Source organism: Sinomonas flava (genome assembly GCF_039531875.1).
Lineage (GTDB): Bacteria > Actinomycetota > Actinomycetes > Actinomycetales > Micrococcaceae > Sinomonas > Sinomonas flava.
Genome location: NZ_BAAAQW010000009.1, coordinates 81,347 through 135,160 on the forward strand (window position 1 = coordinate 81,347; position 53,814 = coordinate 135,160).

At 70.9% G+C, this 53,814-nt stretch carries 44 protein-coding genes; 24 read left to right on the forward strand and 20 right to left on the reverse strand.

Going from position 1 to position 53,814, the window contains the following annotated elements; all coding sequences use genetic code 11:
* The first annotated feature begins 1 nt into the window (after nt 1).
* The 4 genes from ABD298_RS14830 to ABD298_RS14845 are packed head-to-tail and all read left to right on the forward strand — an operon-like array spanning nt 2 to nt 5,211.
* Nucleotides 2–2,377, forward strand: coding sequence for a molybdopterin oxidoreductase family protein (locus ABD298_RS14830; RefSeq protein ID WP_344300525.1), 2,376 nt, complete (start codon nt 2–4; stop codon nt 2,375–2,377).
* Nucleotides 2,374–2,859, forward strand: a complete 486-nt coding sequence (locus ABD298_RS14835; protein WP_344300526.1) for a hypothetical protein — start codon at nt 2,374–2,376, stop codon at nt 2,857–2,859. Before ABD298_RS14830 ends, ABD298_RS14835 begins: the two co-directional genes overlap by 4 nt.
* Nucleotides 2,860–2,908: 49 nt before the next feature.
* The gene (locus ABD298_RS14840) at nt 2,909–4,051 is read left to right on the forward strand and encodes a type III polyketide synthase (protein ID WP_344300528.1); all 1,143 of its coding nucleotides are present in this window, start codon (nt 2,909–2,911) and stop codon (nt 4,049–4,051) included.
* Nucleotides 4,052–4,065: 14 nt separating this feature from the next.
* The gene (locus ABD298_RS14845) at nt 4,066–5,211 is read left to right on the forward strand and encodes an FAD-dependent oxidoreductase (protein WP_344300530.1); all 1,146 of its coding nucleotides are present in this window, start codon (nt 4,066–4,068) and stop codon (nt 5,209–5,211) included.
* A gap of 63 nt (nt 5,212–5,274) precedes the next feature.
* On the opposite strand, the gene gluQRS is transcribed toward ABD298_RS14845, so the two are convergent.
* The 3 genes from gluQRS to ABD298_RS14860 all read right to left on the reverse strand — a co-directional run bounded on the left by gluQRS (nt 5,275) and on the right by ABD298_RS14860 (nt 8,871).
* The gene (gene gluQRS / locus ABD298_RS14850) at nt 5,275–6,177 is read right to left on the reverse strand and encodes a tRNA glutamyl-Q(34) synthetase GluQRS (protein WP_344300531.1); all 903 of its coding nucleotides are present in this window, start codon (nt 6,175–6,177) and stop codon (nt 5,275–5,277) included.
* A 32-nt stretch (nt 6,178–6,209) separates the two neighbouring features.
* Nucleotides 6,210–7,277, reverse strand: coding sequence for an LLM class flavin-dependent oxidoreductase (locus tag ABD298_RS14855; protein ID WP_344300532.1), 1,068 nt, complete (start codon nt 7,275–7,277; stop codon nt 6,210–6,212).
* A 118-nt stretch (nt 7,278–7,395) separates the two neighbouring features.
* Complete coding sequence (locus ABD298_RS14860) at nt 7,396–8,871, reverse strand: S1 family peptidase (RefSeq protein WP_344300533.1); 1,476 nt, start codon at nt 8,869–8,871, stop codon at nt 7,396–7,398.
* Nucleotides 8,872–9,218: 347 nt separating this feature from the next.
* Between ABD298_RS14860 and ABD298_RS14865 the strand changes: the two genes are divergently transcribed.
* Entirely contained in the window at nt 9,219–9,767 is a 549-nt protein-coding gene (locus ABD298_RS14865; protein WP_344300534.1) for a MarR family winged helix-turn-helix transcriptional regulator, read from the forward strand.
* Nucleotides 9,764–10,531: an SGNH/GDSL hydrolase family protein gene (locus ABD298_RS14870; protein ID WP_344300536.1), complete on the forward strand. Its 768-nt coding sequence runs from the start codon at nt 9,764–9,766 to the stop codon at nt 10,529–10,531. The genes ABD298_RS14865 and ABD298_RS14870 overlap by 4 nt, the downstream gene beginning before the upstream one ends.
* A 48-nt stretch (nt 10,532–10,579) precedes the next feature.
* Here the strand turns inward: ABD298_RS14870 and ABD298_RS14875 are convergent, their stop codons facing one another.
* The 3 genes from ABD298_RS14875 to ABD298_RS14885 all read right to left on the reverse strand — a co-directional run bounded on the left by ABD298_RS14875 (nt 10,580) and on the right by ABD298_RS14885 (nt 13,145).
* Nucleotides 10,580–11,392 carry a slipin family protein gene (locus ABD298_RS14875; protein ID WP_344300537.1) on the reverse strand — a complete coding sequence of 271 codons (813 nt, stop codon included), beginning with the start codon at nt 11,390–11,392 and terminating at the stop codon, nt 10,580–10,582.
* Nucleotides 11,393–11,523: 131 nt separating this feature from the next.
* Nucleotides 11,524–11,778 (reverse strand): LapA family protein, encoded by a 255-nt coding sequence (locus tag ABD298_RS14880; RefSeq protein WP_344300538.1) that lies wholly within the window; start codon nt 11,776–11,778, stop codon nt 11,524–11,526.
* A gap of 338 nt (nt 11,779–12,116) precedes the next feature.
* The gene (locus tag ABD298_RS14885) at nt 12,117–13,145 is read right to left on the reverse strand and encodes a fatty acid desaturase family protein (RefSeq protein WP_344300539.1); all 1,029 of its coding nucleotides are present in this window, start codon (nt 13,143–13,145) and stop codon (nt 12,117–12,119) included.
* 610 nt (nt 13,146–13,755) lie between these two features.
* Here ABD298_RS14885 and ABD298_RS14890 point away from each other — a divergent pair.
* Nucleotides 13,756–14,007 carry a hypothetical protein gene (locus ABD298_RS14890; RefSeq protein ID WP_344300540.1) on the forward strand — a complete coding sequence of 84 codons (252 nt, stop codon included), beginning with the start codon at nt 13,756–13,758 and terminating at the stop codon, nt 14,005–14,007.
* A 23-nt stretch (nt 14,008–14,030) separates the two neighbouring features.
* Nucleotides 14,031–14,927: a diacylglycerol/lipid kinase family protein gene (locus ABD298_RS14895; protein ID WP_344300541.1), complete on the forward strand. Its 897-nt coding sequence runs from the start codon at nt 14,031–14,033 to the stop codon at nt 14,925–14,927.
* A gap of 29 nt (nt 14,928–14,956) precedes the next feature.
* Here the strand turns inward: ABD298_RS14895 and ABD298_RS14900 are convergent, their stop codons facing one another.
* The 4 genes from ABD298_RS14900 to ABD298_RS14915 all read right to left on the reverse strand — a co-directional run bounded on the left by ABD298_RS14900 (nt 14,957) and on the right by ABD298_RS14915 (nt 18,818).
* Nucleotides 14,957–15,772: an FAD:protein FMN transferase gene (locus ABD298_RS14900; RefSeq protein WP_425564452.1), complete on the reverse strand. Its 816-nt coding sequence runs from the start codon at nt 15,770–15,772 to the stop codon at nt 14,957–14,959.
* 64 nt (nt 15,773–15,836) lie between these two features.
* On the reverse strand, nt 15,837–16,415 hold the full coding sequence (locus tag ABD298_RS14905) for an FMN-binding protein (protein WP_344300543.1): 579 nt from the start codon (nt 16,413–16,415) through the stop codon (nt 15,837–15,839).
* Nucleotides 16,412–17,881: a ferredoxin reductase family protein gene (locus tag ABD298_RS14910; RefSeq protein ID WP_344300544.1), complete on the reverse strand. Its 1,470-nt coding sequence runs from the start codon at nt 17,879–17,881 to the stop codon at nt 16,412–16,414. Before ABD298_RS14910 ends, ABD298_RS14905 begins: the two co-directional genes overlap by 4 nt.
* Nucleotides 17,882–17,990: 109 nt before the next feature.
* The gene (locus ABD298_RS14915) at nt 17,991–18,818 is read right to left on the reverse strand and encodes an enoyl-CoA hydratase/isomerase family protein (protein ID WP_344300545.1); all 828 of its coding nucleotides are present in this window, start codon (nt 18,816–18,818) and stop codon (nt 17,991–17,993) included.
* A gap of 148 nt (nt 18,819–18,966) precedes the next feature.
* Between ABD298_RS14915 and ABD298_RS14920 the strand changes: the two genes are divergently transcribed.
* Nucleotides 18,967–20,727 (forward strand): HNH endonuclease signature motif containing protein, encoded by a 1,761-nt coding sequence (locus ABD298_RS14920; protein ID WP_344300546.1) that lies wholly within the window; start codon nt 18,967–18,969, stop codon nt 20,725–20,727.
* A 56-nt stretch (nt 20,728–20,783) separates the two neighbouring features.
* Here ABD298_RS14920 and ABD298_RS14925 read toward each other — a convergent pair whose 3' ends face one another.
* The gene (locus ABD298_RS14925) at nt 20,784–22,067 is read right to left on the reverse strand and encodes an MFS transporter (RefSeq protein ID WP_344300547.1); all 1,284 of its coding nucleotides are present in this window, start codon (nt 22,065–22,067) and stop codon (nt 20,784–20,786) included.
* A gap of 10 nt (nt 22,068–22,077) precedes the next feature.
* Entirely contained in the window at nt 22,078–23,241 is a 1,164-nt protein-coding gene (argE, locus tag ABD298_RS14930; protein ID WP_344300548.1) for an acetylornithine deacetylase, read from the reverse strand.
* A 115-nt stretch (nt 23,242–23,356) separates the two neighbouring features.
* Here argE and ABD298_RS14935 point away from each other — a divergent pair, with 115 nt between their 5' ends.
* The 4 genes from ABD298_RS14935 to ABD298_RS14950 all read left to right on the forward strand — a co-directional run bounded on the left by ABD298_RS14935 (nt 23,357) and on the right by ABD298_RS14950 (nt 27,658).
* Nucleotides 23,357–24,430 carry a glutathione S-transferase family protein gene (locus ABD298_RS14935; protein WP_344300549.1) on the forward strand — a complete coding sequence of 358 codons (1,074 nt, stop codon included), beginning with the start codon at nt 23,357–23,359 and terminating at the stop codon, nt 24,428–24,430.
* Complete coding sequence (locus ABD298_RS14940; RefSeq protein WP_344300551.1) at nt 24,427–25,218, forward strand: gamma-glutamyl-gamma-aminobutyrate hydrolase family protein; 792 nt, start codon at nt 24,427–24,429, stop codon at nt 25,216–25,218. Before ABD298_RS14935 ends, ABD298_RS14940 begins: the two co-directional genes overlap by 4 nt.
* Nucleotides 25,219–25,279: 61 nt before the next feature.
* Nucleotides 25,280–26,347, forward strand: coding sequence for an enoyl-CoA hydratase/isomerase family protein (locus ABD298_RS14945; RefSeq protein WP_344300552.1), 1,068 nt, complete (start codon nt 25,280–25,282; stop codon nt 26,345–26,347).
* A gap of 99 nt (nt 26,348–26,446) precedes the next feature.
* Entirely contained in the window at nt 26,447–27,658 is a 1,212-nt protein-coding gene (locus tag ABD298_RS14950; protein ID WP_344300553.1) for a metallophosphoesterase family protein, read from the forward strand.
* Nucleotides 27,659–27,786: 128 nt separating this feature from the next.
* Here the strand turns inward: ABD298_RS14950 and ABD298_RS14955 are convergent, their stop codons facing one another.
* From ABD298_RS14955 to ABD298_RS14965, 3 genes are all read right to left on the reverse strand, one after another.
* On the reverse strand, nt 27,787–29,115 hold the full coding sequence (locus ABD298_RS14955) for a purine-cytosine permease family protein (RefSeq protein WP_344300554.1): 1,329 nt from the start codon (nt 29,113–29,115) through the stop codon (nt 27,787–27,789).
* A gap of 247 nt (nt 29,116–29,362) precedes the next feature.
* The gene (locus ABD298_RS14960) at nt 29,363–31,354 is read right to left on the reverse strand and encodes a hydantoinase B/oxoprolinase family protein (protein WP_344300555.1); all 1,992 of its coding nucleotides are present in this window, start codon (nt 31,352–31,354) and stop codon (nt 29,363–29,365) included.
* A 1-nt stretch (nt 31,355) separates the two neighbouring features.
* Nucleotides 31,356–33,404 (reverse strand): hydantoinase/oxoprolinase family protein, encoded by a 2,049-nt coding sequence (locus ABD298_RS14965; protein ID WP_344300556.1) that lies wholly within the window; start codon nt 33,402–33,404, stop codon nt 31,356–31,358.
* Between the two features lie 143 nt (nt 33,405–33,547).
* Here ABD298_RS14965 and ABD298_RS14970 point away from each other — a divergent pair, with 143 nt between their 5' ends.
* Nucleotides 33,548–35,230 (forward strand): helix-turn-helix domain-containing protein, encoded by a 1,683-nt coding sequence (locus ABD298_RS14970; protein ID WP_344300557.1) that lies wholly within the window; start codon nt 33,548–33,550, stop codon nt 35,228–35,230.
* A 60-nt stretch (nt 35,231–35,290) separates the two neighbouring features.
* On the opposite strand, the gene ABD298_RS14975 is transcribed toward ABD298_RS14970, so the two are convergent.
* The 4 genes from ABD298_RS14975 to ABD298_RS14990 form a co-directional block, all read right to left on the reverse strand.
* Nucleotides 35,291–36,793, reverse strand: coding sequence for an aldehyde dehydrogenase family protein (locus tag ABD298_RS14975; protein ID WP_344300558.1), 1,503 nt, complete (start codon nt 36,791–36,793; stop codon nt 35,291–35,293).
* Nucleotides 36,790–38,013: an acyl-CoA dehydrogenase family protein gene (locus tag ABD298_RS14980; protein ID WP_344300585.1), complete on the reverse strand. Its 1,224-nt coding sequence runs from the start codon at nt 38,011–38,013 to the stop codon at nt 36,790–36,792. The genes ABD298_RS14975 and ABD298_RS14980 overlap by 4 nt, the downstream gene beginning before the upstream one ends.
* A 180-nt stretch (nt 38,014–38,193) precedes the next feature.
* Entirely contained in the window at nt 38,194–39,507 is a 1,314-nt protein-coding gene (locus ABD298_RS14985) for a CaiB/BaiF CoA transferase family protein (protein WP_344300559.1), read from the reverse strand.
* The gene (locus ABD298_RS14990; protein ID WP_344300560.1) at nt 39,504–40,880 is read right to left on the reverse strand and encodes an aminotransferase class III-fold pyridoxal phosphate-dependent enzyme; all 1,377 of its coding nucleotides are present in this window, start codon (nt 40,878–40,880) and stop codon (nt 39,504–39,506) included. Before ABD298_RS14990 ends, ABD298_RS14985 begins: the two co-directional genes overlap by 4 nt.
* 278 nt (nt 40,881–41,158) lie before the next feature.
* Between ABD298_RS14990 and ABD298_RS14995 the strand changes: the two genes are divergently transcribed.
* The 5 genes from ABD298_RS14995 (at nt 41,159) to ABD298_RS15015 (ending at nt 47,791) form a co-directional block, all read left to right on the forward strand.
* On the forward strand, nt 41,159–42,577 hold the full coding sequence (locus tag ABD298_RS14995; RefSeq protein ID WP_344300561.1) for a helix-turn-helix domain-containing protein: 1,419 nt from the start codon (nt 41,159–41,161) through the stop codon (nt 42,575–42,577).
* Between the two features lie 170 nt (nt 42,578–42,747).
* Nucleotides 42,748–44,271: an MFS transporter gene (locus ABD298_RS15000; protein ID WP_344300562.1), complete on the forward strand. Its 1,524-nt coding sequence runs from the start codon at nt 42,748–42,750 to the stop codon at nt 44,269–44,271.
* Nucleotides 44,272–44,322: 51 nt separating this feature from the next.
* Nucleotides 44,323–45,588 carry an amidohydrolase gene (locus tag ABD298_RS15005; protein WP_344300563.1) on the forward strand — a complete coding sequence of 422 codons (1,266 nt, stop codon included), beginning with the start codon at nt 44,323–44,325 and terminating at the stop codon, nt 45,586–45,588.
* A 138-nt stretch (nt 45,589–45,726) separates the two neighbouring features.
* Nucleotides 45,727–47,223, forward strand: coding sequence for an amino acid permease (locus tag ABD298_RS15010; RefSeq protein WP_344300564.1), 1,497 nt, complete (start codon nt 45,727–45,729; stop codon nt 47,221–47,223).
* A gap of 124 nt (nt 47,224–47,347) precedes the next feature.
* Entirely contained in the window at nt 47,348–47,791 is a 444-nt protein-coding gene (locus ABD298_RS15015; protein WP_344300565.1) for a hypothetical protein, read from the forward strand.
* Between the two features lie 28 nt (nt 47,792–47,819).
* Here ABD298_RS15015 and ABD298_RS15020 read toward each other — a convergent pair whose 3' ends face one another.
* Nucleotides 47,820–48,599, reverse strand: coding sequence for an IclR family transcriptional regulator (locus ABD298_RS15020; protein WP_208710553.1), 780 nt, complete (start codon nt 48,597–48,599; stop codon nt 47,820–47,822).
* Between the two features lie 132 nt (nt 48,600–48,731).
* Here ABD298_RS15020 and ABD298_RS15025 point away from each other — a divergent pair, with 132 nt between their 5' ends.
* The 5 genes from ABD298_RS15025 to ABD298_RS15045 are packed head-to-tail and all read left to right on the forward strand — an operon-like array spanning nt 48,732 to nt 53,788.
* A complete protein-coding gene (locus tag ABD298_RS15025; protein WP_344300566.1) occupies nt 48,732–49,568 on the forward strand; it encodes an ABC transporter ATP-binding protein in 837 nt (278 codons plus the stop codon).
* Complete coding sequence (locus tag ABD298_RS15030; RefSeq protein ID WP_344300567.1) at nt 49,565–50,428, forward strand: ABC transporter permease; 864 nt, start codon at nt 49,565–49,567, stop codon at nt 50,426–50,428. The genes ABD298_RS15025 and ABD298_RS15030 overlap by 4 nt, the downstream gene beginning before the upstream one ends.
* A gap of 36 nt (nt 50,429–50,464) precedes the next feature.
* Nucleotides 50,465–51,583 (forward strand): ABC transporter substrate-binding protein, encoded by a 1,119-nt coding sequence (locus ABD298_RS15035; protein WP_344300568.1) that lies wholly within the window; start codon nt 50,465–50,467, stop codon nt 51,581–51,583.
* The gene (locus tag ABD298_RS15040) at nt 51,564–52,850 is read left to right on the forward strand and encodes a CaiB/BaiF CoA transferase family protein (protein ID WP_344300569.1); all 1,287 of its coding nucleotides are present in this window, start codon (nt 51,564–51,566) and stop codon (nt 52,848–52,850) included. The genes ABD298_RS15035 and ABD298_RS15040 overlap by 20 nt, the downstream gene beginning before the upstream one ends.
* The gene (locus tag ABD298_RS15045; RefSeq protein ID WP_344300570.1) at nt 52,847–53,788 is read left to right on the forward strand and encodes a beta/alpha barrel domain-containing protein; all 942 of its coding nucleotides are present in this window, start codon (nt 52,847–52,849) and stop codon (nt 53,786–53,788) included. The genes ABD298_RS15040 and ABD298_RS15045 overlap by 4 nt, the downstream gene beginning before the upstream one ends.
* Nucleotides 53,789–53,814: the final 26 nt, after the last annotated feature.

The following is a 53,814-nucleotide window of genomic DNA, read 5'->3' on the forward strand; positions in this document are numbered from 1 at the left end:
AATGACCGCGAAGGACCGCATAGCGGAACCGTGGGGGACCCGCACCCCCTATGGGCCGGGGGAGCAGTGGCCGCAACGGACGGACATCCATCTCCAAGAGGGCCTGAGCGCGGAGGATGTGGACCGCTGGGTGCAGAGCGCCTCGATCCTCCATTCGAACGGCGACGCGATGGACATCGCGGTCAAGGACGACCGCATCGTGGGCGTGCGGGGCCGGGAGGCCGACCGCGTGAACCACGGCCGCCTCGGCGTGAAGGACCTGTACGGGTGGCAGGCCAATGCCTCGCCGGACCGGCTGACCCGTCCCCTCGTCCGCGAGGGCGGCCGGCTGGTCGAGACGGACTGGGACACCGCGATGGGGCGGATCGTGGAGCGCACGCAGCAGCTCCTCGCCGATCAGGGGCCCAGCGCGGTCGGCTTCTACACGACCGGCCAGCTCTTCGCGGAGGAGTACTACACGCTCGGGATCGTCGCTCACGGCGGCATCGGCACGAACCACGTGGACGGCAACACGCGCCTGTGCACCGCGACGGCGGCGGAGGCGCTCAAGGAGTCGTTCGCGAGTGACGGCCAGCCCGGCTCCTACACCGACATCGACCACGCCGATGCCATCTGCCTGTACGGGCACAACGTCGCCGAGACCCAGAGCGTGCTGTGGATGCGCATGCTCGACCGGCTCGAAGGGCCGAACCCGCCCAAGCTGGTCTGCGTCGACCCGCGGCCCACCGAGGTCGCGCGCCACGCGACAGTGCACCTGGCCCCGCTTCCGGGCACGAACGTCGCGCTCATGAACGGCCTCCTGCACGAGATCATTGCCCATGACTGGGTGGACCACGCCTACCTCGAGGCCCATGCGGTCGGCTTCGACGAGCTTGCCACGCGGGTCAAGGACTACCCGCCCGAGGTCGCGGCCCACATCTGCGACGTCCCCGCCGAGCAGATCCGCGAGGCGGCCGCCATCATCGGCCAGGCCGACCGGCTCCTGTCCACGGTGCTCCAGGGCTTCTACCAGTCGAACCAGGCCACGGCCGCCTCGGTCCAGGTCAACAACATCCACATCGTGCGCGGCATGCTCGGGAAGCCGGGCTGCGGTGTCCTCCAGATGAATGGCCAGCCCACCGCGCAGAACACCCGGGAGTGCGGGGGCGACGGCGACCTCCCCGCCTTCCGCAACTGGTCCAATGACGAGCACATCAAGGACCTCGCGCGGGTGTGGAACGTGGACCCGATGGAGATCCCGCACTACTCGCCGCCGACCCACGTCATGCAGATGATGCGCTACGCCGAGGACGGCTCGATCAAGCTGCTCTGGATCAGCGGCACCAATCCGGCCGTCTCGCTGCCGGAACTCCCCCGCGTCCGCTCCATCCTGACCCAGGAGCGGCTCTTCGTTGTGGTCCAGGACATCTTCCTCTCCGAGACCGCGCAGCTCGCCGACGTCGTGCTCCCAGCCGCGACCTGGGGCGAGAAGACGGGCACCTTCACCAATGTGGACCGCACGGTGCACCTGTCCGAGAAGGCCGTCGACCCGCCGGGCGAGGCGAAGGCGGACCTGGAGATCTTCATCGACTACGCGCACCGGCTGGGCCTGAAGGACAAGGACGGCGCGCCGCTCGTGAAGTGGCACGACGCCGAGTCCGCGTTCGAGGCCTGGAAGGAGTGCACCCGTGGCCGGCCCTGCGACTACACGGGCATGACCTACGAGAAGCTGCGCGGCGGCTCCGGCATCCAGTGGCCCTGCAACGACGAGCATCCCGACGGCACCGAGCGCCTCTACGAAGACGGCAAGTTCTTCAGCGCGCCGGAGTACTGCGAGAGCTACGGCCGCGACCTCATCACCGGCGCGCCCGTGGAGCCCACCGAGTACAAGGCCCTGAACCCGACGGGCAAGGCGGTCATCAAGGCCGCGGGCTACATGCCGCCCCACGAGATCCCGAGCGAGGACTTTCCCTTCATCCTCATCACGGGACGCACGCTCTACCATTTCCACACCCGCACGAAGACCGGCCGCGCGCCCGAGCTGCAGGCGGCGGCACCGGACGTATGGGTAGAGGTCAGCGAGCACGACGCCGCGGCGCAGGGTCTGGCGGAAGGCGACCTCCTCGAGGTCAGCAGCCCGCGGGGATCGCTGCGCGCCAAGGCCAGGATCACGGCGATCCGGTCCGGGGTGGTGTTCGTGCCCTTCCACTACGGCTACTGGGACACCGAGGGCGGCCACGCCCCGGACGACGTGGGCCGCGCCGCGAACGAGCTGACGATCACCGACTGGGACGCGTGCTCCAAGCAGCCCATCTTCAAGACCGCTGCGGCTCGGATCGAGAAGGTCGCCGACGCGGACGGCCCCTCACCGGCACCGAGGATCGGAGCGACGCGATGAAGATCGGACTCGCCCTGGAGGAGCTGCACCGCTCGGAAGCGGAGCTGGCACGGGAGCTGCTGAAGGTCTCGGAGCGCCACAAAGTGGACCACGAGATCTACCACCTCGGCCTGGACCTCGCCCGGTGGTCGCAGCAGCACGTCCGCGACATCGCCGAGATCGCCAAGGACTATGGGCACGACAGGCTCGATCCGGAGGCGGGGACCAAGCATGGCCCCGTCGACGCCGTCAGGGAGAAGGGCAGCGAGCTGATCGGGCGCATGGGCTCGCCGGCGCTCCTGCTCCTGCGGGACCTGCGGGAGGTCTACATCAAGGCCGCCGGTGTCTCGGTGGACTGGGAACTGCTCGCGCAGGCCGCCCAGGGCATCAAGCACCGGGACCTGCTCGGGCTTGCCGAGCGCTGCCATCCTGAGACGCTGCGCCAGATGCGGTGGGCCAACGGCAAGCTGAAGGAGAGCGCCACCCAGATCCTCGTCACGTGAGACGCACCCACCCCTTGCCCCGGCGCCCCTGCCCTAGAGAGGATGACGCATGGCCGTCCTGATGAGGTCCCTCGAGACCTCCGTACCGTCCACCGTCCTCAAGCAGCCCGAGGCGCGCGACGTCTTCGCCGCGCAGGAGGGCCTGACCCGGCTCGGACAGCGGCTCGTGACCGCGTGCTTCGATGCCTCCGCGATCGACACGCGCCACTCCGCGGTCAGCGAATTCTCGTGGGACCAGCCGGACCACGAGCCGGACTTCTTCGACCCGGGCACCGGCGCGATCCTGAATCCGAGCACCAAGACCCGCAACGACCTCTTCGTCCGCGAGGCCACCCCGCTGTTCACGGAGACGGCGCGCCGGGCCCTCGAGGCCGCGGACGGCATCGGGCCCGAGGACGTCACGCATGTCGTCACCGTCTCCTGCACGGGCTTCTTCAACCCCGGTCCCGACTACCGGATCGTCCGCGACCTCGGCCTGAGCCCGTCCGTGCGCCGCTTCCACCTCGGCTTCATGGGCTGCTACGCCGCGTTCCCGGCCCTGCGCATGGCCAAGGCGTTCTGCGAGGCCGAGCCCAACGCCGTCGTCCTCGTGGCCATCGTGGAGCTGTGCTCGCTGCACGTGCGCAGCTCCAATGACCCGGACACGATCCTCGGCGCCTCGCTCTTCGCGGACGGTGCCGCAGCCGCCGTCGTGACCGCGCGGGACCTCCCCCTCACGCGGCCCGCCCTGAGCCTGGACGCGTTCGAGACCACGCTCACGCCCGTCGGCGAGGAGACGATGGCGTGGAACATCGGCGACCAGGGCTTCGAGATGGTCCTCGGCAGCTATGTCCCGCACATCATCGATGACCACATCACCGGCGCGCTCGAACCCCTCCTGGCCGGCGACCAGGCCCTGGCCGGACGGGCGCACGCCGAGATCGAGCACTGGGCGATCCACCCGGGCGGCCGCAGCATCGTGGACAAGGTGGTCACTCGGCTGGGGCTGTCCGAGGAGCAGGCCGCGCCGGCGCGCGACACCCTGCGGGAGTACGGGAACATGTCCAGCGCGACGGTCATGTTCGTCTTCGACCGCATCCTGAACCTGCCACAGGACCCGGGGCAGGGCTCCGGTGCCGAGCGGGTCTGTGCGATGGCGTTCGGGCCGGGCCTCACGGTCGAGACCGCGCTGCTGACCCGCGTCCTCCCGTAGGCGCCGGGCCGGCGGTGGGGCACGAGTCGCACGAGGCTGTCATCGTCGGCGGCGGCGCCGTCGGGCTCTGCTTCGGCGTCCTCCTCGCCCAGGCGGGGGTCGACGTCGTCGTGCTCGAGGCGCGCCACGAGCCCGGCCGGCACTCCCGCGCGATCGGCATCCACCCGCCGGGGCTGCGCGTGCTCGCCCGGGCCGGCGTTGCGGAGGGGCTCGCGGCCGCCGGGGTGCTGATCGGCGAGGGCGTGGCGCGCTCCGGAGGGCGCGGCGTGGCACGCGTGGGCTTCAACCCCGGGGTCCTCGCCGTCCCGCAGTGGCGCACCGAGGAGGCGCTCGAGGGCCGGCTTGCCGTGGTCGCCCCGGGAGCGCTCCGGCGAGGCGTGCGCGCGGCGGCAGTCGAGCGCGCGGAGGGCGGCGCCGTCGTGCGCACCGCGACCGGGGAGGCGTTCCGTGGCGCCTGGGTGATTGCGGCCGACGGCGCGCGGTCGCCGCTGCGGACGGCGCTCGCCATACCGGTGCGCGAGCAGGCGCTCCCGGACGCGTACCTCATGGGCGACTTCGCCGATACGACCGGCGACGGGACGCGGGCCGTGCTGCACCTCGAACCGGAGGGGATCGTGGAATCCTTCCCGCTGCCCGGTGGAGTGCGGCGATGGGTGGCGCATCTCGACGCGCCCGAGGAGGCCGCGAACCCGGCGCGGCTCGCGCAGGTCATCGGGGAGCGCACGGGGGAGGAGGTGGTCACGGCGTCGTGCACCATGCTGAGCGCCTTCACCGTGGCGGAGCGGCTCGCCGGGAGGATGCGCCAGGGGCCCGTGCTGCTCGTCGGGGACGCCGCACACGAGGTCAGCCCGATCGGGGGGCAGGGCATGACCCTCGGGTGGCTCGACGCCGAGGCCTTCGCGCCGCTTGTTGCCGCGGACGTGCGGGAGCGCCGCCGGGACCCCGGGCAGGCGGACGGTTGGCCCGAGCTCTGGGGGGCGGCCGAGCACGGGAGGCTGGCAGCGGCAGCGGCGGCGGCCCGGCAGGCCAGGCTCAACATGGCGCTCGGCCGCCCGCTGCCGCCGCGGCTCATGGCCGCCCGGAATGCGGCCTTCCGTGCGCTCTACCGCGCGCCCCTGGCCCGCAACCGCACCGCGGCCCGCTTCACGATGCAGGCCTGACCCTCAGGAGGTGACCCTCAGGAGGTGACCCTCAGACGGAATCTGGGGGTCAGCTTCTGGGGGTCACCTTCTGGAGGTCAGCTCCCCGGGGGCGAGGACCCAAGGGTCCCGGGGCAGCGCGTGGGGCGTGAAGGCCGCGAGCGCCTCCGGGAGCGAGGCGGGCAGGCCAACCGACGCGAGCAGGAGCCCCGTCACCTGCTCCGCGGACACCCCCGCGGCCGCGAGCGCCCCCAGTGTCACGGCTCCGTCGCGCTTGGCGAGGCGGCGTCCGGCGGGGTTGAGCACGAGCGGCACATGCGCATACTCGGGCACCTGCGCCGCGAGGAGCCCGGCGAGATAGGCCTGCCGCGGCGCCGAGGAGAGGAGGTCGTCGCCGCGGACCACCTGGTCGATCCCCTGCGCGGCGTCGTCCACGACGACCGCGAGGTTGTACGCGACCACCCCGTCGTTGCGCCGCAGCACGAAGTCGTCCACGAGCCCTGCATATCGCCCGTGCAGCACGTCCGTCACCGCCCATTCGGTGACCTCCGCGCGAAGCCTGACGGCGGCGGGACGCTCCGCGCGGCGTCGTGCGCGCTGGTCCTCGGTGAGGTCGCGGCACGTGCCCGGGTACGCACCCTGCGGCGCGTGCGGAGCGCTCGGGGCTTCCTGGATTTCCCGGCGCGTGCAGTAGCACTCGTAGGTGAGGCCGGCGTCGGTGAGGCGGCCGATCGCGTCGTCGTACAGCGCGCCGCGCTCCGTCTGGCGCACCACCTCGCCGTCCCAGTCGAGCCCGATGGCGGCGAGGTCCCTCAGCTGGACCTCCTCGGCGCCCGCCCGGGCCCGGTCGAGGTCCTCGACGCGCATCAGGAAACGGCGGCCCGTGGACCGGGCGAACAGCCACGCGAGCAGTGCCGTGCGGAGGTTGCCGACGTGCAGCTCCCCGGAGGGGCTCGGGGCGAACCGGCCTGCGCCGCGTGGAGTCATGCCGTCTAGGCTAGCGGCCGCCTCCACCGTCCCTATTCAGCGATCGCCTTCTTCACCGCCGGCGCGATCTCCGTGGCGAGCAGCTCGATCGAGGAGGCCGTCTCGGCGAATGGCAGCGTCCCCAGTCCAACCTGGGCCATGAACCGGTCCGTGCCGAGGGCCTCGTGCGAGGCGAGGATCCGCTCCGTGATCTGGGCGGGGCTGCCCACGAGCAGGCCGCCGCCGGGCCCCGCCCACGCGTCGAAGTGCTCGCGCGGGAACTCGCCGGCTGGCCGCGGCATGTTCTGCTCGATGTACCTCGCGTAGTGGGGGTAGAAGGTGTCGCGGGCTACCTGCGAGGTGCGCGCGGCGAAGAAGTGGCTGCCCGTCCCCACCCTGAGGGACGACGGCGCGTGGCCGGCCTGCGCGCCAGCCGTGCGGTACAGGTCGACGAGCCGCACGAAGTGCTGGTGCCCGGAGAGGAGCGCGAGGAAGAGCGGCACGCCTGCCTGCCCCGCTCGCACGAAGCTCGACGGCGTCCCGCCCACCCCGCGCCAGATCGGCATGCGCTCCTGGACGGGGCGGGGAGAGAGGGCCGCGTCGCGCAGGGCGTGGTGTGCGCGCGGGCGGGACGGGGCGGCGTCGTCGGGCGCGGCGGGCCAGGTCACGGTAGCGTGCTCGCGCATCTCGAGCAGGAGGTCGAGCTTGTCCTCGAAGAGGGCGTCGTAGTCGGCCGGGTCGTAGCCGAAGAGGGGGAAGGACTCCGGGAACACCCCGCGGCCGGCGAGGATCTCTGCGCGGCCGCCAGAGACGATGTCGAGGGTCGCGAACTGCTCGAAGACGCGCGCCGGGTCCGCGGTCGAGAGCACAGTGACCGCCGTCGTGAGCCGGATCCGCTCGGTCTCGCGCGCGATCGCCGCGAGCACGACCTCCGGGGCGGAGAACGCGAAGTCGTGCCGATGGTGCTCGCCGATCCCGACGACGTCGAGCCCAGCCTGGTCCGCGAGCTTGGCCAGCTGGATGGTCTCCTCGGTGCGCTGCCGCGCCGAGCGCGTGAGGGCGCCGGGGGTGCCGGAGGTGTCGCGGGTGAGCTCGCCGAACGTGAAGATGCCGAAGTCCATGATTGCTTGAACATTCAATCATCTACCGGTATTCCCGCGCACGACGCCGAGCAGCCGGCGCCTCGGGGGAGGCGCTGGCCGCTCGGGTGCTGGCCGCTCGGGCCGGTGTTGCGGCGGGTCAGGCCGTCGGAGCCTGGGGCCGCTGGTCCCGACCTGTCTGGTACGGCCCGGGCTGCTGGACCTCGGGGTACTGGTACTGCGGCTGAGGGTACTGGGTGGGCTGGTACTGCGCCTGGTACTGCTGCGCCTGCGGATGCTGGGCCGGCTGGTACGGCGCCTGCGGGCGCTGGCTCTGACTGGGCTGGAAGCCCGTCGGAACCGTCGTCGCGGGTGCGGCCGGCTGCTGCTCGGGGTGCTCCGGGGCGCCGTACTGCTGGGAGACCTGCTGCTGCGCCCCGGCGAACTGCTGCGCCCCAGCGAACTGCTGCGCCTGTGCGAACTGCTGCGTCCCGGGCTGGGCGGGGTCCGCGGCGTACTGTGGGGCCTGCGCCCCGGGGAACTGGCCCACAGGTCCTGCGACTGCCGTCTGTGCGGCGGCGCCCGAGGCCCGGCGGCGCTTGCCGATCACGATGAACAGCGTGGCACCGAGGCCCAGGATCACGATCGCCGCACCGCCGATCGAGAGGTAGAGCGGCAGGCTGTCGCCCGAGGAGGCAGGCGCCGTCGTGCTCGCCGTGCTCGGAGCGGCGGTGGCCGAAGGCGTCGGCACGACCGGGGTCACGCCGTTGCGGGTCAGGAAGGTCTTCAGGGCCTCGGTGTCGGTGACGAAGTTGAATGCCTGGGACTCGCCGCGCGGCTTGAAGCTGTTGACGCCGATGGCGTTGCCGTCGTTGTCGATCGTCGGGCCGCCCGACATGCCGTTGGTGACCGCGGCGTCGATCTCGGTGACGGGGACGCCCGTCGTAGTGACCTGGCGGGAAGACACGGTGCCGGTCTTGAACGAGGCGCGCTGCCGCGAGGCGTCGCTGACGTCGGTGACCGAGCCGGCGAAGCCGACCGCTGTCACGCGCTCGCCGGTGCCCGGCGACTTCTGGGCCATCGTCAGCGGGGTGGTGCCGGAGAGGTCGGCGATCTTGAGGAGGGCGAGGTCGCCGTTCGCGAAGGTCTGTGCATCGATGAGCTGGGCGGTGAGGCCGGTGTTCTGGAGTGCGGGGACAGCGCCGTCGACGCCCTGCGGCTGGTAGGCGCGCACGGTCACGTTGGTCACCGTGGCCCAGTTCTCGTCCCACGCCCGCTGCAGGTACTCGCTGATCCCGAGCCGCTGCATGACGTTCTTGAGGATGGCGAGCTTGATGTCGTCGCTCTTCTCGACGCAGTGCGCGGCGGTGACGATGTGGGCCTGCGAGCTGGCGAACCAGCCGGTGCAGCCGGCGGGGATGCTCGAGGTGTACGTCTCGGTGCCAGAGTTGAAGGGGACCTTCACCTCGCCGTCGAACTGGACGTAGAGGTACACGACCGACTTCTCTGCATCGGAAGCAGAAGCCGCTCGGGCGGGGGACTGGGCGCTGGGGCCGAAGAGGGCAAGGCTCAAGGCGGCGAGAGCGGCGAAGGCCGCGAGGACGGCGTGCCTGAGGGAGGGGTGCAGGGTGGTCATGATGGGGGCTCTTTCCTCTGGGCGCACAATTGTGCGCCCCAACGGTGCGGTTCTGAACAGGCGGTCCTGCAGAACGCGCGGTTCTGGAAGGGTGCGTGGAGCTGTTGTGGCTTCGGCGGGGCTGTCTCGCCTCCCCGAACGGGGCGAGCCGTGGTCCCGCGAAGCAGCCGTTCCCCCAGCGGTCCGGCCCGGGCGCTGGCCTTGCGGCCTGCCCGTGAGTCTCGACCTGAGAGGCCGATATCACTAAGGTAGGCGCCCCGGAACATTAAGTCAAGACGTTGGATTTAATGAGTCTGCGACGTCTCCGTGGACCGGTGCGCGTCCCTAACGCTCTATGCTTGGTTTCCGTGACCGAACCCCGCTGGCTGACTGCCCAGGAGCGCCGGGCGTGGCTGGCGCTGCTGAGCGTGAACACCCTTCTGCCTGCCGCGCTCGACGCCCACCTGACGAGCCTGAACAGGCTCTCCCTGTTCGACTACGACGTCCTCGCGATGCTCTCCGAGGCCGAGGGCCGCATGCTGCCCATGAAGGAGCTCGCGGCACGCACGTCGGCGTCGCTGTCGCGCCTCTCCCACGTGGTGACCAAGCTGCAGGCGCGGGGCTGGATCGATCGGCAGCCCTCGCCCGACGACGCCCGCGTCACCACTGCCCACCTCACTGACGCGGGGTGGGAGACGATCGTCGAGCTCGCGCCGGATCACGTGGAGCGCGTCCGTCAGCTCATCTTCGACGCGCTCGACGGCGACGACGTCCAGCGCCTCGCCGAGATCGGAGAGAAGATCGTGTCCCGTCTCGAGTCCGACAGCTGGATCTTCCGCGATCCCGCGCGTGCGGCGGTCGCCGAGGGCGCCGGGGTCGCGAGCGCCGGGGCGCACGACGGCGGGGTGGCGCCGTGAGCGGCGACTTCACCACGCGCTTCGTCGCGCTCGGGGACTCCTTCACCGAAGGCGTCGGCGATCCTGATCCGGCCCGGCCCAACGGCGTCCGGGGCTGGGCCGACCGGGTTGCCGAACAGCTGCAGGCGGCCGACCCCGGACTCGGCTACGCGAACCTCGCGATCCGCGGGCGCAAGCTGCAGCAGATCGTCCGTGAGCAGCTCCAGCCCGCCCTCGCCCTCTATCCCACCCTCGTGACCCTGTACGCGGGGGCGAATGACATCCTCCGCCCGAAGGTGGACATCGACGCGCTGCTCGTGGAATACGACCGTGCCGTGGAGCGGCTGGTCGAGTCCGGCGCCACCGTGCTGCTGTTCACGGGCTTCGACGCGGGAGCCTCCAAGGTGTTCGGCTCGATGCGGGGACGCACGGCCATCTACAACGAGCAGGTGCGGTGGATCGCGGACCGGCACGGGGCCAGGATCGTGGACTTCTGGCGGTTCCACGAGTTCCAGGACTGGCGGATGTGGGACGCGGACCGCATGCACATGTCCGCCCTCGGGCACGCGACGATGGCGAACCGAGTCCTCCGGCTGCTCGAGCACGAGGGCCTCGTCGAGGTCCCCGACGTGCCCGAACTCCCTGTCCTGAGCCGCGTCCAGCAGCTGCGCGCCCATGCCCTGTGGGCCCGCGAGCACGCGGGGCCGTGGGTCATGCGCCGGCTCACGGGCCGCTCGTCCGGCGACGGTCTGAGCCCGAAGTACCCCGAGCTCACTCGGCTCTGAGCCCGAGGTCCTCCGGTTCCGCGGTCGACTGCGGTCCGGTGTCGACTGTCAGGCAGCCTTGATCGGAGCCTTCCCGGTGGTGGATGCTGCAGCTTCGTTCTCTCTGGCGAGGAAGGCGGAGAGCTCGCCGATGGTGCTCATGAGCGGAGCGGGGAAGACCACCGTGGTGTTCTTGTCGACGCCGATCTCGACGAGGCTCTGCAGGTTGCGCAGCTGCAGAGCGAGGGGGTGGGCCATCATCGTGTCGGATGCATCGCCCAGAGCGGCAGCCGAGATTGCCTCGCCCTCCGCGGCGATGATCTTGGCCCTCTTCTCCCGCTCGGCCTCGGCCTGCCGCGCCATGGCCCACTTCATCGTCTCGGGCAGCTGGATGTCCTTCAGCTCAACAAGGGTCACTTCGACGCCCCAGTCCGTCGTGAGGACGTCGAGGATTTCGCGGATGTCGCCGTTGATGCGCTCGGTATCCGAAAGGGTCTGGTCCAGAGTGTGCCGGCCAACCACCTTGCGCAGGGTGGTCTGGGCGATCTGGTTGATGGCCGCGGCGACATTCTCGATTGCGACGACCGATTTCACGGCGTCGACGACGCGGTAGTAGGCGACAGCGGAGACATCGACACTCACGTTGTCCTGGGTGATGATTCCCTGGGATTGGATCGGCATGGTCACGATCCGAAGGCTCACGAGGGGGAGACGGTCGATCACTGGGATGATCAGGCGGAGCCCGGGCATCCGGACGCCGATGACGCGTCCGAGCCGGAACAGGACGCCCTGCTCGTACTGGCGGACGATGCGGATCGACATCCTGGCGATGACGAGCAGCACAACAACGAGAATGATGCCGACAATGACGGTGGGGTCCACAGGGATCCCCTCCTTAGGATTCGGGAGCCCGGCCACGACCCGAGGTCCCTTGCTGGATGGGTCACAGTTCCCCTGAGCACGCAGTAGGCCAACCCGCGTGGGTCCTCAGCAGCTTGGCAGGGTCCCCGCGCTCAGGCGTTGGTGCTCCGGGGGGCGTTCTCCTTGCGGGCCCTGCGGGCGTTGGACCTGAGCTGGATGATCCGAGCCCCGCCTGCTGCCGCGACGAGGACGCCTCCTCCGACCGCCGCCATGAGCAGCGCTATCCCCAAGGCGACGGTGCCGTCCAGCCCGAGGAAGAAGACCCTGGCAGGCTGCTGGTTCTGGAGGATGAAGACGATCAGCAGAATCAGGGCCAGCAGGGCGACGATGACGGCCGCCCACACCATGCCGGCTCTGGTCGTGCGTGCCTTCGGCGCTTGCGCCGGCGCGGGGGATGCCGCGTCGGTGTGCTCGGATTCGCTCCGCGGTCCAGCTTCAGAGGGCCGTGGAATTCTGCGCCCCGCACCTGAGCCGCGTCGCGCTTGCGGGTTCGGGGGGGAGACCGGTGACGTGGTCATGATGTTCCATCCTTCAAGAGGGCCGGAGCCCGGGCCGGTGTGCGGCTCCTGAGGACCCGGTCCAATCTCAGGCTACGCCTGTATTGGGTGGACGGCGGGGCCACGAACACAATCCGTCGGGCGGGGTACTCCTTCGAACCCGGCGGAGTGGACCGGCTTCAGGGCGGTCAGCTGGGCCGGTGCTGGGTGGCGAGGGGGCATTCGAAGACGGAGCCCAGACCGTGGCCGACCGCGTTGAGGTATCGCACGATGATCCCGTAGGAGGCCACAAGTGAGGTGGCGGTGTAGGGGATGCTGCTCTGGGCGCACTGTGCCCGGACCAGCTTCTCCGCGTGCCGCAGCGCCGGGCGGGGCATGCTCGGGAAGAGGTGGTGCTCGATCTGGCGGTTCAGCCCGCCCATGAACAGGTCCATGGCGCGGCCGCCGCGGATGTTGCGTGAGGCGAGGACCTGACGGGTGAGGAAGTCCGCCTTCGACGACGCCTGAAAGACCCTCATCCCCTTGTGGTTGGGGGCGAAGGTTGCGCCCATGTAGAGGCCGAAGACTCCCTGCTGGACCCCGATGAACGCCGCGGCGATCCCGGGCGGGAGCAGCCAGAACGCCAGTGCCGGCACGGTCAAGACCCGGGCAGCGAGGATGGCGATCTCCACCCCTCGTCGCTGGACCGGGCCGCGGCGAAGGAGGAATCTGAACGAGTCGACCTGCAGGGCCAGGCCCAGGAACGGCAGGACGGGGAAGAGCAGGTAGCCCTGATGGCGCGTGATGAATCCGAGCCACTGGGGCCGGGCCGCGGCAGCAGCGTCGTGGAAGGCGATCGTGCCGGGCTTGATGTCCGGGTCCTTGTCGATCACGTTAGGGCTGGAATGGTGCTTCGAGTGCTTCTGCTGCCACATCGCGTAGCTGATCCCGGTGAGCCCGTTGCCCACGATGCGGGCAGACCACTCGTTGGCCGGCCACGAGGAGAAGACCTGGCCGTGGGCGGCCTCGTGGGCGAGGAAGCCGAACTGGGTCATCAGGACACCGAGCCCGGCCGCGATCAGCAGCTGGAACCAGGAGGCTCCGATGAAGGCGAAGCCTGTCCACGCCCCGGCCCAGGCCAGGAGGAGGACTCCGAAGACCGTGATGTAGTAGCCACGCCGTCGCTCTAGCAGGCCGCGAGCCCGGATCTCCTTCTGCAGGGCCAGATAGCTGTTCACCACTGGATTCGGCCGCACCGGGCGTCCGCTGGCGGCATTGGAAAGGCCCATGATTCCCTCAGATCTTCCGAGGCCCGGGCACCCGGGTATTTCCGTTTCCGGGCCAGTACCTCCCCTTCAGGATAGGCGCCCCGGCGGCTGGTGCAGAGGGCCTGATGAGCGCTCATCCCGCCAACGGGTGCGCCCTTGGCGAGGGAAGCCCCCGGCAGAGGGACCGGCGTAGACTGGGAGAGAAGCCCCAAGGGGGCTCCGTCCAGCGGTCCGGGCCGGCCTAGGCAGCCGATCACCCCCGCGGGCCGCACATGCCGGTGAGCATCGTGCTTCCTCTCCCAGAAGGTGCACTCTGGGATGCTGGCGCCGTATGGGCGCCTTTCCCCAAGGAAGAACAATGCAGACAGTCCCAGAACAGACCCAAGACGTGCTGGCCAAACCGAGAGATCTCTCAGGACCTGAGGATCCGCTGCGGGTGACCGGAGTGGTCCTCAGCGCACTCCCCCCCGATACCCTCACCCCTGAGGGCCCCGAACGGTATACCGTCACCGCTTCGCTGTCGCGCCGCCCTGACCCTGAGGAGGTCGAGTCCATCCAGGACCAATCCACTCAGACGCGGTTGGAGGAGGCAGGCTTCGGCCACGCTGCGCTGCACGTGGCGGATCGGCGTCTCCTGATTTCGGGCACCAACCTCGACGAGCTCAGGAACGGCCTCGCCGCCGTCATCGGAACCCTCGTGCGCGCGGCCACCATGAAGGCCTTGGCGCGGAAGGAGCTCGCGCGCCAGGCCCGGGCAGACTTGGACGAGGCCGAACGCGAGCGGTTCCTCCGCGTCGCCGAGGCCGCCGCCGAGATCGACTTCGGAGCCTGAGGAGGGCCGGCGCGGATCGGTCCATGATGGGAGGACCCGGCGAGGCGGGAACCTTTGACAGGATCCTGCTGATCTACAACCCCGCAGTCGGCAGGGCACCGGCAGTCCTGGCGGAGCGGCTGTACCGGGAGCTGCGGAACCGTGCGCCTGATATGCCGGTGAGCCTGCTCCCCACAGCCTTCCCCGGCCATGGGCGGACTCTGGCTCGAGAAGCAGCCGGCGGCCGTCCGCTGCTGGTCTCGGTCAGCGGCGACGGTGGCTACAACGACGTCGTCAACGGGGCCATGGACGCTGACGGCAAGGCGGTCTGCGCCGTCATGGGCGCGGGCAATGCCAACGACCACAGGCGCAGCACACGGTCCCTGCCCATTGCCGATGCGATCGTCCGCGGCCAGGTCCGCCGCATGGACCTCCTCCGCCTCACGGTCGGAGAAGGCGACCGGGCATGGTCACGGTATGCACATTCGTACGTGGGGTTTGGACTCACGCCGCTGATGGCGATCGGCATCGAGAAGGGCGTCAAGGGGCGCTTCGCGGAACTGCTCTCCGTGGCCCGCGCCCTGAGGAGCCTGTCCCCGGTGGACATCACCCGCGCCGACGGGGCGCGGGCAATCCTGGACAGCCTGATCCTGGCCAACATCTCCCGGATCGCCAAGTACGGGAAGGTCAGCGAAGCGGGCTTCCCGGACGATGGGATGTTCGAAGTGGTCGTCCTCCCCCACGCGCGCAGATGGCGGATCGGGCTCATGGCGCTGCGGGCCGTGACGGTCGGGCTGGGGGCCCGTGAGAGCGTCCCGAGCTACAGGTTCACCAGCACCGCCTCGATCCCGCTGCAGATCGACGGTGAGGTCATGGAAGTCGGAACCGGCACTCCCGTCCTCGTCGAATCCGTGCACCAGGCCCTGACCACGCTCGGCTAGCAGACGACCCACCGCAACAGGACCGGGGGCTACGCCGCGCTCGGGGCGCGGAAGCCCGGGGTGGCGACGAGCGCGCCGTCGTGCGCCACGGCGAGCACGTCGACGTCCCAGCGCGAGGCCACGGCATCCAAGGTGCTCCGGCCGCCTGCGACGATCGCGGTGGCCAGCACGTCCGCGGTGACGATGTCCGACGCCGCGACGCTCACCTGGGCGAACTCCGGACGCCTCGCACCCGCGGGTCCCTGAGCGCCGGGGCCTCGCACGCCGACGGTCCAGATGTGGTCGCCGCGCTCGGCGGAGCCGGAGGTCGCCAGCGCGAGCTGCGGCGACACGACCTCACGCGGGGCGCCTGGGCCGAGCGGGTACGCGCCGAGGAGGGTCCGACGGTCGGCCGGATCCACGATCCCGGCGAGCCACGGCTTCCTTTCGCCGGACGACGGCGCCGGGGAACCCGACACCAGCACGTCCCCGCCCGCGTTGAGGCACCAGTCGGTGAGGCCGAGGGCGACGAGCGACCGCCCCGCCTCCCCGATCGCGTATCCTTTGACGAGCCCGCTGAGATCCAGCAGTCCGTCGGGCCTCTCCGGTGTGAACGCGCCGTCGGTGCGTCGGCGCCAGCGCACGGCGTCGGCGTAGAGGTCGCGCATGAGCGGGCTGGCCTCCATCAGGGACAGCTCGCCGCGCGACACGCGGCTCGCCTCCGAGTTCGGCTTGAACAGGCTGAACCGCGCATCCAGAGCTTCGAACTGGTCCTCGACGACGGCAGTCGCCGCCTCGAGCCGGTCCACGTCGGCGCTGCACGCGCCGGGGCCCGCGGGAACCGTCAGGCTCACGACTGTCCCCATGCACACGAACGTGCGGGCGCGGAGGGATGGCGGGACCGCGGGGCCGACGGGTCCGGGTGCGGGGTCAGAGATTGGCTGCATCGAGGGCCGCCTGGAGGGACGTGAGGTAGGCATCGGAGGTGACGGTCGCGCCGCTGACGGTCTGCACGTCTGCCGACTGCGCCTGCAGCACCTCTGACCGCAGGATCGGGGCCGCCTGGGCGCTGATCATCTGCGACTTCCGCTCGGCGTCGGTCAGCTTGAGGGCCGCGACATCGGTGATCTTCCCGTTCTGCACGGTGATCTGCACCTGCACTGTGCCGAACCGGGTCGAGACCACCTTGCCGGCGTAGGTCGCTTGGGCCTTCGCCTGCGCCCCGGTCGTCGCCTGCCCGGAGGTGCTGCCGGAGCCGCTCGACCCGGACGACGACGCCGAGCCGCCCGAGGCGCTCGACGCGCCTGCCGCCGAGATGCTGGAGCCGCCCGAGGTCCCCGTGCCGGAGGTGCCCGTGCCGGAGGAGGCGCCGCCCGCCGTCGTGCTTCCCGTGCCAGGGCCTGTGGCGGTCGCCTGCGCGGCGTCAAGAGCCTGGGCGCCTGCCTGCCAGCCGGCGGCGAGGATGCCGACGGATGCTAGGGACGCGGAGATGGCTGCTCGTGTTCTCACCAGTCGAACCTTTCACGATGGAGCTGATCATCGGTGGCGCCGGCCGTCCTGGCATCCGCGAGGACGGCGTCGGACCATTCCCGCGGGCCGCAGACGTAGATGTCCGAGTCGGCGAGGGCGGGGGCGCCGGAGTGGAGGTAGTCGGTCAGGGTCAGGCCGGCCTGGTGTGCAGGAAGCCAGCCCGAGCGGGCAGACCTGTGGCCCACGAGCTCGTAGAGGACAGCGCCCCGGTCCGCGCACAGTGCGCGGATCTCATCGCGCAGGTAGACCTGCCCGTCGGTGCCGGCGCGGAGGAACACGGTCGCGTCGCCCGGCGCGAACTCGGCCCGCTCGAGGAGGGCTCGGATCGGCGTGATGCCGATCCCGGAGCCAGCCAGCACGAGGCCGCGGCGGGTGCGGGAAGCGTGGGCGAAGCTGCCGTACGGGCCCCCGAGCGCGACCTTCGTCCCGGGTCGCAGCCTCAGGAGGGCCGCGCTTCCGCGGCCAAGGCTGCGGACGGTGATCCGGATCGTGTCCCCGTAGGCCCCCCGGTGCGGCTCCGCCGACAGGCTGAACGGGTGCGCGTGCCACCACAGGCCCGGGGCGAGGAAGCGCCAGATGAAGAACCGGCCGCCATTGCCCGTGAGCTCGTGCAGGCGCAGGCCGGTCATCTCGATGCTCACGACGTCGTCCGCGTCCTGGACCACCCGGCTCACGGTGAGCTGGTGCCGCCACGTGCGGGCCAGCGGCGCGACGACCCGGAATGCGACGAGCGCCCCGACGACGCCCCAGTAGAAGACCTCCCAGTAGATGCGCTGCCACTGGCCCTCGGCGAAGACCCCGCCGACGCTGAACTGGTGGGGAAGGCCGGTGAGCACGGCGGCGTAGGAGAGCAGGTGGATCCCATGCCAGAACTCGTACGGCATCTTCCGGCGCACCGCGACGAGCGAGGTCATGACCACCGCGATGAACAGCGCCATGGAGACGAAGGCGAGCCACATGTCCGGCACGAGGTTCCACAGGGCGATGGCCTCCGACACGGGGTCGAGGCCCTCGGCCGCCCCGTAGCCGAGCAGGAGGAAGATCATGTGGGCCAGGAGCAGGTACAGCGCAGGCTTCCCGAGCTTGCCGTGGACGGCCATGGCCTTGTCGTGGCCGATGGCCCGGTCGATCCATGGCAGGCGTGCCGCGAGCAGCAGCATCACGAGCACGAGATCGGTGCCGATCAGGCCCGCGACGATTCCGATCGCTGTGAGCGCAGAGGCGACCGAGCCGAACTGTCCGGCGGCGCCGTCGGCGAGGTAGAGCGCGACGGCTGCGGCCGCCGATCCCCAGGCCGCGACCGTGAGCGCGTCCGCGGAGAGCAGACGACGCCGGCCGCGCGCCGTCAGCTCGCGGGCGAGGGCGTCGCGGGGGTTGAGCCGGTGGCGGGCGGTGGGCGGTGTCCTGTGGGGGGCCTTGTCGTGAGAGGGGAGTGTGGCCGTCATGCCACCTACATTTCCGCCCAACCCTTTCATTCCGCTGTGACGGCGCCGGAGTTCCAGCTGTGACCGTCAGGGGACTAGGGGGCGGCTCCCCGAGCGCTGACCCCGTTCCCTACTTCCCCGTGAACGCGGCCTTCCGCTTCTCGAGGAAGGCGGCGGTGCCCTCGCGCATGTCGTCGGTTGTGAAGGCCTCCCGGAACGCTTCCGCCTCGGCCTCGAGGCCCTGGTTGGTGGGTCGGCCCGTGGCGCCGGCAATCGACTGCTTCGCGAGCCCGACGGCGGCTGGGGCCTTCCCGGCGATCTCCTGGAGGGTCTCACGGGCGGCCGCGAGGAGCTCGTCGCGCGAGGGAAGGACCCGATTGGCGAGGCCCAGGCGAAGCGCCTCGGCGGCGTCGATCCTCCGGGCCGTGTAGATGAGCTCCCGGGCGGGACCCAGTCCCACGCGCTGGGGGAGCCGCACGGATCCCCCGAAGCCGGGCACGAGGCCCAGATTGACCTCCGGCTGGCCGAACTGCGCCGCCTCGGAGGCGTAGATGAAGTCGCAGGCGAGGGCCAGCTCGCAGCCGCCCCCGAGCGCGAAGCCGTCCACGGCGGCGATGACCGGCACAGGGAGCTTCTCGATGAGGAGCGTTACGCCCTGCATCGATCGCGCGTACTCGGCCGCAGAGTCGGGGCCCATGGACGCCATCTCGCGGATGTCCGCACCCGCCACGAAGGCCTTCCCGCCGCCCCCGGTGACGATGACGCCGCGGACCGGCCACCCGGCGTCGTGCGTGCAGGAGTCCTGGATAGCGGTGAAGGCCTTCCAGAGTTCCGAGACGACCTGCTGGGAGAGCGCATTGAGGGCTTCCGGCCGGTCCACGGTGAGGGTCAGGATGCCCTCGTCGAGGTCGAGCTTGAGGGTGCTGTAGCTGCCCGGGTCAAAGGTGCTGGAGTCCATGGTCACGTCCTCGCCGTCGATGGTGTGTTCCGAGGCCAACGCTAGCTGGTGGGACCGACACCGTGAAACTGAGTCTCACGCCGCCGTCGATACGACGGTGCGGAAACCCGTTACGAGGACTGTCGGACCCCTGTGATGGGATCTTTCCATGGACGGGTTCGGGGGAATCTTTGAGGGGGCCGCGCACGACGGCGAGTGGCTCGCCTCGCGCTCCGGGGCGTCCTTTGAGGAGCACTTCCGGCCCGAGGGCGAGTCCCCGTGGCTGTCCGGATGGGCTCACGCCGACGACTGGTCGGATCCTTCGTCGGCAGCGGAGGTGGCGGAGGCGGCCGACTATCCGGCGTATCTGGATGACCCTGCCGCAGACCCGGACCGCGAACTCTCGGAGCAGCGGGACTGGGAAGCTGTCGATGAGAACGGCCTGGGCGAAGTGGCCCTCGTCCACCCTCTGGCGGTGGCGGCCCGCAACCACGAACGAGCAGTTGACGCACTCCTGTCGTGTCTCTCCGGGGTCGAGGCAGCTGAGGCGAAGCTGCACGCGATGCGGGTGCTCGTGGTGCGGGGGATCGCGAGCCTGCTCGGTGCCGACGCCGCCAGCCCGTTCGACCGGCTCGACGCCCCTTCCCTGACCGCCGCCGAGATCGCCGCTGAGCTCTCGCTGCCCCCGCGGGCCGCCCGGGCGCTGGTTGCCGAGGCGCTGGCTGTGACGGAGCCGGAGGCGGCGCCCGTCCTGACGGCCCTGCAGGACGGTCGGCTGGACCGTGCTCGCGCCCAGACGATCCTGCATGCTGCCGCTCCCGTCCCGGCCCCTTCCGCCTTGGAGTTCCTGGAACGGGCCGTTGCGCTCGCGGTTCCCGGGGACGCCGGTCCGGGCCAGCCCGCGGACGTCCCTGCGCCGCCGAAGCTCTCTCTGCCGGCGCTCAGGCGTTCGCTGCGGCGCATGGCCGAGGAGCACAGCGCCCTGACGCTCTCCGCCCGCGCCAAGCAGGCGCGGGAGCGGCGCAGGGTGGACATCGAACCGGGCGACGACGGCATGTGCCACCTCCACGCCCATCTGCCCCTCGAGGCCGGTGCCATGATCGACGCCCGACTGCAGGCCATTGCCCGGAGCCAGGCTTCTTCGGATGACCCGCGCACCGTGGCCCAGCGCCGGCTCGACGCCTTCGCCGACCTCCTGCTCGCCCCCGCGTGTGCTCCCGCGGGCACCGGTGCCGTGCGTACTGAGGTCGTGGTCAAGGTCCCGCACACCACGGTCCTGCCAACTCCCATCGGCAATCCTGCGTCGGCCCAGCCTCAGCACCCGGCCCAGCCTCAGCACCCGGCCCAGCCTCAGCACCCGGCCCAGCCTCAGCCGTCGGCCCAGCCCCAGCACTCGGCGCGCCCCGAAGCCGAACTGGAGGCGGCGGGGATCGCGTTCGGCGACGAGCCTGCCGAGGTACTCGGCTATGGCCTCATCTCCGCTGATGCTGCGCGGGCGCTGGCAGCCCAGTCGGCCACGTGGCTCCGCCTCCTGACAGAGCCCCAGACCGGCGCACCGCTCGCGCTGGGCCGCACGCGCTACACACCACCCGCAGCCCTTCGCCGGCTCCTCGCGCTCCGCGACCACGGCTGCCGTTTTCCCGCCTGCGACCGGCCACACCCACACACCGAAGCGGACCACACCCACGAGTGGTCAATGGGCGGCTCCACGGACGTGGAGAACTTGGCCCTGCTGTGCCCCGAGCACCACAGGATCAAGACGCTCGGGCACTGGAGGGCCCAACAGAACGACAGGGACGGCACCATCGTCTGGACGTCGCCCCTCGGCCGACGGCACGTCACGCGGGCCTGCGACTCCAATCCCCGGTCGGCCGGCCAGCCCCCGAGCCCGCCGCGCAAACCTCCGCCCCACCGGGCGCCACCATTCTGAGCCGGCGCCCGGCGGGGCGGGGTCGATGCTGCTCAGCGCCCGCGAGCGCAGCCCCGTTACAGGGCGTCGTATCGCGTCCGCGCGACGCCGAGTCCCACGAGGGAGATGACGGCGACGGCCATGTAGTAGAAGCTGGGCGCGCTCAGGACGCCTGTGAGGTCCAGAAGCCACGTCAGGACGAGCGGTGCGAGCCCGCCCATGACGGTGACGCCGATGTTGTAGGCCACCCCCACCCCGGTGGTGCGCACGTTCACGGGGAAGATCTCGGTCAGGAGCGTCGGCAGCGGTCCAAAGTAGAGCGCACAGAGGACGCCGAGGAGCCCGACCACGAGGAGGAACACCGGCAGCGTGGGCGTGCTGATGATGAGCTGGAACAGCGGCCAGGCGAGCACGAACGCGGCGACGGCGGACCACAGCATGAGCCGGGCAGGGCCGACCCTGTCCGCGAGCATCCCCACGAACGGCGTCCCGATAAGGATCACGAGCCCGGCGACGACGCCGCCGAGGTACGCCGCGCTCGCCGTGACGTGCAGGCTCTTCACGGCGAAGGTCGGCATGTAGAGGATGAGGTAGATCGAGATCGTGGCGACGCCGATGCACGCCGACGCCGTGAGGAGCCGGCCGAGGAAGTGCGTGAAGATCGCACGGACGGGCCCCGCGTGCTTCTCGCTGGTCAGGAATTCGTCCGGCTCGGTCAGCCGCGCCCGGATGTAGAGGCCCACGGGACCGATGAAGATGCCGATGATGAATGGGATCCGCCAGCCCCACGCGTACAGGTCGTCCTTGGAGAGCCAGTTGAACAGGGCGAAGCCGAAGGCCGAGGCGAGGAACATCGAGATTCCCTGGGCCGCGACTTGCCAGGACGCGTAGTACGCCTTCCGGTGCGGGGCCGTCTCGACAAGGAAGGTGGTGGCCGTCCCGAACTCTCCGCCCGCCGAGAAGCCCTGGATCAGCCGCGAGATGAGGATGATGATTCCCGCCCAGGCGCCGACGACGGCGTGTGTCGGGGCAATGGCCATGATGAGGGTCCCGACCATCATGAGCGTGAGCGTCAGCGTCAGCGCGCCCTTGCGGCCGTGCCGATCCGCGTACGAGCCGAGGAACATGCCCCCGAGCGGCCGGATGAGGTAGGAGATCGCGAAGGTGGCGAAGGTCAGGATGAGCCCCAGGGTGCTGTCGCCCTCGGGGAAGAAGTTCTCGGCGATGACGATCGCGAACGAGGCGTAGACGATGATGTCGAACCATTCGAGCGCGGCACCGATCGAACTGCTGACGACGGCCTTCCGCGCTGCGGCGAGCCGCTCCGGGGTAGCCGCCGAGGTGGCGGAAGTGGCGGGCATGCGAGACTCCTCAGGGTGTGTGGGCAGATCGCTCTTGCACCGAGGCAATTACCCGGTCGAGGAACGCCTCGCACAGGGCAATCTGCCCGAGGTCGACGAACTCGTCGGGGGAGTGCGCCTGGGCGATGTCGCCGGGGCCGCAGACCACGGTGGGGATCCCGCCCTGGTCGAAGAGGCCCGCCTCGGTGCCGTATGCGACCTTCTCATCTGACGGGAGCCCACCCCACTCGGTGGCGAGGCGGACAACCTCGGCGTCGGGCCGGGTCTCGAGCCCCGGAGCCGCGGCGACGACCCTCAGTTCGATGTGGGCTGCAGGATTCTCGGCCTGCATCTCGCCCTCGATCCTGCGCAGCTCGGAGCGGAAGCGCTCGACGAGGGCGCGCGAGTCGACGGCGCCGATCGAGCGGAACTCGAAGTGCAGCGTGCAGTCGGCGGGGACGGTGTTGACGGCGATCCCGCCCTCGATGAGGTTCACGGTGCAGGTGGTGTAGGGGACGTCGAAGGCGTCGTCGAACGGCCCGTGCGCGCGGAACTCGTCCGCGACGGAGCGGACGAAGCGCGCGAACGCGGCGGCGTGCTCGATCGCGTTGACGCCGTTCGGGGTGAGCGACGAGTGGGCCGCGACACCGTGGAAGTCGACTCGGAAGAGGTTGATGGACTTGTGCCCGTGGACCACTCGCATGCTCGTGGGCTCGCCCACGATGCACGCGCGCGGGCGGAGGTCCCGCCCCACCATGTCCTTGACGAGGTCCTCCGCCCCCAGACATCCGATCTCCTCGTCGTAGGAGAAGGCGAGGTGCACCGGCTCGCGCAGAGGCGCGGCCGCGAGGTCCGGGATCCGTGCCACGACTGCGCCGACGAAGGCCTTCATGTCGCACGCGCCGCGGCCGTAGAGGCGGCCGTCCCGCACCTCGGGCGAGAAGGGGTTGCTCGACCAGTCCTGTCCGTCCACGGGCACCACGTCGGTGTGGCCGGAGAGGACGATGCCGCCGGAGACCGAACCGTCCGCCGCGGGGAACGTCGCGATGAGGTTGGCCTTGCTGCCGTCCTCGTTGGGCACGAGGACAGGCTCGACGCCGTGCTCCCGCACCTCGGCGGCGATGAGGCCGATGAGCGGCAGGTTCGAGTCGCGGCTCGTGGTGTCGATGGCGATGAGACGGGCGATCCAGTCCATCGTCCTGTCTGACGGGATCGCGTCTGCAGGGGTTGGGGGAGGCGTGTCCGAGGGGGATGGGGAGGGTGCGGGCCGTTCCATCGCTCCAATCTAGCCCCGGCACTAGGCTGGCTCCATGGCCAGCATCGGAGAGTTCAGCACCAAGGGCGCCTACGTCCACACGGGCGAGGAGTTCACCCGTGACACGAACTACATCGAGGACCGCATCACCCGCGACGGCACCTTCCCGCCGGGCACGCCCGCCCCCGAGGGAGCGAAGGCCTGGCCGGTGGAGGCAGGCCGCTACCGGCTCGTCGCGGCCCGGGCCTGTCCCTGGGCGAACCGGACGATCATCGTGCGGCGCCTGCTCGGGCTCGAGGACGCCATCTCCCTCGGGCTCCCCGGCCCCACCCACGACGCGCGCTCCTGGACCTTCGACCTCGACCCGGACGGCCGGGACCCTGTCCTTGGGATCGAGCGCCTCCAAGAGGCCTACTTCCGACGCTTCCCCGACTACCCCCGCGGCATCACGGTGCCCGCGATCGTGGACGTGCCGAGCGGCGCCGTCGTGACCAACAACTACCCCCAGATCACCCTCGACTTCGAGCTCGAATGGACCGCGTTCCACCGCGACGGCGCGCCGGACCTCTACCCGGAGCGCCTCCGGGACGAGATTGACGAGGTGAACGCCCGCGTCTTCAAGGACGTCAACAACGGCGTGTACCGGTGCGGGTTCGCGGGCTCGCAGGAGTCGTACGACCGTGCCTACGCCCGCCTCTGGGACGCAATGGACTGGCTCGAGGAGCGACTCACGCGCCAGCGCTACCTCGTCGGCGACACGATCACCGAGGCCGACGTGCGGCTCTTCACGACGCTCGCCCGCTTCGACCCCGTCTACCATGGCCACTTCAAGTGCAACCGCAACAAGCTCACCGAGATGCCGGCCCTCTGGGGCTACGCGCGCGACCTGTTCCAGACCCCGGGCTTCGGCGACACCATCGACTTCGTGCAGATCAAGCGGCACTACTACATCGTCCACGAGGACATCAATCCCACCCAGATCGTGCCCGCCGGCCCCGACCTCTCAGGATGGCTGACGCCCCACCGCCGCGAGGAACTCGGCGGCAGGCCCTTCGGCGACGGGACGCCGCCCAGCCTCGTCCGACCGAACGAGCGCGTCGCGGCTGGCCACAACCCCCTCTACGCATGACCGCCACCCGTGCGCCCCGCATCGCCGTGACCTGGGCGGCCAGCGCGCCGTCCCACGAGGCCTGGTTCCACGCCGAGCTCGCTGCCCTCACCCACAGCGCGGAGACGGGCCTCGCCGCAGTGGGGGCTGACGCCGTCGTGCTCGACGCCGCGGCCGGCCCCCTCCCGCCCGCGGAGGAGTTCGACGGCGTGCTGGTCATGGGCGGCGGCGACGTGGACCCCGCGCTGTACGGGGGCGACGCCGGGCACCCGGCCATCGCGGACGTGGACCGGAGCGCCGACGACGCCGAGGCGGCCCTCGTGCGCGATGCCCTCTCCGCGGGCCGGCCCGTCCTCGGCATCTGCCGGGGGCTCCAGCTCATCAACGTGGTCCTCGGCGGCACGTTGGAGGAGGACCTCGGGTCCCGCGGCATGCACCGCAACCACGCCGACCCGTCGGGCCCGATGGTCCTGCACAACGCCGCCATCGAGCCGGGCACGCGGCTGTTCGAGATGCTCGGGCCCGCCGCACGCGTCGTATCGGGCCACCATCAGGGCGTTGGGCGCCTCGGTGAGGGGCTGCGCATCTCCGCGATGGCCCCCGACGGCGTGGTCGAGGCCGTCGAGTCCGCCGACCCCGGCGTGTGGCTCCTCGCCGTCCAGTGGCACCCCGAGGATCCGCAGACGGCTGCCGCCGACGGCGCCAACGCCCCCGGCCAGCTCGGCGCGATCCTGGGAGCCTTCGTGGACGCCTGCCGCGCCGCCTCGCGAGGGCGCCCGCTCGTTGAGGGGTCCCGTCCCGCCCGTTGAGGGGTCCCGTCCCGCCCGTTGAGGGGTCCCGTCCCGCCCAAGTCCCGAGGAGTTCATCAGCATGAGCCAGCACGTCCGCGCCGAGATCCGGGGCCCCCTCGGGATCGTCACCCTCGACAGGCCCCGGGCCCTCAATTCGCTCGACCACCCGATGATCGTTGCGCTCGAGGATGTCCTCGAGGAGTGGGCCGACGCGCCGGAGGTGCGTGCCGTCGTCGTGCGCGGTGAGGGCCGGGGGCTGTGCGCAGGCGGTGACGTCCGGGCCCTGCGTCTCGGGCCGGACGACGACGCGATCGCCTTCTGGGCCGACGAGTACCGCCTCAACGCCTTCATCGCCGCCTACCCCAAGCCGTACGTCGCGGTCATGGACGGTGTCACGATGGGCGGCGGACTCGGGATCTCCGCGCACGGCTCGGTCCGCATCGTGACCGAGCGGACGCAGGCGGCCATGCCGGAGGCCAGGATCGGCTTCACCCCGGACGTGGGCATGGCCACGCTCCTCGCCGCCGCCCCCGGCGAGCTGGGCACGCACCTCGCGCTCACGTCGTCGACCGTGACCGGCGCCGACGCGGTGCACCTCGGCTGGGCCGACCACCTCGTCCCGTCCGAGCGGCTGGGGGAGCGCGCCGAGACGCTGATCGAGGCGCTCGCCGCGCGCCTGGCCGAGCCGGGCGTGGGCGAGGAGTCGGCGCTCGCGGCGGCGCACGACGTCGTGCGCGGGCTCGCGCTCGAGGCCTCCGACCCGCGGCTGGTCGCCCCGCTCGCTCGCGAGCGCGAGTGGATCGACGAGGCCTACGCGGGCGACGACGCCCAGACGATCCTCGAACGCCTTGTCGAGCTCGCGGCCGAGGGCCACGAGGGTGCGCGGGCGGCCGAGGAGGCGATGCGGTCGGTGTGCCCGTTCTCCGTGGTGGTGACGCTCGCTGCCCTGCGCCGGGCGGCGGTCATGGAGCTTGTCGACGTGCTCGCCCAGGACCTCCGGCTGGGGGCGACCCTCATCGGGCGGCACGACATGCGCGAGGGAATCCGCGCCCTGCTCGTCGATAAGGACGGCGCGCCGCAGTGGCGTCCGTCGCGCATCGAGGACGTCGAGCCGGCAGAGGTCAGGGCGGCCTTCGGCGAGGACTGATGCTCGGCGAGGACTGACCAGTAGCTTCCCGGGAGTCCCCGCGAGCCCTAGCATTCAGGTGCCGTCGGCGCGACGGCGTCGTCCTGGATGGAGGGTGAAATGGAACGGGTTCCTCTGATGGGCCAGCCGGGCCATGTCTTCGCGATGCAGCGGCCGTCGATGACGGCGGCCTTCGCGGTGAACAGCCGCCAGCCGCGAAATACGTCGTACCGCGAGCTCCCGCCTCCCACCGGGGAGAGTCCCTTCCGCCTGGACCTCAAGGACATCATCTCCAGCGAGCAGTACGGGAAGATTGCCGCGACGAAGACCATGAGCTTCCATCTGGATGGAGACGTCGGCGGAATCGGCAACGCGGTTCCCCAGCAGCTGGTTGCCGCGGGTCTTGAATCCGACCTCGCGCAGCAGAGTTCCTCGGGGTCGACGCCGGCGTTCCTCTATCTTGCAGGTGACTGCGTGTACTTCAACGGGCAGGTCGAGAACTACTACGAGCAGTTCTATGCGCCGTACGAGTACTACGGCGTGCCGATCTTCGCTGTTCCGGGGAACCACGACGGCGAGAACCTCGAGGACGACACTTCGCTCGACGGCTTCCTGAGGAACTTCTGCGCGGCGGAGCCCACCAAGACCCCCGAGTCCGGCGACGCCCCCCGCACGGCCATGGTCCAGCCGAATGTCTACTGGACCCTGCTCACTCCGCTCGTCAACATCGTGGGCCTCTACAGCAACGTCCCCGAGGGCGGGGAGATCCGCGAGCCGCAGACCGAATGGCTGTCGCAGGAGCTCTCGGAGCTGCCGAAGGAGGTGCCGATCTTCGTTGTCCTGCACCATCCGCCCTTCTCGGCCGACGACCACCACTCCGGCAGCGTCGCGATGAAGGAGGTCATCAACGATGCCGCGGAGCAGGCAGGACGGCGACCTGAAGTCGTCGTGGCCGGGCACGTCCACAACTATCAGCGCTTCACGCACGAGATCGACGCCGACACCAGTTCGCTCTACCTCGTCACCGGCGCGGGCGGCTACCACAACCTCCATGCCGTCCAGACGGTCGACGGGGAGAAGATGATCCCGCCGGTCGTGCTGACGGACTCCGAGGGCGACGGCGTCACCCTGAACTCCTACTGCGACGACCACCACGGATTCCTGCGCGTGGACCTCGCGAGCGGGATCTTCAGCGGGCGGTACTACAAGGTGCCCCGGCCCCAGGACCCGTACCAGAAGGGCAACCAGCTGCACGACTACTTCCAGTTCGACCTCGCGGCGCGGAAGTACCTCCCGAACACCCTCCCCGGCAGCAGGCCGGGCAGCAGGTAACCCGGGCCCACGTGACCCGGCCTCGCTACTCCCCATCGACTGCTGCGCAAGTGTCGGTATGGAGCTTCAAAGGGACACTTACGCAGCAGTCGATGCAAGGGGGAAGGGCTGCCCCCGTGTGCGTCCGGCTATGGCCGGGCGGATGCCGTAGTCGCCGCCTCTGGGGATGCTGACGTCTCGATGAGCGCCGTGCTCCGCCGGCTCGTGACGCGAAGGCCTGCGTAGATGGCCGCCGCGAGCACGGGCGTCACGAGCGCTCCCCACGTGGCACCCCATGGCTGGCCCGATTCGATCAGCCCGATGCCGACCGCTGCGGAGACGAGCCAGGCCGCGACGCCCGGCGCCGAGATCGAGCGGAATCGGCGGTCAGGCAGCCCCGCAGGATCAGCGCCCCGGCCAGTGGCACGCCCCAGGGCGAGGTGGGTCAGGGCGATCCCGACCCACCCGGTGACGAGCGCTCCCTGCCAGGCGAGGGCTACGAGCAGGTACTGGACAACCGGCAGGAGCATGAGGGCGAAGATGATCGCAGAGGTGATGAACGCCCAGACGAGCCGCGGGAGGCGGATCCGCAGGGTGCGTTCGGCGACCTCGCGCAGGTTGGACGCGCCGAGGGCGTAGTTCGCAGTGTTGATGCGGGTCTGGGACACGAAGGCGAGCAGCAGGCCGAGGGGCCCCATCATCGTGACAAGCCCCGCGGCGACACCTGTCTCCGTGGACTGGAGCCCAGGGATCGTGAACGTCAAGAAGATCCCGACCACGGCGTTGAGGCCGAACGCGAGGGTGTAGAAGAGCCAGCCGAAGGTCCACCGGCCGTGGAACGCGACGTCCTGCGGGCGCCCTAGAGCGGCGAAGTCCATGGTGTACATCATCATGATCCATACGCCCATGTAGGCCGCGAAGCAGGCCAGCCACCCCGGGCCTCCTGAGGCGACGGGGAGGAAGGCCGTGGTGTGCGAGAGCCAGTCGCCCGAGACCCCATACGCGGTGCCGGCCCACACGACGGCGACGGCGAGTCCTCCCCAGTAGAGCGGCAGGAGGAGGCCGTTGACCTTGTCGAGACGACGCTGTATGCCGCCCGAGACCAGCGGAGTCGTGTACAGGACCACGATGGCCGACCACAGAGCGAGGTCGCCGCCGAACTGCGCCTGGAACGCGAAGGCGAGGATCGATCCTTCGAACACGGCGTAGTAGATGGCCGTGGCCGCGAAGATGAGGGTCGCCAAGAGTGCCCCCGCGCGGCCCAGGAGGGTCCGCGAGAACTGGTGGACCGTCAGTCCGTGCCGGAGGGCGTAGGCGGACAGGATCCTGTTGACGGCGCCGTAGACCACGATCGTCAGGACGAGGCCGATGAGGGCGTCGGCTGTGCCGTACGCAAGGGCGAGGGCGGCGCCGATGTAGACGAAGAACATGGCGCTCACGAGCCCGTACCAGGCCATGGCGAGGGAGCCACGGCCCATCCGGGCATCAGATGCTGGCTGGGGCTGCGTGGACTGCTGGTCCGATGACTGCTGGTCCGGTGACTGCTGAACTGGGGAAGCGGGCATGGAAGCCTCCGCGGTCGGGTGGTTCTGTGAATGGGATGGTCAAGCGGGCGCGGCTGAAGAGCAACCGGGCACGGCTGAAGAGGGGGTGCGGGGGAACGGACCCCGCACCCCCGGTCTGAGGGGGCCGGTGCCCCGGCCTGAGGGGACGGGCGCTAGCGCGTCATGTCCAGGACGCGGCTGAGCGGCGCCGCATGAGCTCGCGGTACTGCGCGGTCGTGTCGGGGAACAGCTCGCCGGTACCCCAGTCGAGGATGACGCCGTGGCGGCGGATCACATCGAGCATCGGCAGCTCGCCGCTGCGGTAGCGCACGGCAACGCCATCGGCATCGTCCTCAAGCCAGTCGCGCCGGTGCGCGCGGATGCAGTTACGCGCGGCTGCAGTGGCGTGGTCATCGATCTCGTAGAGGTCCAGCTCGGGATCAACGGCGCGAATCACGACGCCGTAGTCCCTCTCCGCCCGTCCGATCGACACGTACCCGTCGATCACATCCTCGAGCACGGCCGCGGGGTCGCGCTCGAGCGGGTCCCCGAAGCCTCCGCCGCCGGCCGAGGGCCGCGTGAAGGAGTCGCCGGGTGCGACCGGGACGGAGGAGAAGTTCGAGCCCAGGAACCGCTCGTCGGGGGTGCCCTTGTTGAGCCATACGCCGTGGGGGATGGACGGCAGCCCGCCCTCGATGCCCCACGTGACGGACCGGGCCCGGTCGCAGCAGTAGCTCATGACGGTCGAGGAAGCGTCGGTGAGCATGCCGCCCTTCTCGATGCCGCATCCACCGCGGAAGCGGCCGGGGCCACCGGAGTCGGTGGCGATCGCGTGCATCGTGGTCAGGACGGGGGAGAGCCGCTCCTGGCCCTCGACGGGCTGGACCGCAAGGCCCGGCCCGAAGACCGGCGCGGTGGCACTGGCGCCGTCCTTGGAGGCCCGGCCGCCCCAGCCACCGGCCATCCAGTCGTACCACATGAAGTACGGGCTGTCGGAGGTCCGTGCGTCCCGCCCGCCCACCAGGAGGTACTCCAGGTTGAACGCGCAGGCCATGGCCCGCTCGGGCATGACCTGTGACCACAGCTCGAAGATCCCGTTCATGAGCTTCTCGTACGGCCCCGAGCAGAAGCCGGTCACGGCGTGCGGCCAGCCCGCGTTGACCACTGTCCCCTCGGGCCCGATGTCCGCCGTCACGGCAGCATAGAAGCCCGAGTTGAGCGGCACGTCAGGGAAGAACGTCTTGGTGCCGGCGTAGATTGCCGAGAACGTGGTCCCGTAGCCGGAGTTCAGGAACGTGTCCACGGCCTGGGCAGAGCCGGCGAGGTCGTAGTGGATGCCCGTGCCGTCGAGTGTCAGCTTGATCCGGATCGGCACGAGCCCCTCAGGCTTGCCGGGGTCGAAGTCAATGTAGTCGACCGTCTCCCACTCGCCGCGGGGAAGGGACTCGAGCTTCTTCAGCACGGTGCGCTGGACGTAGTCCTGGGTCTCCTGCATCGCATCGATGACGGTCTGGCGCGAATACTTCGCGACGAGGCGCAGCACCTCGCGCTCGCAGACGGCAGTGGCCTCGGACTGGGCGTGGAGGTCCCCCATGGCCTGCCGTGGCGCTCGGGTGTTGGAGACGAGGAGCTGGGCGACGTCGTGCAGGAAGACGCCCTCGCGCCAGATGCGCACGGGGGTGATCCGCAGTCCTTCGCCGAAGTGCTCCTTCGCGTTGACATCGAAGGACCCGGGGACGTTGCCGCCGATGTCCGCCCAGTGGCCCTTGTTCTGCGCGAAGGCGATGATCTGCCCGTCGGCGAAGATCGGGCGGATGAAGCTCACGTCGTTGAAGTGTGTGCCGCCGCGGTACGGGTCATTGATCGCGAAGACGTCGCCCGGGTTGATGTCGGTGCCGAACTCCTCGAGGACCGCCTGGCACTGGAAGTGCAGCGTGCCGACGTGGACGGCGATGTCGCCGCTGCCCTGCATGACTGTGTTGCCGCGGGCGTCGCACAGTGCCGAGGAGAAGTCGCGCGAGTAGATGACGAACGAGTAGCAGGTCCGCAGGATCTGCTCGCTCATGAGGTCAACGCTCGTCGCGAAGGCGTTCTTGAGGACCTCGAAGGTCACAGGGTCGAGCCGGTCGGATCGCTTGGGTGCTGGCGTGGGAGCCAGGGTGCTGTGGGTCATCTCAGGCCTCCCGGGTGCGGGTGTTCAGGTGGATGCGGATGTTGAGCCACTCGTCGATCTCCGCGACCGTGCCCGGCGGGACGACCGTCGTGGAGTCGAGCTGCTCGACGATCGCCGGGCCAGCGAACGTGGCGCCGGCGGGCAGGAGCGCGCGGTCGTAGACGGGCGTCTCGACCCAGCCGGCCTCGCCGAAGTAGACGGGCCGGTGCGATGCCGGGTCGCCCGGCTCTTGGACGAGTTCGACGGCGGGGCGGAAGCTCGGCTTGGGCGTCTTGCCGACCGCGGTGAGCTGCAGCTGGTAGATCTCGACGGGCTGCTCGTCCTGGCGGAAGGCGAACTCCCGCTCGTGCTGCTCGTGGAACGTCTCGATCGCGGTCTCGAGGGCGCCCGGGCCAGAGCCCATGGGCACGGCGAGCGAGCGCCACTGGCCGTGGTACCGCATCGAGATGAGCCGTGCCAGGACGGTGTCCTCCTCCGCGACGCCTTCGTGGCGCAGCCGGGCGCGGGCCTCGCCCTCGAGGGCACGGAACGAGGTCTCGAGGTCGTCCGGGTCCGCGTCGGCGGCCATCGCGGTATACATCGTGGAGAGGTCGTGGCGGATGTCCACGAGGAGGCACCCGAGGGCGGAGGTGACGCCGGGACTCGGGGGCACGACGACGGTGGGGATGTTGAGCTCCCGGGCCACTTCGGCTCCGTGGAGCGCGCCGGCCCCGCCGAAGGCGATGAGGGCGAAGTCGCGGGGGTCGTAGCCGCGGCGGATCGAGATGAGCCGCACGGCGTCGGCCATGTTCGCGTTCGCGACGGCCAGGATCGCGTGCGCGGCGTCCTCCTCGGCCATGCCGAGGGGCTCGGCGATGACGGAGCGGACCGCCTGACGGGACAGCTCGCGGTCGAGGGTCTTGGCGCCGCCGGCCAGCGTGGTGCCGAGGCGGTTGAGCAGGACGTTCGCGTCGCAGTTGGTCGGCTGCTTGCCGCCCGTGCCGTAGCAGGCCGGCCCCGGGTCGGCGCCCGCGGACTGGGGTCCGTTGCGCAGCGAGCCCGCGATGTCGATGTGGGCGAGCGAGCCCCCGCCGGCGCCGATGGTGAGGACCTCGATGCTCGGGAAGACGATCGGGTGGCCGTACTCGACCTGCCACTCCTTCGTCACGCGCAGCTCGCCGCCGGAGACGAGGGCGATGTCCGTCGACGTGCCGCCCATGTCGAGCCCGACGGCGTTGTCGTAGCCGCACTGCTGGGCGATGTGCTTCGCCGCGATTGCGCCGGCCGCGATGCCCGAGGCCGCGAGGCGCACCGGGTACTTGCGCACCATGCGAGGGGTCATCGAACCGCCGCCCGAGTGCAGGAGGAGGAGATCGCCGTCGTACCCGCCCTCCGCGAGCTGCTCCGAGAGCCGGTCCACGTAGCCCGTGACGAGCGGAGCGAGGACGGCGTTGGAGACGGCCGTGTTGAAGCGGTCGTGCTCGAACATCTCGGGGAGGATCTCGGCCGACGTCGAGACCGTCGCCTCGGGCAGTTCCTCCTCGAGGATCTCGCGCATGCGGATCTCGTTGGCGGGGTTGGCGTAGGAGTTCAGGAAGCACACCGCGACGGTCGTCGCGCCGCGGCGCCGCAGGAGCCGGGCCAGGGTGCGCGCCTCCTCCTCGTCGAGGGGCGCGATCACCTTGCCCTCGAAGTCCACGCGCTCGGTGACTTCGAACCGGTCCCGCCGGCGGATGTAGGGGCCGCTCACGTCGTTGTAGGCGTCCCAGAGGTCGTCCTTGGTGCCGTCCCGGATCTCGATGACGTCGCGGAAGCCGCGTGTCGTCACCATGGCCGCCGCCGGGAAGTTCCGCGTGATGAGGGCGTTCGTCGCCACGGTCGTACCGTGCGAGAAGAGCGAGACGTCGGCCAGGTCGATCTCGGCCCGTTCGACGCCGTTCATGACCGCGACCATCGGGTCGGCAGGCGTCGAGGGGACCTTGGTGACGCGCATCGTGCGCGTCGTCTCGTCGAAGATGCAGACGTCGGTGAACGTTCCGCCGACGTCGACGGCAACTCGTACGTTGGTCATCTGTAATTCCTCCAGAAGGGGAGTGGGGATGCATCCCAGAGTCCACTGTGACCCGCGTCTCTGTCACTGGCGGAATTGAAGAGCGCCAGCGCCTGTGTTGTGATTCTCACAAACGAGCCGGACTGGCGCCGGAAGGGACCCGAATGATGGACGACGACGAGCCCAGCACCGCAGGGGGTCTGCCCTCCGTGGGCCTGCCCGCCGTGACCCTGCCAGCCGTGACCCTCGGCGACGTGCTGGCCCAGCCCGACCTCGACCTCGCTGCCGTCGTCCCCGGAGAGCCCTCCCTGGTCGTGCGCTCGGCGCACTCGAGCGAGATCGACGATCCCGGTCGATGGCTCGAACCGGAATCCGTCATGCTGACAACCGGCCTGCGGCTCGTCGGCGTCGAGACGGACGGGGAAACAGCGCGGCGGCTCGTCGAGGGCCTCAAGCGGGCACGCGTCGTCGCGCTCTTCTTCGGGGTCGGGGTGAACTTCTCGCACGTGCCGGCGGCCCTCGTAGCCGCCTGCCGGGCCGCAGGGCTCCCGCTGTACGAGGTCGGCGCGGAGGTCCCGTTCTACCGGGTCGAGAACTACATCAACGCATCCGCCGGCGCCCCCGAGGCATACCAGCTGCGGCGCGCCGTCCGGCTGACGAACGAGCTCGTCGACTCGCTCTCGAGCGAGGAGCCCACCAAGGCGCTCGTCGCTCGGCTCGCCTCGCTCGCCCGGGGAACGGCGGTACTCTACGGGCCGACCGGAAGGACGGTCGAGTCGACGGGCGCCGGGCCCCTCCAGCTCATCTGGGCGGAGCTGCAGCAGCGGCGCTGGTCCGGGCCGGCGTTCGAGATCGGCCGCTGGACCGTCATGGGCCGTTCCGTCGCCCTGCGCGGCAACATGTACATCATCGCGATCGCGAGCCGCACCCCGGGCGCCGTCGTCGAGCTCGGATCCATGCTCCTGGAGACGGCGCAGCGGCTCCTCGGCGGCATCAACGCGATCAACCGGCTCGCCGTCTCGAGGCAGCGGCACGAGGGCGTCCAGCTGCTGACGGACCTCCAGGACGGCATCCCGCTCGGGCGTGAGCAGCGGTACTGGGAACGGCTCGAGCCGTTCCTCTTCCGGCCGTTCGCGCCCGTGCGGGCCCTCGTGGCGCGCAGTGTCGACGGCCGCGCGCTCGACGGCGGTGCGATCCAGTCGCTGCTCGAAGGCGCCGAGAAGCAGACGCTCGGGCTCCTTCTGGCCGAGAGCGGGCGCTCGCCCGCGGCACCGCCCGGCTTCACAGCCCTCGTCGCGGACGGTCCCGGGCTCGAACCCTGGACCGCCGCCGCGTCGTCGCGCGCATCGCTCGGCCTCTCGGAGCCATTTACGGACCTTTCCGCGGCGCCGGACGCGTTCGGCGAGGCGGAAGCGGCGGCGGAGATCGCCGTCGAACGCCTGGGAGTGGGTGCCCAGGGAAGTCCTGGGCTCGGCGCTGTCGTGAAGATCGACGACGTCGACCCCGCCTCGTGGCTCCTAGCCCGCCGGCGCTCCCGGCGGGACCGGGACAAGGTGGCGCGGTACGCCGCCCCGCTGCGTCGCGACCCCGAGCTCCTCGCGACCATCGTGAGGTACCTTGCACGCGGCATGGACGTCGCTGCGACCGCCGGTGACCTGTTCGTGCACGGGAACACGGTGCGGTACCGGCTGCGCAAGGCGGAGGACCTGCTCGGAGGGAGCCTGACGGACGCGGCCGTCGTGGCGAACCTGTACCTGTCGCTGCGGGGGGAGATCGAGGGAGCGAAGCACGAGAGCGCTCAAAGGGAGGATCAGCAGCGCGAGAAGCCCGTCGGGGAGCCGGACTGATCTGGCTTCCCAGACGGGCTTCCTGCGCGCGCGCGTGGATTGCATCGGGCGCGTCGTGCACTACCCCCGCAGGTAGACCGTGGTGGTGTGGGTGAAGAACTCCTTTGCCGCGCCGCCCTGTTCCTTGGGCCCGTACCCGGACTTCTTCGCCCCGCCGAAGGGCACGTGCGGGTCGGCGCCGGCGGATTCGGAGTTCACGTGCAGGATGCCGACGTCGAGGGCGTCCACCGCGTCCAGCGCGGTGGCGATGTCCTGCGTGAACAGGGCCGCGGAGAGCCCGAACTCGCAGTCCTCGGCGAGGGCGAACGCCTCTTCGGCCGACGCCGCACGGCGTACCGCGAGCACTGGCCCGAACAGCTCCTCGCGCCAGACCGAGCTCTCGGCATCGACTTCGAGGACCGTCGCCGGCACGAACGCGGAGGGTGAGACGCCGCCGTCAGACACCTGCCCGCGGTAGGCGACCCGTGCGCCGTCGGCCTCCGCGGCGGCGACGGCCGCGCGGACGGAGCGGGCGGCGTCGCCCGTGACGAGCGGCCCCATGTGCACGGTCGGGTCGCTGGGGTCGCCTACGCGCCACGTGTCCAGACGCGCCGCGAGCCTGGCGAGGAACTCGTCGGCGATCTCCTCGGCGACGACGAGACGCGAGGTCGCGGTGCACTTCTGCCCGCTCGAGCGGAAGGCGCCGAAGAGCACCTGCTCGGCGGCGAGGTCCAGGTCCGCGTCCGCGAGCACGATCGCGGCGTTCTTCCCGCCCATCTCGCCCTGGAACGGGACGCCGCGCGAGGCAGCCTCGCCAGCGAGCATGCGGCCCACGCCCGTGGACCCCGTGAAGGAGAGCCCGTCCAGCTCCGGGTGCCGCACCAGCTCGGTGCCGAGCGCGCCCGGCCCGATGAGCAGGTTGAGCACGCCGCCCGGCATGCCCGCGGCCGCCAGCGCCGACTCGAGCGCCTCGGCGAGGCGCACCGCCAGCAGCGGCACGGTCGACGCCGGCTTCCACACCACCGCGTTCCCGTACACGAGGGCGGGCGCGATCTTCCACGCCGGGATGGCGATTGGGAAGTTGAACGGCGTCACGATCCCCACGACGCCGAGCGGCTTGCGCGTGACGAGGATCCGCTCGCCGCGGCGCGGGGACGCGAAGTGCTCGCCGGCCACGCGGTCGCCCTCGCCGGCGTAGTAGCGCAGGATCTGCGCCGCGCGCAGCACCTCGCCCCGCCCCTCCGCGAGCGTCTTGCCCTCCTCCTGGGTGAGCTCGAGGCCGAGCTCGTCCGCGCGCTCCTCGAGGTCCGCGGCGGCGCGGGCCAGGACGGAGCCGCGCTCGTGGATCGGCGTGCGTGCCCACTCGCGCTGGGCGGCGCGGGCCGCGCGCATGGCGCGGTCGACGTCGCCGGGGACGGCTTGGGTGCCTTCCGCCACCACCTGCTCGGGGTGGGCCGGGTTACGGGAGGCGAGCGGGGCGCCGTCGCCCGTCACCCACTCGCCGCCGATGAGGAGCCGCAGCTGCGGTGGTTGAGCGGAGCGAAGCGGAGTCGAAACCCGCGCTGTGTCGGTCCCCGCGCTCACCGGAAGGCCGCCTCTCCGGTGAGCTGCTGGCCGAGGATGAGGGTGTGGACCTCGTCGGTGCCTTCGTAGGTGCGCACGGACTCGAGGTTGTTGGCGTGGCGCAGCGGCGAGTGCTCGAGCGTGATGCCGTTGCCGCCGAGGATGGTGCGGGCCTCGCGGCAGATCTCGATGGCCTCGCGGCAGTTGTTGAGCTTCCCGACGGAGATCTGGTGGTGGGCGAGCTTGCCGGCGTCCTTGAGCCGGCCCAGGTGCAGGGCCAGGAGGAAGCCCTTGTTGATCTCCAGGGCCATGTCCACGAGCTTGGCCTGGGTGAGCTGGTACCCGGCAAGGGGCCTGCCGAACTGGAGGCGCTCCTTGGAGTAGGCGAGGGCGTCCTCGAAGGCGTCGCGGGCGGCGCCCATGGCGCCCCAGATGATGCCGTAGCGGGCCTCGTTCAGGCAGGAGAAGGGGCCCTTGAGCCCGGTGACGTCCGGCAGGACGGCGTCGTGGGGGAGGCGGACCTCATCGAGCTCGATCTCGCACTGGATCGAGGCGCGCATGGAGAGCTTGGGCTCGATGGGGGTGGCGGTGTAGCCGGGGGTGTCTGTGGGGACGACGAAGCCGCGCACGCCGCGCGGGTCTCCGTGTTCGCCGGTCTGGGCCCAGATCACTGCGACCTGGGCGACGTTCGCGAGGCCGATCCAGCGCTTCTTCCCGGTGAGGATCCAGTCGGCGGTGTCCCCGGAGCCGTCGCGGCGGGCGTGGGTGGTCATGGAGCCGGGGTCGGAGCCGGCGGTGGGCTCGGTGAGGCCGAAGCAGCCGATCGCCTCGCCGGCGGCCATCTGCGGCAGCCACTGGGCCTTCTGCTCCTCGGAGCCGTGCTTGTGGATCGCGGACATGGCCAGGGAGCCCTGGACGGAGACGAACGTGCGCAGGCCGGAGTCGCCGGCCTCGAGCTCCGCCCCGGCGAGGCCGTACTCCACGGCGGAGCGGCCGGCGCAGCCGTAGCCGTGCAGGTGCATCCCGAGCAGGCCGAGCCTTGCCATCTCGGGGACGATCTCGAGTGGGAAGTGCGCGGCCTCGTACCAGCGGGCGATGTTCGGCTTGATCTGCTCCTTCACGAACGCCCGCACCGTGTCGCGGAGGGCGAGTTCCTCCGGCGTCAGGAGCGAGTCGAAGGAGATCAGGTCGGCGGGGTCGGGGAGGCGGCGGGTGGCCAGGTCAGAGACGGCGGTGTCCATGCCCGTCAGGCTAGCGGTGGCAGTCATCGGTAAGGTCCTTTCACGTTGCGGGGTCATTGGCGGCCGGTTGTGGGGTCCCTGGCGGCCGGTTGTGGGGTCCCTGGCCGTGACCAGAGACTCCAGAACGCCCCGCCAAGGACCCCACAACACCCAGAAGGGCGAGTGGGAGCGGTGGCGCGGCTACTCGCGGAGCCAGCGCACGACGTCGGCCGTGTCCGCTCCCAGCGCGGGCGGGGCTTGGGTGCGGGGCGGCAGGGGCGGGGTCCAGGTGATGGGGTGGCGGACCTGCCGGCCCACCGCCGCCCCCGAGCGGTCACGGACCTCGACCGTGGGTGCGAGGCCGAGGGACTCGGCGTAGTCGAGCCCCTCCCCGATCCCGGCCACGCGCCCGCAGGGGACACCGAGGCCGGCGAGCTTGTCCTGCCACACCTCGGCCGAGGCCGTCGAGAGCCCGGCCTCGAGCAGCGGGACGAGCTCGGCCCGGTGGGCCACCCTCGCGGCGTTCGTCGCGAACCGCGGGTCCGCGGCGAGCTCGGGGGACCCGATCGCCTCGCACAGTCGGGCGAACTGCCCGTCGTTCCCGGCGGCGACGGCGAGCGGCGCGTCCGCGGTCGCGAGCAGCTGGTACGGCACGATCGAGGGGTGGTCGTTGCCCATCCGCCGCGGGGTGGCCCCGGCGCCGAGGTACGCCTGCCCCTGGTTCGCGAGCGCGCCCTGGAGGGAGGAGAGCAGGTTCACCTCGACCCGCCGGCCGCGGCCCGTGCAGGCCCGCTCGGCGAGTGCCGCCAGGATGCCGATCGTCGCGTCCTTGGCCGTGAGCACGTCCACGACGGCGACTCCAACCTTGGTGGGTCCCGCACCCGGCTCGCCATCGGCTGCGCCGGTGATGGACATCAGCCCGCCGAGGGCCTGGACGATGAAGTCGTACCCCGGCAGGTCCCGCCCGCCGAAGGACCCGAACCCGGAGATCGAGGCGTACACGAGCCGCGGGTTCTCCGCAGCGAGGGATTCGTATCCGAGCCCGAGCTTCTCGAGGCCGCCGGGCTTGAAGTTCTCCACGAGCACGTCGGCCCGCAGCGCCAGTTCCCGAGCCAGGGCGCGGCCCTCCGAATCGGCCAGGTCCAGCTCGACCGATTCCTTGTTCCGGTTCACGCTCTCGAAGTAGGTTGCCCCCGTCGCGGAGAAGGGCGGGCCCCAGTGCCGGGTGTCGTCCCCGGTGCCCGGCCGCTCGACCTTGACGACCCGCGCCCCCAGATCCGCGAGCGTCATCGTCGCCAGCGGCCCCGCGAGCACCCGCGAGAAGTCTGCGACGAGGATTCCCGCGAGCGGGGCTGTGCCCGGAGCGCGGCCCCCCGTTTGGGACGGAACCCCGCGCTGTGGCGCGTGGTCCTGTCCGAAGGAAGGGGCGCCGTCGGCCGGCTCGGTGATGCACGACGCCGCGGGGCCGCCTCCCGCCGGCACCTCACCGCCGGCACGGCCCGGCATCGCGGTCATGACAGCGCCTCCCGCACCGCAGCCTCGAGCACCGCCAGGCCCTCATCGAGGACCTCGGGCTCGATGCCGAGCGGCGGCAGGAGCCGGATGACGTTACCGTGCGTCCCGCAGGTGAGCGTCAGGACGCCGGCGGCGTTGGCGGCGGCGGAGGCGGCCTTCGCGAGGTCGGCGCGGGGGCCGGAGGCGTCGCCGAACTCGATCGCCATCATCGCGCCGCGTCCGCGCACGGACACGACGCCGTCGAGCGCAAGGAGCGGCTCGAACCGTTCGCGCACCGCCTTCTCGACGGCGCGGGCCCCGGCGAGGAGGGCGCCGTCCTCGAGGAGCTCGAACACGGCGAGGGCTGCCTCGCACGCGACCGGGTTGCCCGCATAGGTTCCCCCGAGGCCGCCCGCGTGGACGGCGTTCATGAGCTCGGCGCGCCCGGTCACGGCCGAGAGCGGGAGGCCCGCACCGAGCGCCTTGGCCGAGAGGGTGATGTCCCCGGCGATCCCGTCGTGCTCGGAGGCGAACAGCGTGCCGGTCCGACCCATGCCGGCCTGGATCTCGTCGATCACGAGGACGATCCCGTGGCGCGTCGCGAGCTCCCGCAGCCCCGCGAGGAAGCCCGGGGCGTGGACCACGAACCCGCCCTCGCCCTGGATCGGCTCGATGACCATGGCGGCGAAGGTCTCGGGGCCCGCCGAGGAGAGGACCTCCTCGACGCCGGCCAGGGCCTGGGCAACGAAGGCCGCTGTCCGGTCCGCCTCGCCCGCAGCCGACGGCGCGAGGTGCGCGGGCGCCGTCGGGCCCCGGAAGACCGAGCCCGGGAGCGGGCCGAAGGTGATGCGGTACGGGTTCTCCTTGGCGGTCATGGCCATGGTGAGCTGGGTGCGCCCGTGGTAGGCCTCGTCGAACACGAGGACGTTGGGCCTGCGGGTTGCCGAGCGGGCGATCTTGATGGCGTTCTCCACGGCCTCGGCCCCGGTGGAGAAGAGCGCGGTGCGCTTCTCGAAGTCGCCCGGGGTGTGCTCGTTGAGCCAGCGGCAGACCTCCACGAACGAGGAGTACTCCGTGACCATGAAGCACGTGTGCGTGAACCGGGACAGCTGCGCAGCAGCCCGCTCGGCGACGCGGGGGTTCGCGGCCCCGACGCTCGTCACGGCGATGCCGGCCGCGAAGTCGATGATCCGGTTCCCGTCTACGTCGACGAGCAGCGATCCCTCCGCCCGGTCGATGAACACCGGCAGCGTCACGCCGAACCCGTCCGTGACGTGGCGGCGGCGCTCGGCCTCGAGCTCGCGGGAGCGCGGTCCGGGCAGTTCCGTGGCGAGGCGCCGGGCGCGCGGGGCGACGGCGGCTGCGGAGGATGGGGCGACGGCGATGTCAGTCATGGATCTCTCCCGGTCATGGAAGGCTGTGTGGTTGAGACCACACTAGGGACCGCGCGACGCCCAGTCTGTGGATGTTATGACCCATACTGGGGTCTCATGAGACCTACTGCACAAACCGAATGTGTGCGAGGGGCACGCGCGGCGGCGCAGCCCGGCGGGGCTGGGGTCCCCGCGTCCGCTCCTGCTCGGTTTGCCGCCCGGCGACCCGCGCGCCGCGGCGTGTCCCGCCGCGACACGCCGGTGCTCGTCCTCCGAACTGAGCAGAACCGGACGCGGCGATGATCACCCTCGCTCAGCTCGCGGACGCCGCCCGCGGGGACCTCGTCCCGTACTGGCCTGTCCCGCTGCCGCGCGTGGAGCTGACGGGAGTCCACGTCTCGGAGCTCGAGGACCCGACCGTGTTCCTCGACGGAGGCGAGCTGCTCCTGACCGTCGGGATGCAGCTGGCCGGGCGCGACGGGGCCGAGCGCGCCGAGGCGGCCACCGCCTACGTGCGGCGCCTCGTCGAGGGGCGCGTCGCCGCACTCGGCCTGGGCCTCGGGTCCGGCCACAGCATGGTGCCCGACGAACTCCGGGCGGCGTGCGTCGAGGCCGGCCTGCCGCTGCTGACGGTTCCGCGGGAGTCGCCGTTCCTGGCGGTGTCGCGTGCGTACTGGGAGCTGGTCCGCCGTGGGGGAGAGGCGGAGCTCACCGCCCTGCTCGGCCTCCAGGTCGCGCTCACCCGTGCAGCGTCGAAGGGCGACGCCGAGCCCGCCATCGTGCGCGAGCTCGCCCACGCTCTCGGCACCTGGGTGGCCTACCTGCCGGAAGGCGAGAAGGCGCCGTCGTGCGCGGGGCCCGGAGGACCGGACGACGCCCCAGCGGGCCTGCTGGCCGAACTCGCCCGGGAGGCGGCTGCCCTCCGCGCCGCCGGCCGCGGCGCGACCGCGACGCTCGAGCTCTCCTCAGGGCCGGCCGCCCTGTACCCGCTCTCCGACAGCCGTTCCGGCGGGGCGTACCTCGCGCTGGGCCGCGGCGGGCAGCTGGCCCCCGCGGAGCGGCACCTGTTCCTCACGGCCTCGACCCTCCTCGCCCACCGGGCTGCCGGCCTGCGCCGGGCCGAGGAGGAGCGGACGCGCAGCGACGGGATGCTCGTCGCCCTCGTCCTCGGGGGGCATGACGACGCCGCGCGTCTCCTGGCCGACCAGATGGGAACCCCGCTGCCGGAGTCGGCGTACCTCGCGGTCCTCGACGCCGCGCCCCGTCGCGGCGGTCCCAGCCTCCCCGGTGAGGCGCTCGCGTTCGAGCTCGGCGGCCTCCTGTACGTCCTCCTGCCCACCGACACCCCGCGGCCGCGGCTCGCACCCGGGTCCCGCGGTGCCTGGGGCGGCCCGGTGCCGCTGCGCCGGGTGCGGGAGATCGTCGGGCAGGTGGCGGATGCCGCCGGGCAGGCCCCCGCGGGCACGCTGGTGCGCGTGGGGCACGGTCTCGAGCTCCCCGCGGACGAATGGGCCAAGGCGCTGGCCGACGCGGGCGGCGAGCTCCTCCCGACCGTGCGGGCGTACCTGAAGAACCGGGGCCAGTGGGAGGGGACGGCGCGGGACCTCGGGGTGCACCGCAACTCCGTCCGCAACCGGATCGCCCGGGCCGGCGAGCTGCTCGGCGTCGACCTCGACGATCCCGACGTCGCGGCGCACCTCTGGCTCGCGCTCCGCTGACGGGCGGCGGGCGAAGGGGCTCACAGGAGGGCCCAACGTCCCGGTGTCCGCCTACGCGTGACGGACGACACTTGGCACAGGATGGCAAACGGTGCCAAAAGCACGCCTTTCCGGGCGCATAGTTGAAGAATCAACCATTAAGGCGGCAGCCGCTCCAGCGAGGAGTTGTCATGGCAAGCACCACCCCAGCCCCAGCCCGGACCACCTACCAGGGCAACGACAAGTTGCTCTTGGGAATCGTGCTCGGCGTCATCACCTTCTGGCTCTTCGCCGGCACGATGGGAACCGTCGCCCCGAACATCCTCGCCGACGTCAACGGCCCCTATTCGGACCCTGTCGCGAAGACCTGGAACAGTCCGTTCGTCGGCGTGGACGCAATGAACCTCGCGGTGTCCATCACGGCGCTCTTCTCCGGCATGTTCATCGTGGTCGCCGGCGGGCTCGCGGACCGTGTGGGCCGCGTGCGCATCAGCCTCATCGGCAACGGGCTCGGCATCCTCGGCTCGCTCATGATCGTCCTCGCTACGGGGCCGCTCGCGCTGCCGCTCATGCTCGGCGGCCGTGCCGTCCAGGGCCTTTCCGCGGCGTGCATCATGCCCGCGACGATGGCCCTCGTGAAGACCTACTGGGACGGGCCCGGGAGGCAGCGCGCGGTGTCCATGTGGTCGATCGGCTCATGGGGCGGGTCCGGGCTCGCCGCCATCTTCGGCGGCTACGTCTCGACCCTCGTGAACTGGCGCTGGATCTTCATCGCCTCGATCGTCATCTCGGTCATCTCGATCCTGCTCCTGCGCGGCACGCCGGAGAGCAGGGTGGCCCAGACCGGCGAGGCCTTCAGGTTCGACCTCCCGGGCGTGGCGGTGTTCATGGTCTCGATGCTCGCGCTCATGATCGTGCTGATCTTCGGGGCGAAGATCGGCTGGGCGTCCCCGATCACGCTGGGACTGGCCGTCGTCGCCGTCGTGGGCCTGGCCTTCCTCGTGCGGATCGAGCGGCGGGCTCCCAAGCCGTTCATCGACTTCGCCCTCTTCTCGAATCGCACGTTCACCGGCGCGACGATCTCCAACTTCCTGCTCAACGGCACGATCGGCCTGCTCATCGTCACCCAGCAGCTGCTCCAGCTCGCCGGCGGGATGAAGGCCTCGGACGCTGGCCTGCTGACCCTCGGCTACGCGGTTACGATCATCGCGTTCATCCGCCTCGGCGAGAAGCTCCTCCAGCGCTTCGGGCCCCGGCAGCCGATGATCTGGGGCTCGCTCATCGTCATGCTCGCGGTCCTGCTGCTCATGCCCACCAACCTCCTGCTGGGCACGTACTCGTGGCTCGCCGTCGCCGCCTACGCGCTGTTCGGCCTCGGCCTCGCGTTCTACGCGACCCCGTCCACCGATGCCGCCCTGGCGAACCTCCCGGCCAACCAGGCCGGCGCGGGCGCGGGCATCTACAAGATGGCCTCGTCGCTGGGCAGCGCCATCGGCGCCGCAATCTCCCTCGCGCTGTTCACGGCCTTCGGGACCGGTGGCGCCGCCCAGTTCGTGGGCGACGTGCTCATCAACCAGGGCCGCACCGACAATACGGCGCTGCGCCAGGCCGCCGTCGTCGCCCTCGCCTTCAACCTGCTCATGGTCATCGTCGCGATCGTCTCGATCATGGTCACCGTCCCGAAGGGCAGGGAACAGGCAGAGCCGGCGAAGTGAGGGGCGGAGTAGTCTCAGTCCGACAGCCCCTGCTGCAGCAAGGAGAAGGCCATGGCATCTGCTGAATCCGCACGCACCATCCTTTCCGGCCAGGCGGCGATCGCCGACTGGCAGGAGTCGCTCTACAAGGACTTCCACCTCAATCCCGAGCTGAGCCACCAGGAGGTCCGCACCTCCGGGATTGTCGCCGAGCAGCTCGGGGATTCCGGGTACGAGGTCCACCAGGGCATCGGCGGCACGGGCCTCGCGGGAGTCCTCAGCAACGGCGAGGGCCCCACGGTCCTCCTGCGCGCGGACATGGACGCCCTGCCCGTCGCCGAGGCCACGGGCCTGGACTACGCGAGCCAGGCGACGGCGACGGACGAGACGGGGAAGCAGACGCCGGTCATGCACGCGTGCGGGCACGACGCCCACACGGCCTGCCTCCTCGGCGCCGCCAGGCTCTTCGCCCAGGAGCGCGGCGCCTGGTCCGGGACGCTCATCGCGCTGTTCCAGCCCGCGGAGGAGCTCGGCGACGGTGCGCAGACCATGGTCGACGGCGGTCTGGTCACCACAGTGCCGAAGCCCGACGTCGCCCTCGCCCAGCACATCCTCGTGCACCCCGCCGGAACCGTGAGCACGTACGCGGGCGCGTTCCTCTCCATGGCGGACAGCATCCGCGTCACGCTCTACGGCCGCGGCAGCCACGGATCCATGCCGCACCTGTCGATCGACCCGGCCGTGCTGGCCTCGATGGTCGTGGTGCGGCTGCAGGCGGTCGTCGCCCGCGAGGTCCCGCCGGGCGAGTTCGCCGTGCTGACGGTGGGCCGCATCGCGGTGGGCGCCAAGAGCAACATCATCGACGACCACGCCGTCCTCGAGCTCAACATCCGCACCTACAGCCAGGGGATCCGCGACCAGCTCCTCGCGGCCATCGAGCGCATCGCGAAGGCCGAGTCGGCGGCGTCGGGCTCGCCCCGCGACCCCGAGATCGAGATCTACAACAGCTACCCCCTCACCGACAACGACCCGGGCGTCACCGCCAAGGTCGCCGAGGCGTTCGCGGCGTACTTCCCGCCCGAGGCCGTCGGCGACTACGGGCGCCAGACGGCCAGCGAGGACTTCAGCGACATCCCCACTGCCTTCGGTGTGCCCTACACGTACTGGGGCGTCGGCATGGTCGATCCGGAGGCCTACCGGGCAGCCGAGGCCGCGGGCGAGGTGAGCTCCCTCCCCGCGAACCACTCCCCGAAGTTCGCCCCGGCCCTCGAGCCCACGCTCAGCACCGGCACGGCTGCCCTCGTGGTCGCTGCCTCGGCGTGGCTGGGAAAGGACTGACGGCAAGGACGAAGCATCCAGCCGTCGGAGCCTGCGCAGTGCGGTTCCTCCATCGCGCGATGTGACCTGGATCGCGCATCCTGACGGGGCACTGTGATCGGCACCACGCCGATCGCCCCGGATGGAACGGAGATCCGCATGCAGGCACCTGACAACCTCGCTGCGCCCACCCGAGAAGACCCAGCGGACCGCGCGGCCCCCGGCAGCGGCGCGGTCCGGACGACGGAGTCCGACCCCCGCGCCCGGCTGCGGCCGCGGCACCTGACCATGATCGCCCTCGGCGGCATCATCGGAGCGAGCCTCTTCGTCGGCTCCGGCTCGGTGATCCGCGCGGTGGGACCCGCGGCCCTGCTCTCGTATGCGATCGGCGGCGCCCTCGTCGTCCTCGTCATGCGGATGCTGGGCGAGATGTCCACGAACCGGCCCGTCGTCGGCTCCTTCATGGAGTACGCCCGCGAGGGGCTGGGCAACTGGGCGGGCTTCACCATTGGCTGGCTCTACTGGTACTTCTGGGTCGGGGTCGTGGCCTTCGAGGCGGTCGTCGTCGGACAGATCTTCCACGAGTGGTTCCCGAGCGTCCCGGACTGGACGTTCGCGCTCGCTGGGATGCTCGTGTTCACCTTCACGAACCTCATGTCCCTGCGGTCCTTCGGCGAGACGGAGTTCTGGCTCGCGTCGATCAAGGTGACCACGATCGTCGTGTTCCTCGGCGTCGGCACGCTCTACGTCCTGGGAATCATCCCCGGCTCCACGGGCTCGGTCGCCAACATCACCGACCACGGCTTCATGCCGCACGGCTGGGCTGCGGTGTTCAACGGCGTCGCCGTCGTGATCTTCAGCTACTTCGGCACCGAGATCGTCACGATGGCCGCCGCCGAGTCGGACCAGCCGGCCAAGGGGGTCGCAAGGGCCACGAACACGGTGGTCTGGCGGATCCTGCTGTTCTACGTCGGCTCCGTCGCGATCCTTCTCATGGTCGTCCCCTGGGACGAGCTGCCCGCCAAGGTGAGCCCGTTCGCCTTCGCCTTCGGCCGCTTCGGGCTGCCCGGCGCCGAGCAGGTGATGAACGCCGTCGTGCTCACCGCGGCGCTGTCCGTGCTCAACTCAGGCCTCTACTCGGGCTCCCGCATGCTCTTCGCGCTCTCGAAGCACGGCTACGCGCCGCGCTGGGTGGAGGACCGCAACCGCGCGGGGGTGCCTTGGAAGGCGATTCTGCTCTCGACCGTCGTGGGCTACGTGGCGATCGCGGCGAACTACGTGGCGCCCAAGGACGTCTTCGACTTCATCATGAACTCTGCGGGCTGCGTGGCCCTCTTCGTCTATGCGTTCGTGGCCCTCACGCAGTGGCGCCTGCGCAATCGCATGAGCGACCGGGAGAAGGCCGGGCTGACCCTGAAGATGTGGCTGCACCCGTGGCTGAACGCGGTGGTCCTCGCCGCCGTCGGGCTCATCGTCGTGCTCATGGCGCTCGACCCGGACGCCGCCCCCCAGGTCTGGCTCAGCCTCGGGGCGCTCGGGCTGCTCCTCGTCGTCTACCCGTTCGTGCGGCGCCGCGCCGCCCGGCGCGCGCTCGGAGCGGCTCCCGCGCACGACGGCGGGCGCTCGCCGTCGGCGGCCGGCTCGCCCGAGGCGTAGCCTCCCGCACCCCTGCAGCCGCGTCCCGCTGTCGCGCCATGGCCCCACCCCTGAGTGCGGGCCATGGCGCGATCACGCGATGCGGGCCGTGCTCCCCACGCCGGATGCTGGAGACATGAACGGCATGGCTGTTGAATTCGATCTCGAGACGACCGCGAGCCCCCAGCAGGTACGGGCTGCACTGCTCGACTTCTCTGAGCGCCGCCCTCAGCTGTGGCCCGGGATCGAACCCTCGCTCTACGAGGTGTACTCCGTCGGCGAGACCAGCGCCGAGGTCCGCGAGGGCAGCAGGGGTCCCGGTGGCAACGTGTGGGCCCGCGAGCGCTATGAGTGGTCCCAGGGCGGGGTGCGCTGGACCGTCCAGGCGAGCAACTTCTCGGCTCCCGGCAGCTACGTGGCCGCTGAGATCCGGCCGCGTGCGGCCGGAGGGAGCATCGTCCACGTGACGTGGGACCGGACCGGCACGACCGTGCGGGGGAAGCTGGTCTGCAGGATGATCCGGTGGTCCCGGGGCAAGCCCGTCGCCGCATCGTTCCGGCGCGGACTCGCTGTCCTGGAGCACCGGTAGCCTCCCGAGCCCCGCCGCGCTCCAGCGGTCAGGCCGCGGCCGGGATCCGTCCGCCGAGGAGGCGGGTCGCCTCCTCGGCGGCCGCGAGGAGGGGCTCGACCCACGACTCGCACACCTCGCGCGGCATCCGGACCGTCGGGCCCATGACGGACAGGGCGCCGAAGAGCTCGGCCTGGGGGCCGAAGACGGGCGCGGACAGGCCGCTCGCGCTCGTCACGCGCTCGCCGGTCGTGATGGCGTAGCCGTCCGCGCGGGTCTGGGCGACGGCCTGCCGGAGGGCGTCCGGGCTCGTGATCGTCTGGTCGGTGATGGCATCCAGGCCGGCGGAGTAGACCTCCTGCGCGACCTCGGGGGACCAGGCCAGGATGACGCGCCCCGCAGAGCCGACGTGGAGCGGCATGATGCTCCCCACCTCCACGGCGCGGCGGAGCAGGTGCTGCGTCTGGGCCACGGCGACGCACACGCGCCGGCCCTCCGAAGCCCTGAAGAGGCAGACCGTCTCGGTGAGCTGGTCCCGCAGCCGGCGCAGCACCGGGGTGATGAGCTCGAGATAGTCGATCCCCTGCGTCGCCGGCGCGGCCCAGTGCGCGACCTTCAGCCCGACCCGGTACCTGTCGCCGTGCCGGTCCAGGAGGCCCTCCTGGACCATGTTCGCCACGAGCCGCTGCACGGTCGAGTGCGGAATGCCGGTGGATGCCCGGATGTCCGCGAGGCCGAGCTCCGGGCGGGCCAGCGAGAAGGCGCTCAGGATCGCGGTGATCTTCTTCAGCACGAGCAGCGGTGCGGCCGCCGAGTCCCGCTCTGTCATGGACTGAGTGTAGGAGTGCGCGGTTGCGCCGTCGAACCCGCCCCCGGGGGTTGAGCGTGACGGGGGTCACTGCTACGCTCGACCCATATTCTGAACTTGAACCCACGATGTGGTGAGGTTAGGGGAGTGGGGATGGTCCGGCACACGGCTGTCGACGAGTACGCGGTGGACCTCGAGGGCTGCACGAAGCAATTCACGACGCCCAGCGGTGACACCTATGTCGCGGTGCGCGACATCAACCTCAAGGTCAGGCCCGGCCGGTTCGTCTCGGTCGTCGGCCCCACGGGCTCCGGCAAGTCCACGATCCTGAACATGGCGGCTGGCCTCCTGTCCCCGACCGAGGGGACCGCCCGCAGCTTCGGGCAGCAGGTCAAGGGCGTCAACCGGCGCGCGTCCTACATGTTCCAGCAGGACGGGCTCCTCCCCTGGAAGACCGTGATCGACAACGTCAGCCTCGGCCTCACCATGGCCGGCGTGGGCAAGGCGGATGCCCGGGCCGAGGCGCAGAGGTGGCTCGAGAAGGTGGGCCTGAAGGACTTCTCGGACCGCTACCCCCACCAGCTCAGCGGCGGCATGCGGAAGCGCACCGCCGTCGCCCAGGCGTGGATCGTCAACCCGGACATCCTGCTCATGGACGAACCGTTCTCCGCCCTCGACGTCCAGACCCGCCAGATCATGGAGAACGAGCTCCTGGCCCTCTGGCAGGAGTCCGGCAAGGCGGTCATCTTCATCACCCACGACCTCGACGAGGCCATCGCCCTCTCCGACGAGGTCGTCATCCTCGGCGCCGGCCCGGGCAGCACCGTGGTGGCCTCGTACGACATCACCCTCCCCAGGCCGCGGGACCTCCTCGAGATCCGCGACGACCCGCAGTTCGTCGAGCTGCACCGCGAGATCTGGGGGCGCCTCCGCGTCGAAGTCTCCAAGACCTATCAGTCCTCGGCACTTGCGGGAGGTGGGGCGGAATGACCGTCGCCAACGTCAATCGACAGGGAGCCAAGCCGATGGGACGGTCTGTGGCGGGCAGCTCGGGCTCGCGGGGCAAGGGGCCCCGCACGCGCGCGGCCCAGACCGCAGGGATGCGCCTCCTCCAGCTCGGCCTCGCCGTCGTCGTGCTCGTGGCGTGGGAACTGCTGGTGCGCGCCCGCGTGATCGACCCGTTCTTCTTCCCGCTGCCCTCGGACATCTTCCAGACCGTCTGGCTGTGGATCTCCTCGGGCTACGTCTTCCCGCATCTGTGGATCACGATGCAGGAGGCCCTGCTGGCCTTCGCGGTCGGCGCGGCGGCTGGCCTCGCGCTCGGCTTCGTCCTTGCACGCGTCGCCTTCCTCGAGCGGCTCTTCCAGCCGTTCCTGCAGATGTTCAACGCGCTCCCGCGCGTCGTCCTGGCCCCGATCTTCCTGCTCTGGTTCGGCCTGGGCATATGGTCCAAGGTCGCCTTCGGCTTCACGCTCGTCTTCTTCATCGTCTTCTTCAACACTCTCGAAGGAGTCAAGAGCGTGGACCGGGTGCTCATCGACAATGCCCGCATGCTCGGCGCGAGCGAGAAGCAGCTGCTGCGCCACGTCTTCATCCCGAGCGCCCTGACGTGGATCTTCTCGAGCCTGCACATCAGCGTGGGGTTCGCGATCACCGGCGCGGTCGTGGGCGAGTACCTCGGCGCCTCCGGTGGCGTGGGCTACGCCATCGCACAGGCCCAGGGCGTCTTCGACACCAAGGGGGTGTTCGCCGGGATGTTCATCCTCATGATCGTCGTGCTCATCATCGACCTCATCGTCAACCGGATCGAGCGCCACCTGCTGCGCTGGCGTCCCGCCCAGTCCGCCTAAGAATCCCGCTCCCTGTCCCAGGAAGGACCATTCCCTATGACGTCGTCTCGCCCATCCCAGCAGGCTCCCGCGGTCACGGCCGGCTGGACCCGCCGCCGGGTCCTCTCGGTTGCCGGAGGTACCGCAGCGGCGCTCGCGCTCGCAGCCTGCGGCGCCCCGTCCTCGGCGCCGCCCGGGCAGAACGCGCCCTCGGGAGCCTCCGGGGCGGCCGGCGGCGGATCCGGATCCAAGGTGGTCATCGGCGTCGGCGGCCAGACCCTCCTCACCTACATGGCGGCGACGCTCGCCGAGCAGCTCGGCTACTACAAGGAGGAGGGCGTGGACGTCGAGCTCCAGGACCTCCAGGGCGGGTCGAAGGCGCTCACCGCCATGCTCGGCGGAAGCACCCAGGTCACGTGCGGGTACTACGAGCACACCATCCAGATGCAGGCGAAGAACCAGAGCATCAAGGCCTTCGTCGACATGGGCCTGTCCTCCGGCCTTGCCCTCATCGTGGCCCCCAAGAACGAGGGCAGCATCAAGTCGATCGGTGACCTCAAGGGCAAGAACGTCGGGGTCACCGCCCCCGGCTCCTCGACCGACATGTTCGTCAAGTACCTCCTCTCCAAGAACGGGTTCCAGCCCACGGACGCCGCGGTCTCCGCGATCGGCGCCGGCTCGAGCGCCGTAGCCGCCGTGCAGAACAACCAGGTCGACGCCGCGGTCATGCTCGAGCCCGACATCTCGGTGCTCGCGAAGCAGCTCGGCAAGCAGCCCGTCATCCTCGAGGACGTCCGGTCCGTCGAAGGGCTCAAGGAGGTGTTCGGGACCGACTCGTGGCCGTCCGCCTGCCTGTACGCCAAGACCGACTGGCTCCAGCAGAACGAGGACACGGGGAAGAAGCTCGCCCGGGCCATCAAGCGCACCCTCGACTACATCAGCCAGCACTCCGGCCAGGAGATCGCGGACAAGATGCCGGAGAAGTTCTCCGGGGGCGACAAGGCCCAGTACGCCAAGGTCATCGACGATCTCAAGAAGACGCTGAGCAAGGACGGCAAGTTCACCCAGGACGGCACCGAGGCGGTCCTGAAGACGCAGCGCGTGGCCAACCCCGAGGTGGGGAACAAGGACATCGACCTGAGCAAGACGTACACCAATGACTACGTCTCGGCCTGAGCCCCACCCGCGGCCCGCGGAGGACGGATCCCGGCCGGCGCCCCTGGCCGGGATCCGGGTGCTCGAGCTGGGCAACTACATCGCCGCGCCCACCGCGGGCCGGATGCTCGCCGACTTCGGGGCCGAAGTCATCAAGGTCGAGCGGCCGGGGACGGGTGACGAGCTGCGGAACTGGCGGCTCTACGAGGGCAGCACCTCGATGCTCTTCCGGACCATCAACCGCAACAAGAAGTCCATCGCCCTCGACCTCCGCTCCGATGCCGGGCGAGAGCTCGTGCTGGACCTCGTGCGGCACTGCGACGTCCTCCTCGAGAACTTCCGCCCCGGCACCCTCGAGCGGTGGGGCCTCGGCCCCGACGTGCTGAGCGAGGCCAACCCGGACCTGATTGTCACCCGCCTGTCCGCCTACGGGCAGACGGGCCCCCTGTCGGCGCGGCCCGGGTTCGCGGCCGTCGCCGAGGCAGTCGGCGGGTTCCGCGAGCTCGTGGGCGACCCCGACCGGCCCCCGGTGCGCGTGGGCATCTCGATCGGGGACTCCATCGCCGGGCTCTACGCGGCCTTCGGCTCGGTCATGCTCCTGTTCGAGCGCGAGCGGGCCAAGGGCGCCCAGCGGAGCCTCCCGCTCGGGGAGCGGATGGTCGACGTCGCGCTCAACGAGGCGATGTTCTCGATGATGGAGTCGCTGGTCCCGGACTTCGAGGCCTATGGCGTGCGCCGCGAGCGCACGGGCGGCCGGATGGAGGGCATCGCGCCGAGCAACGCGTACGTGTGCGCGGGCGGCGGCAGCATCGTGATCGCCGGGAACGGGGACTCGATCTTCGGCCGGCTCATGGAGATCATCGGTCGCCCGGACCTCGCCGCGGACCCCTCGCTTGCCAGCAACGCCGGCCGGTGGGCGCGCCGCGACGAGCTCGACGCCGCTATCGGCGCCTGGACGGCCACCCTCGAGCCGAAGGAGGCCCTCGCGGTGCTCGACGACGCCGGCGTGCCCTCCGGGCCGATCTACACGGCCGAGGACATCTGCGGCGACGCGCAGTACGCAGCGAGGAACATGATCCAGCGGTTCGACGTCTCCACCGGGGAGCGCACCATCCCCGACGTCGGCTTCCCCGGAATCGTCCCCGTGCTCGGGGGCGAGTCGCTGCCGATCCGCTCGCTCGGCCCCGAGCTCGGCGAGCACACCGAGGAGATCTGCCGCGACCTGCTGAAGAAGTCCGAGGACGAGATCCGGGCCATCCTGCGCGCGGCCGAGGGGGTGGCGGTATGAGCTTCGCCTTCGCCCCCGCGGCCCGGCTCCGCGACGTCACGCTCCGCGACGGGCTCCAGCTCACGGGCAAGGTGCTGCCGACCGAGCGGAAGGTCGAGATCGTCCGGAGGCTGCTGGCCCTCGGCGTCCCGGCCCTCGAGATCGGCTCGATGGCGCGGCCGGACAAGGTCCCGCCCATGGCGAACACGCTCGACGTCGTGCGCTCCCTCACGCCCGAGGAGCTCGCCCCCTGCTGGCTGTGGGTCGCGACCCCCAAGCACGTCGAGCTCGCGCTCGAGGCGGGTGCCAGGAACCTCCAGTACTGCTTCTCAGCAACGGACGCGCACAACCTCGCGAACATCGGGCGCACCACGGAGGCCAGCCTGGCGGCCATGCCCGCCGCCCTGGACATGGCCCGCGAGGCGGGCGCCGCCGTCGAGCTGTGCATTGCGACCTCCTTCACCTGCCCGTTCGACGGCCCGGTGGACCCGGACCGGGTCATCGCGATCGCCAACGATCCCCGCGCCGAGGGCGCCCAGGGAGTCGTCATCTGCGACACCCTGGGCCAGGCCGTCCCGGCCCAGGTGGCGGACCTCATCGGGCGCGTCCGCGAAGAGACACCGGAGCGGGAGATCGTCTACCACGGCCACGACACGTGGGGTCTCGGCGTCGCGAACACGCTCGCAGCGATCCAGGCGGGCGCGTCGATGGTCGACGGGGCCCTCGGCGGACTGGGCGGCTGCCCCTTCGCCCCGGGCGCGAGCGGCAACACCTCGAGCGAGGACATCCTGTTCGCGACCCGGCCCGACTGGTTCACCCCGGAGGCCCTCGCCGAGCTCGTGCGCATCTCCGAGGCCCTCCTGGCCGACCTCGACGAGCCCAACCGATCGCGCGCGGCCCAGGGGGCCCGATCCCGGGCCCGCGCCTTCGAATGGGTCATCCCCGAGCCAGCACGCTGATTCCCGCCGGCGCACGACGGCGGCCG

Bases quoted from the DNA above. Each gene is read 5' to 3' on its own strand.
- ABD298_RS14830 (WP_344300525.1), top strand. From the start codon at position 2: ATGACCGCGAAGGACCGCATAGCGGAACCGTGGGGGACCCGCACCCCC.
- ABD298_RS14835 (WP_344300526.1), top strand. From the start codon at position 2,374: ATGAAGATCGGACTCGCCCTGGAGGAGCTGCACCGCTCGGAAGCGGAG.
- ABD298_RS14840 (WP_344300528.1), top strand. From the start codon at position 2,909: ATGGCCGTCCTGATGAGGTCCCTCGAGACCTCCGTACCGTCCACCGTC.
- gluQRS (WP_344300531.1), bottom strand. From the start codon at position 6,177: ATGACTCCACGCGGCGCAGGCCGGTTCGCCCCGAGCCCCTCCGGGGAG.
- ABD298_RS14855 (WP_344300532.1), bottom strand. From the start codon at position 7,277: ATGGACTTCGGCATCTTCACGTTCGGCGAGCTCACCCGCGACACCTCC.
- ABD298_RS14860 (WP_344300533.1), bottom strand. From the start codon at position 8,871: ATGACCACCCTGCACCCCTCCCTCAGGCACGCCGTCCTCGCGGCCTTC.
- ABD298_RS14880 (WP_344300538.1), bottom strand. From the start codon at position 11,778: ATGGTGTGGGCGGCCGTCATCGTCGCCCTGCTGGCCCTGATTCTGCTG.
- ABD298_RS14895 (WP_344300541.1), top strand. From the start codon at position 14,031: ATGATGGGAGGACCCGGCGAGGCGGGAACCTTTGACAGGATCCTGCTG.
- ABD298_RS14900 (WP_425564452.1), bottom strand. From the start codon at position 15,772: ATGGGGACAGTCGTGAGCCTGACGGTTCCCGCGGGCCCCGGCGCGTGC.
- ABD298_RS14910 (WP_344300544.1), bottom strand. From the start codon at position 17,881: ATGACGGCCACACTCCCCTCTCACGACAAGGCCCCCCACAGGACACCG.
- ABD298_RS14915 (WP_344300545.1), bottom strand. From the start codon at position 18,818: ATGGACTCCAGCACCTTTGACCCGGGCAGCTACAGCACCCTCAAGCTC.
- ABD298_RS14920 (WP_344300546.1), top strand. From the start codon at position 18,967: ATGGACGGGTTCGGGGGAATCTTTGAGGGGGCCGCGCACGACGGCGAG.
- ABD298_RS14925 (WP_344300547.1), bottom strand. From the start codon at position 22,067: ATGCCCGCCACTTCCGCCACCTCGGCGGCTACCCCGGAGCGGCTCGCC.
- argE (WP_344300548.1), bottom strand. From the start codon at position 23,241: ATGGACTGGATCGCCCGTCTCATCGCCATCGACACCACGAGCCGCGAC.
- ABD298_RS14935 (WP_344300549.1), top strand. From the start codon at position 23,357: ATGGCCAGCATCGGAGAGTTCAGCACCAAGGGCGCCTACGTCCACACG.
- ABD298_RS14940 (WP_344300551.1), top strand. From the start codon at position 24,427: ATGACCGCCACCCGTGCGCCCCGCATCGCCGTGACCTGGGCGGCCAGC.
- ABD298_RS14945 (WP_344300552.1), top strand. From the start codon at position 25,280: ATGAGCCAGCACGTCCGCGCCGAGATCCGGGGCCCCCTCGGGATCGTC.
- ABD298_RS14950 (WP_344300553.1), top strand. From the start codon at position 26,447: ATGGAACGGGTTCCTCTGATGGGCCAGCCGGGCCATGTCTTCGCGATG.
- ABD298_RS14955 (WP_344300554.1), bottom strand. From the start codon at position 29,115: ATGGGCCGTGGCTCCCTCGCCATGGCCTGGTACGGGCTCGTGAGCGCC.
- ABD298_RS14960 (WP_344300555.1), bottom strand. From the start codon at position 31,354: ATGACCCACAGCACCCTGGCTCCCACGCCAGCACCCAAGCGATCCGAC.
- ABD298_RS14965 (WP_344300556.1), bottom strand. From the start codon at position 33,404: ATGACCAACGTACGAGTTGCCGTCGACGTCGGCGGAACGTTCACCGAC.
- ABD298_RS14970 (WP_344300557.1), top strand. From the start codon at position 33,548: ATGATGGACGACGACGAGCCCAGCACCGCAGGGGGTCTGCCCTCCGTG.
- ABD298_RS14980 (WP_344300585.1), bottom strand. From the start codon at position 38,013: ATGGACACCGCCGTCTCTGACCTGGCCACCCGCCGCCTCCCCGACCCC.
- ABD298_RS14985 (WP_344300559.1), bottom strand. From the start codon at position 39,507: ATGACCGCGATGCCGGGCCGTGCCGGCGGTGAGGTGCCGGCGGGAGGC.
- ABD298_RS14990 (WP_344300560.1), bottom strand. From the start codon at position 40,880: ATGACTGACATCGCCGTCGCCCCATCCTCCGCAGCCGCCGTCGCCCCG.
- ABD298_RS14995 (WP_344300561.1), top strand. From the start codon at position 41,159: ATGATCACCCTCGCTCAGCTCGCGGACGCCGCCCGCGGGGACCTCGTC.
- ABD298_RS15000 (WP_344300562.1), top strand. From the start codon at position 42,748: ATGGCAAGCACCACCCCAGCCCCAGCCCGGACCACCTACCAGGGCAAC.
- ABD298_RS15005 (WP_344300563.1), top strand. From the start codon at position 44,323: ATGGCATCTGCTGAATCCGCACGCACCATCCTTTCCGGCCAGGCGGCG.
- ABD298_RS15010 (WP_344300564.1), top strand. From the start codon at position 45,727: ATGCAGGCACCTGACAACCTCGCTGCGCCCACCCGAGAAGACCCAGCG.
- ABD298_RS15015 (WP_344300565.1), top strand. From the start codon at position 47,348: ATGGCTGTTGAATTCGATCTCGAGACGACCGCGAGCCCCCAGCAGGTA.
- ABD298_RS15020 (WP_208710553.1), bottom strand. From the start codon at position 48,599: ATGACAGAGCGGGACTCGGCGGCCGCACCGCTGCTCGTGCTGAAGAAG.
- ABD298_RS15025 (WP_344300566.1), top strand. From the start codon at position 48,732: ATGGTCCGGCACACGGCTGTCGACGAGTACGCGGTGGACCTCGAGGGC.
- ABD298_RS15030 (WP_344300567.1), top strand. From the start codon at position 49,565: ATGACCGTCGCCAACGTCAATCGACAGGGAGCCAAGCCGATGGGACGG.
- ABD298_RS15035 (WP_344300568.1), top strand. From the start codon at position 50,465: ATGACGTCGTCTCGCCCATCCCAGCAGGCTCCCGCGGTCACGGCCGGC.
- ABD298_RS15040 (WP_344300569.1), top strand. From the start codon at position 51,564: ATGACTACGTCTCGGCCTGAGCCCCACCCGCGGCCCGCGGAGGACGGA.
- ABD298_RS15045 (WP_344300570.1), top strand. From the start codon at position 52,847: ATGAGCTTCGCCTTCGCCCCCGCGGCCCGGCTCCGCGACGTCACGCTC.